Here is a 57,315-nt window from a genome sequence, read left to right on the forward strand (position 1 = left end):
ACTCGCCCTGATGATCGAAGACCATCCGAACCGCACGCTGGCGAACTTCCGGGGAATAACGTTTGCTTGCTTTCATGGCTCCAGTCTCTCAAGAGTTGGAGCCTCCGACGAACCCGGGGCGATTCAGTTGTGTTGTATCGAGCTAATTACCGTACGATTTAGTACGTATTACATATCGCGTATCAGCACGATTTAGTCAGTTTTATGTGCCCAAGATCGCGGCTACGCGAACCGTTCACCTCTCGTCGTCGTTTACATGGCGCGCCGTACAAGTCGATCAGTTCGAGAGTGTTGTCGTAACAGAATTCGATCCCGCGGCCGAAGCGTCCCCCTGACGCCGCGGCCCGTCGTCGCTTGAATCGCATTTTAGCTGGGCGGATTTCGAAGCCGTCCGATCATCTATCGCAATACCGCGGGTTGATATGATGGGTTTGGGCGCGGCAGTTGGGCATTCACAGGCTTCTTTCCCATTCGCGCAGAGATCGAAGAACTAGCGATCGGCGCGCTCGCGCTGCCGGGCTGTATCCGCCCCGGCTACGACCGGGTGACCCGTTGATGGCCACGACTACCGAACTGAGAGTCGTGCCACGACGCCCTGCCCGCGATCATGGCGCGTGGCGAATATCCTTCGATGGCCAAGGTGCGTGTCGAACTGCGCACCACGGATTCACAGCAGACAATACCCCGGCATATTTAAGTCCATCCGGCAGCGACTGCCTGATCAGATAAGTAGCGGATTTCCCGAGCGCCTGCCCCGAGTCGTCGCCAATGCCGCACACCGTTTCAATTAGGAAGCCCGCGGCTAAGCCAGCGCCGAACTCGAGCGACGGCATGCCACCATGCACGAGCGTAAAAAAACACTCAAACTCGATCTTGAGCAGGCGCTAGAACCAATCAGCTGCTCGACGACCAGGTTGAATACCTACAACAACGCGCCGAGGCCGTGGGTCAAAGAGTCGCTGGATGACAGCCAGCAAGCCCACAGCGAAAACGAACACGACGTCGTGAATGAACGACAAATCCGCCATCGCGGGACGAAAAACGTTGATCAGATAGTTCGAGGCGTACGGCATGAACACGACGGCACCTGGAGAAACGGCTTGTCGCCGGCCTCGAGCCACCCCTGTCCGCCATCGATGGGATCGTTCGGCACACGCGCGACAAGCTCGAGTTCGCCCTCCCACACATCGAGCACGACCAGCCGATGCGTGAGCGACGCATTCGCCAGACACATGCCGGCGTGAGCGAGCTTTTCGAAAACCGCGAGCGCGGGATGTTCCGCCGTGTAGATCACCGGATACCTACAGGCGTCCACCGTCGGCTTTAGAGTTTCAGCGCCCTTGCAGCTTAGATCCTAGGCATAGAGTTACTGTGCAGCGCGATAACGCCGCATCAAGCATCAATGCCGTACATCATTCGGCCGAGCACCTGTTCGACCCACTCGGTACCGCTTTCGGTATCGGCCAAGGTAATCGGGGCCTGGCCCTCGAATACGTGATTCGGATTGTTAAGCCAATTCATCGCGCGATCCTGATCTCCAAAGGTTTCTTCAGCGAACGCGATGATCCGGGCAACGCGCAGCACAGCCTCCGAAGCGTGCTTCGAAAGGCGTTTCGATTTGCTCTTGCCTGCTGAAATCAACGTCGTGCGGGGCACAACCTGATCGAACAGGCGCTTAGGAACACCACTGTTCTCGCGAAGATAGCGCGCGCAAGTGCCCGGTAGACCATTCCGTACAGCCTTTGTAGCTGTCGCTGGCTCTCGGAAATCAGTAGCGGCGATGTTAAGGACTTCAGCACTCCCTAAAAGGGCAACAACACGTTCGCTCGTGCCAATGTCAGCCTTTACTTTCATAGCAAACACCTCGGTATCGCCAAATCGATCGCGCCCGCGTTCGTCTATGACTGGGCGAAATGTATACGCGACCCGCTTATGTCCGCTGAGACCGTTGCGGATTCACCTCGGTGTTCAACCCAATCTCGTATGCGGTGGCCGGGGGCCGCTCCATAGGGCGATGGGAGCAGTCCTACTCGTGTAAGACAGCCGAAAATCGCGAAAAAGCACGATTTTAGTAATTATGCTCGCAGCGCGGTGAGCTTGGCCACAGTAAATTTCACGAACGTCACTACCCTTACTGTGAGTTTGAGAGCTTTGAGGATCTTACCTATTAATAGCATGCGCTCAACCCTCCCGACTTCGAAGAATGAGATCGTATTGATAGCGCTCAATCGTATCCGGGCGCCACTTTATGGCTTGAGCGAGCTATTTATAATCTGTTCGGCCAAGTCGCGCCGCCCTGTAAACGTTCGGCGCCACGTACGACACGCACTCCTGCCCGACCGCTGTCAAGAGCTCAGCCGATACGACGTGGGCACCTTTGTTTTCTCAGAGCTAAAGCCACCTGGCATGGCGCGTTGGCCGACGGCGCTGGCTCTTAAAATCGCATTGAGCTCTCGAGCCTACGGGGCATCGCCATGCGCCTAACCTCGATACCGAGATTCCTGAAGCAGTACTTCGAGCCGGGCTCGGAGCCTTGCGCGCGGACCGTGCGTAGAGGCATTGAACGCGGCGATATTCCTGGGCGAAAAGTTGGCGGCCAGTGGTTTGTCGATCTGCATCTTTTTGAATCTGGGAACGATCCACTTGTCGCGCGTGTGCTAGGCGGCGACGATATGAGACCAGGTTCATAAATAAAAAGGCATGGCTAGACCAAGAACCGCCGCCAACCGAGGGCTTCCGCAGAATCTTCATCTACACGCGCCTTCAGGTCTCTATCGGTACAAGCATCCTGTCACGGGAAAGTACCACTACCTATCGCGCGATCGCGCGGAATGCATTGCGGCCGCGAAGAAGCTCAATGCGATGCTTCTGCCTTCGAACGATCTTGTGTCGCGCGTCGTAGCGCCGAGCCTCTTATTCGACAAGCTGATCGCTCTATATAAAGAGAACGAGCTCGCGCACCGGAACCTCGCCGAGAAAACGCAGACCATCTACAACCACGCGTTGCGCCGTCTCGACGAGCAGTTCGGGCAGCGCGACGTAACCGAGCTGACTGTTCGTGATCTCGCCTCGGGGGTCGACGAACTCACCAGCGGAGGCCGGATGCGCAATCAATACCGCAGCCTGCTGATCGAGCTGTTCCAATACGCGCGAGCCGAAGGCTGGCGCGAGGACAACCCAGCGGATGCGCTGCGAATCGCCAAGACCACAAGACAGCGCGCCCGTTTCACCTGGGCGGGTTTCGTCGCCGTCTATCGCGCTGCCCCGCCCTGGCTACGCGTGGCCATGGGGATCGCGCTGTATTCGCTACAGCGTGAAGGCGATGTGCTGTCGTTCGAATATCCGCGCGATGGCGTTTGGCGGTTCGAACAAGAGAAAACCGGCACGCCGCTTGAGATCACTATCGAAGGCGGTCTGGCGCGCGCGATCGAACGAAGCCGGGACGATGTTGTGAGTCCGCTAGTTGTTCACCGCTTACCGGAGAAAGCCCGCCCGCGCCACATGCGGGCGAAGAAACGCACCCATCACACGCAGGTGCTCAAAGATCAGCTGATCCGCGAGTTCGCTAAGGTGCGGCGCGCAAGCGGGTTTTACGACGGGGTGGCGAATCCGCCGACATTCCACGAAATTCGCAGTTTAGGAGCTCACCTCATGCGCGAAGCGGGACACGATGAAACTGTTATTCAGCTACTACTCGGCCATCAGGATGTCGAACAGACCCGCGTTTATCTATCCGATCATAAACGTAGTCATGTGCGAGTCGCTGCCGCGTCGTTCTAAGCCCCTCTCACGGATGAAGCAATGCTCGTAGAACTTATAGCGCCTATAGCACTCGGCTTCCTCGGCGGTTGGCTTCGGGACGCTTGGAAGGAAAGTAGCGGGGACCGACGTGCCCACCTGTTGGTTCAGCGCGAGCAAATCGAGAAACTTGCCGACTCATTGCTGATTTTTCATGGAGTGTTTAAAGCCGAGCATCGTGCATTGAAACGCACACTCCAGCAGCTACCCGGGGCCGAAGAGCCTTCCCGAATTACTCGCGACGACGAGTTTGCTGCTGTCGAGATGCTGGTCGAACTATATTTCGATCAACCCGAACGGGCTCAGCTTGGAAAGATCTCACACGTACTATCGCTATACGACAATCAACGACAAGATCCGTTCGTACAACTCGCGTTAGACAACCACCACCGATACGACCCAGGTGCGCGAAAGCTCGTAGAGCTCGCATGCGATATGCACACGGTGGTATACGAATTCGTCGACCTACTAAAAATTCGCGCTCAAGCGCTACGAGCGGAACTGAGCGGCAGTAGTTTCGGTGTAGTTTCGGTATGGAAGCGGTATGGGAAGAAATGGGCCTTCTGGCGAAAGCCCTAACCCGCTGATACCAGAAAAGAAAGATGGTCGGGGTAGCAGGATTTGAACCTACGACCTTCTGCACCCCATGCAGACGCGCTACCAAGCTGCGCCATACCCCGAGAAGATGCGTATGTTAACAGAGAAAAAGAAAACGTCGAGACGTATTCAACACGCCACGGAATAACTCGATCAGTTATTCGAGACGGCGCGCGATGGCTTCGAGTTCGCCGCGAATGGAGGCCAGTGAATCCGCCGCGCTCGCCACCGGCAAGGACGCCAAAACGCGCCCCTTGTCACGAAGCTGCAGTCGCGCGCCCTGGATCGTGAACCCCTGCTCATACAAGAGCATGCGTATATCCCGCGCGATAATCACATCATGCTGCTGGTAATAACGTCGGTTGCCGCGGCGCTTTACAGGCTTCAGCTGGGTGAATTCCTGCTCCCAATAGCGAAGCACATGCGGTTTCACCCGACACAGATCGCTGACTTCACCGATCGTGAAGTAGCGCTTGTCCGGAATCCGGGGAAGTTCTTCAGCTGGCTGCGTCAATGCTCGACTCGACGCGTGCACGCATCTTCTGGCCCGGCTTGAAACTCACGACGCGTCGTGCCGAGATCGGGATCTCTTCACCCGTCTTCGGATTGCGACCGGGGCGTTGGTTCTTGTCGCGCAACTCGAAATTGCCGAACCCCGACAGTTTCACGTATTCCCCGCTTTCGAGCGTCGAACGCACTTCCTCGAAGAAGCAATCCACGAATTCCTTGGATTCCCGCTTGTTGAAGCCGAGCTGCTCAAAGAGATTTTCGGTCAGATCCGCTTTGGTCAGTGCCACGGTTATTCACCCCTAATTCGCGCGTCACATTGTTCAGCGAGAGCCGCCACGACGCGAGTTATTATTGTATCGACCCCTTCGTCAGTTAGCGTGCTCGCTTTATCTTGGAAAATCAAGCCTAAAGCCACGCTCTTGAAACCAGTCTCAAGCCCCTCGCCTCGAAACAGGTCGAAGACCTCGATCGACCGTATTGCCGCCTCGTTAACCGACTCGATCGCACCAACAAGCGACGCGACCGGTGTCTTTTCCGCGACAACAACCGCAAGATCTCGCCGTACGGTGGGCTGTTCCGAGAGCGGCTCGAAGCGCACCGCCGCCTCCACGGCCAGCGCACTAGAATCCAGTTCAAAAAGATACGGCAATTCGCTGTTTTTATAACGCTTCGAGAAAACCGGCGAAAGCTGCCCGACCCAACCCACAGGCGTATCGTCGAGATATATCTCCGCGCTCCGCCCAGGGTGCAGCGCGGCGTGGCGGGCCGCGACGAAAGTCAGTCGACCGGACGTGCCGGAGAACAAGGCCTCGGCATCAGCCTTGATATCGAAGAAATCGACCGGCCGCGCAACACGGTCCCAGTGCGTCGGCTCGGCTTGACCGCTGATCAGCCCAGCGAGCGTGTCGCGCTGGCCGACCCCGTTTTCCGCGGCATCATCCGGCATGAACCGCAGGCCGCGTTCGTAAAGGCGAACGGTGGATTGTTGGCGACGCACATTATGCGCCCAGCTTGGCAGTAGGCTGGCCCATAGCGTGCGCCGCATTTCGACCAGTTGGTCGGATATCGGGTTGTCGAGCACAACGGCCTCTTCGCCGCCGGTGAGCGCGGCATGGAGTCCCGGCTCCACAAAACTGTAGGTGATCGCTTCGCTATAGCCCCTCTGGCGAAGAACCGAATCGGCATTTTGCGCGACCGTCAGGCCGGCAGCCGCCGCCACGGGCGGCAGACTCACGCCCTGTGCCGCCGTTTTCAGCCGGTCGTAACCGTAAACGCGCGCGATCTCTTCGATGAGATCCGCTTCGATCTGCAGGTCATAGCGCCAGCTGGGCGGCACCGCAACCAGCGATGTCTCGTCGTTGTCTTGGAGCCCGATGCCGAGCGCTTCCAGTGCATGCTCGATCCAGCGGCGGTCGATATCCTGACCGAGCAGCCGTGCAACGTGGGCGAAGGACAGCCGAATCTTTCGTTGTTCAGGCCAGACGGCGTTGCCTTCGCTATGCACTACGGGACCTGGCGTGCCGCCCGACTCGGAGACGAGCAGCGCCGTCGCACGTTCGAGCGCCACCGGATGCAGTGCTGGGTCGACACCGCGCTCGAACCGGTGCAGCGAATCTGTATGGATCTTGTAGCGGCGCCCCTGGCCCGCAACGGCAGCGGGCGTGAAACAGGCCGACTCGAACACTACATGACGCGTGCTGTCGTTCACCGCGGTCCGCAGACCACCGATCATGCCCGCAATCGCCACCGGCCCGTCGTCGTCGGCAATGACCAGGGTTTCGTCCGACAGTGTCACGTTCTCGCCATCGAGGGTGACGATCTGCTCGCCCTCCTCGGCCATGCGCACGCGAATACCGCCCACTAGCTTGTCGGCGTCGAATGCGTGCATGGGCTGACCGAGCTCGAGCATCACGTAGTTGCCGATGTCGACCGGCAGGTTGATGCGCCTTACGCCGGCACGACGCAGACGTTCCGCCATCCAAACGGGCGTCACGCCCTCGGGGTCGAGATCCGAGACTTGGCGCGCCGCGTAACCGGCACAGCGCGTGGGCGCTTCGATGGTAACGGCACGACGTTCGTTGCCTTTGGCCGCTACCACGTCAGTTTCTGGCCCCGTCATCGGTTTGTCGAAGGCGACCGCGAGTTCGCGCGCGATGCCGCGCATGCTGAGACAGTCGCCGCGGTTGGGCGTCAGATCGATATCAAAGACGCGATCCGGGAGACCCAGGTAGTCGGCAAGCGGCGTCCCGGGCTGCGCCGAATCCGCGAGCTCCAGCAGGCCGCTCGCGTCCACACTCAGATCCAGCTCGCTCGCGCTGCAGAGCATTCCCGAAGACGCCTCGCCGCGAATCTCGGTTGCCTTGATGCGCGTTCCGTTCGGCAGCGTCGCCCCAACGCAGGCCACGGGCACGTGCAACCCTTCACGTGCGTTGGGGGCGCCGCAGACGATGTCCAGCGGGGTCGCGTTACCGATGTCGACGCGACACAGCTTGAGACGATCCGCCTGTGGATGCGGGCGGCAGTGTTGAATCACGCCCACGACAACACCGTCGAGGTCAGGGCCGCCGTCGAGTAGCGCGTCGACCTCCAGCCCGGCCATGGTGAGCGTGTCGGCGACCGTATCGGTCGACGCATCCAACGCCACCCAGTCCCGCAACCATTGTTCGCTTGTCTTCATAAATCAGGCCAATCGTGTTTCAGCAGGGTTCGCGCGCCTGGATCATGCCGAACCACGGCGCAGGTCCGCGAGCTTGGCGCGGATAAACCGCTGGACGAACTTCCTATACGAACTGGGAAAGAAAACGCAGGTCGTTTTCGTAGAACTGGCGCAGATCGGTGACGCCATGGCGCAACATGGCCAGGCGTTCCACGCCCATGCCAATGGCATAGCCCGTGTAGCGTTCGCCATCGATGCCGGCCGCTTCGAGCACGCGCGGATGCACCATGCCGCAGCCGAGAACCTCCATCCATCCGGAACCGGTACCGAGACTGCGCCCGTCGATATCGACTTCCGCGGACGGCTCGGTAAAAGGAAAATAGGAGGGACGGAAACGCAGCTTCAGCTCCGTATCGAAAAACGCTTCCAGAAACGACTGCAATTCCGCACGCAGCTCCGCAAAGCTCACGCGCTCGGCGACGTAAAGCGCCTCGACCTGATGAAACATTGGACTGTGGGTCCGATCCGAGTCACAACGGTATACGCGACCGGGCGCGATGACACGAATCGGCGGCTGGCGACTCTCCATCGTGCGTATCTGCACGGGCGACGTATGCGTACGAAGCAACAGCCGCGCGCCGTCGACATAGAACGTGTCCTGCATGGCGCGGGCCGGATGATCCGGCGGGACGTTCAACGCTTCGAAGTTGTGGTAATCGTCCTCGATCTCGGGGCCGTGGACGACTTCGAAACCGTTGTGCACGAACAGTCGCTCGATACGCTCACGGGTCTGCGTAATCGGATGCGCGGCGCCCGGACGCCGACCGCGGCCGGGCAGTGTGACGTCGACACTCTCCTCCTCCAGCCTGCGCTCCAAAGCCAGCGCTTCGAGTGTTTGCTTGCGCTGCGCGATCGCTTCCGCGATTTCCGTTTTCACCGCGTTGATTCGTGCGCCTTCGGCCTTGCGCTGATCCGGTGCGAGCGCACCCAGCTGTTTGAGTTGCGCGGTGATGACCCCTTTCTTACCGAGCAGCGCGACCCTTTTTTCGTCGAGCGCCGCAAGGCTGGACGCGTCATCAATATCGGCCAATGCCTGATCGCGCAGGCGATCGAGTTCGGTGGTCATGCGCCGGGACTCCCTGGACTGCTAAAGAGCAGCCACAAAAACAAAAGGGAAAGGCGCGCGCCTTTCCCTTTTATGTCTTTCGCGAGCGCTCTGCAATGCGCAGGCGCTCCGTCAAGCGTCCGGCCGTGCCCGGCCGGACACGCGGGTCAGGCGTGGGCGGACTTCGCCTGCTCGACGATCGCGGCAAACGTCTGCTTGTCGCGCACCGCCAGATCCGCGAGGATCTTGCGATCGAGCTCGATGCCGGCCTTCTTCAAACCGTTCATGAGCACGCTGTACGACGTGCCCAGCTCCTTGGCGCCGGCACTGATACGCGTGATCCACAGCGCACGAAAATCGCGCTTGCGGTTGCGACGGTCACGATAGGCGTATTGGCCGGCCTTGAAAACGGCCTGACGAGCAACGCGATACGTGCGGCTGCGCGCACCGTAATAGCCCTTGGCCTGCTTGAGTACTTTCTTGTGACGGGCCTTCGCCGTCACGCCGCGACTGACTCGTGCCATCTTCGCGTATCCTGTTTCTAACTGTTGAAAATCAAATACGGCGGCCGCTTGCAACGGGCCGCCGCGGTGTCCGAATGCGCCCTACTATTTGTAGGGAATCAGCCGATCCATTCCCGGCTGGTCACAATGCGCAACCATGGCGCCCTGAGCCAGCCGACGCTTACGCTTGGGCGACTTTTTGGTCAGAATATGGTTGTCGTACGCGCGACGGCGGCGCAGCTTGCCGCTACCGGTACGCTTGAAACGCTTGGCAGCACCGCGGTTCGTCTTGAGCTTGGGCATAACTTCTCTCTAAATCAACGTGTCCGGGCGCCCGGCGTCCGGATGATCGGGATTCACTATTTCTTGCTGTGCTTGGGCACGCCCTTGAGCGGCGCCATCACCATGGTCATCAGGCGACCCTGCATTTCAGGATGCTGCTCGACCGACGCCATCTCTTCCAGATCGTCGCGAACCTTGTCCATCAACTCCATGCCGAGTTCCTGATGGGCCATTTCGCGGCCGCGAAAACGCAGCGTGATCTTGATCTTGTCGCCGTCTTCCAGAAACTCTCTCAGCTTCCGCAGCTTGATGTTGTAGTCGCCCTTGTCGGTACCGGGGCGAAACTTCACTTCCTTGAGCTGCGTCTGCTTCTGTTTCTGTTTGCCAGCCTGCTGGGTCTTTTTCTTTTCGAAGATGTGCTTGCCGTAATCCATAATCCGGGTGACCGGCGGATTGGCGTTCGGCGAGACCTCGACTAGGTCGAGTGAATACTCGGCCGCTTTCTCGAGCGCATCCTCGATTCGCATGATGCCGACCTGTTCCCCTTCGGGGTCGATCACGCGGACTTCCCGCGCCGTTATTGCATCGTTGCGACGATCCTTTTGTCCAGAAGCGATTTCAGCGTCCTCCTTGCATTAGCGGCATTTCGCACTGCTTCTCGCGTACACGAATTGCGCGAAGCGCGCGAGTATAGCAGATGATCGCGCGCGAACCAGCCTCGGAAGGCTAATTTCTCGCCTCCACCCGCTCTCGGGCCATCGTGACGAAGTCGTCTACCGTCATGCTGCCGAGATCCTCGCCTTCGCGGGTCCGTACGGCCACTGATCCGGATTCGACTTCACGATCGCCAACCACGAGCAGATAGGGCACGCGTTGCATCGTATGTTCACGGATCTTGTAGCCGATCTTTTCGTTTCTCAAGTCCGTATCCACCCGGAGCCCCGCGTCCTGGAGCTTTTTCTCGGCGGCACGCACAAAATCGGACTGCGCATCGGTGATGTTGAGCAACACGGCCTGTGACGGCGACAACCACAGCGGCATCGAACCGGCGTAGTGCTCGATCAGGATACCGATGAAGCGCTCCAGCGAGCCGAGAATGGCGCGATGGATCATCACCGGCACCTGGCGATCGCCGTTCTCGTCGACGTATTCGGCGCCGAGACGGTCCGGCATGGAAAAGTCCAGCTGGACAGTGCCCAGCTGCCACACACGATTGAGGCAGTCACGCAGCGAGAACTCGATCTTGGGCCCGTAGAAGGCGCCTTCGCCCGGCTGCAGCTCGAAGTCCAGATCCTTGTCTTCCAGGCAGCGTTGCAGCGCCGCCTCCGACTTGTCCCAAATCGCATCGGAGCCGACCCGCTGCTCGGGCCGGGTCGAGAGCTTGATCAGCACCTCGTCGAAGCCGAAGTCCCGGTACACCGAGTACAGGAGGTCGATGAACGCGCCGACCTCGGCCCCGATCTGCGCCTCGGTACAGAAGATATGGGCATCGTCCTGGGTGAAGCCGCGCACGCGCATCAGCCCGTGCAGCGTCCCCGAGGCCTCGTTGCGATGACAGGAGCCGAACTCGGCCAGACGCAACGGCAGGTCGCGGTAGCTTTTCAGACCGCGGTTGTAGATCTGCACATGCGCCGGACAGTTCATCGGCTTGACGGCGAACTGGCGTTCCTCCGAGCCGGTGATGAACATGTTGTCCATGAACTTGTCGGCGTGGCCGGATTTTTCCCATAGCGACAGGTCGATCAGCGATGGCGTATGCACCTCGCGATAATCCTGGCGCTTGAGCCGCGCGCGGATGTAGTCGGTAATCTGCAGATAGATCTGCCAGCCGCGGTCGTGCCAGAACACCATGCCGGGCGCCTCTTCCTGAATATGGAAGAGTTCCTGCCGGCGGCCGATGAGGCGATGGTCGCGCTTTTTGGCTTCCTCGATATGCGCCAGATGCGCCTTGAGGTCCTTCTTGTTCGCCCACGCCGTGCCGTAGATACGGGTGAGCATCTCGTTGTTCGCGTCACCGCGCCAGTAGGCACCAGCCAGGCTGGTGAGCTTGAAGGCACGCAGGTGCCGCGAGTTCGGCACGTGCGGGCCTACGCACATGTCGGTGTAGTCTTCGTGGTGATAGAGCGCGATGGTCTCGCCTTCCGGAATGCCGCGCACGATTTCCTGTTTATACGGCTCGTTGCGCGCCTCAAAGGTTTCCAACGCCTTGTCGCGGGTCACGACTTCGCGAATCACGTCGTGATCGCGCTCGGCCAGCTCGTGCATGCGCGCCTCGATCTTTTCCAGATCCTCGGGCGTGAGCGTGCGGTCGATGGCGATATCGTAATAGAAGCCGTCGTCGATCACGGGCCCGATCGCCATCTGCACGTTCGGGTAGATCGTCTTGAGCGCCTGACCCAGCAGATGCGCACAGGAGTGACGGATGATGTCGAGGCCTTCCGGGTCACGCGCGGTGATCAGCGCGACCTCGGCATCGTGATCGATCTCGACACAGGCATCGGCGAGGCGGCCGTCGACACGGGCGGCGAGCGTGGCTTTCGCCAGCCCTGCGCCGATCGATTCGGCGACCTGCATACCGGTAACCGGCTGGTCGAAGGATTTGACGGTGCCGTCGGGCAGCGTGATGGCGGGCATGATGTCCTTCCTGTTCAGTGGCGGCCGATACCAGGGGCCGCGTGCATGGGCAGTCTGAAGACTGCAGATAAATAAAAAGCCGCTCGGGAACCCGTAGCGGCTTTTCTATCGTCTGGTAGGCGCGAGTGGATTCGACCACCCCGCGCAGCGGGGTGACGCGACCGCAGGGAGCCCGAAGGGCCGGCTTCTTAGAAGCCGGCAACCCCGACCCGAAGGGTCGGTGGTGAGAATCCCTGCCATCGCCGTGATGTCGAGCCACGGCACTTACCGCATCCACATAGAATCTGGTAGGCGCGAGTGGATTCGAACCACCGACCTCTACCATGTCAAGGTAGCGCTCTAACCAACTGAGCTACGCGCCTAATGAGGGCGCAAAGATACCGGCTATCGGCGAGCGCGGCAACCGTTAGTTGTAAATTTTTTGACCGCCCTGCTCCGCGTTACCGAGACGCGATCAGCCCGCCTTCGCCGGCAGTTCGAAGGCGTGCTCGCGGATCTTGGAAATGCGATCCCGGAGTTCGCCGGCCTGCTCGAACTCCAGGTTCTCGGCGTGCTTGAACATCTGCTTCTCGAGCTTTTCGATCTCCTTGGCGAGCTGATTCGGCGTCATGCGCGCATAGTCGGCGCCCACTTCGGCCACCTTCTTGCGCTCCTTGACCTCGCTGTACTCCTCGTAGCCGTGGCGCATGACATCGGCCACCGCCTTCTTGATGGTCTGCGGCGTGATGCCGTGTTCTTCGTTGAAGGCAATCTGCTTGGCACGACGGCGCTCGGTCTCGTCGATCGCCCGACGCATGGACCCGGTGATGTTGTCTGCGTACAGCACCGCGCGGCCGTCCACGTTGCGGGCCGCGCGTCCGATCGTCTGGATCAGCGAGCGCTCGGCACGCAGGAAGCCTTCCTTGTCGGCGTCCAGGATGCCCACCAGCGCAACCTCGGGAATATCCAGCCCCTCGCGCAGCAGGTTGATACCCACGAGCACATCGAACTCGCCAAGGCGCAGATCACGAATGATCTCGCTGCGTTCGACGGTATCGATATCCGAATGCAGGTAGCGCACGCGCACGCCGTTCTCGTGCAGATACTCGGTGAGATCCTCCGCCATGCGCTTGGTGAGCGTGGTCACCAGAACACGCTGATTCCTGCCGGTGACCTCCTGAATTTCCGACAGCAGATCGTCGACCTGATTCTCGGCCGGCCGAATCTCGATCGCCGGATCGACCAGCCCTGTCGGACGCACCACCTGCTCGACGGTGTTGTCGGCGTGCTCGGTCTCGTAGGCGCCGGGCGTGGCCGACACATAGACCATCTGCGGCGCCACGCGCTCGAACTCCTCGAACTTGAGCGGCCGATTGTCGAGCGCGGACGGCAGACGAAAGCCGTATTCCACCAGCGTTTCCTTGCGCGCGCGATCGCCCTTGTACATGCCGCCAATCTGGGGGACGGTCACATGCGACTCGTCCAGCACCATGATCGCGTCGTCCGGCAGATAGTCGAGCAGACACGGCGGCGGCTCGCCCGGCGCACGCCCGGACAGATAGCGCGAGTAGTTCTCGATGCCGGAGCAGAAGCCGATCTCGTTGATCATCTCCAGATCGAAGAGCGTGCGCTGCTCGATACGCTGCGCCTCGAGCAGCTTGCCCTCTTTCTCGAACCAGGCGACGCGCTCCTTCATCTCCGCCTTGATCGCATCCATGGCCCCGACCATGCGTTCGCGCGGCGTCACATAGTGCGTCTTCGGATAAATCGTCAGCCGCGGCACCTTGCGATTGACGGTACCCGTGAGCGGATCGAAATACGAAAGACGCTCGATCTCGTCATCGAACAGCTCGATACGCACGGCTTCATCATCGGCTTCTGCCGGAAACACGTCGATGATCTCGCCGCGCACCCGGTAGGTGCCGCGCTCGAGCGCCACGTCGTTGCGCTTGTACTGAAGCTCGGTGAGGCGCTTGACGATGTCGCGCTGGCCGATGCGGTCGCCCTCGTCCAGGTGCATCACCATCGAGAAATAGGCCTTGGGATCACCGAGACCGTAGATTGCCGAGACCGATGCCACGATAATCGTGTCGCGTCGCTCCATCAGCGCCTTCGTAGCCGACAGGCGCATCTGTTCGATGTGCTCGTTGACCGACGAATCCTTCTCGATGAACGTATCCGAGGCCGGCACATAGGCTTCCGGCTGGTAGTAGTCGTAATAGGACACGAAGTACTCGACCGCGTTGTCCGGGAAGAACTCCTTCATCTCCCCGTACAGCTGCGCGGCCAGCGTCTTGTTCGGGGCCATCACCAGCATGGGCCGGTTGGCCTGCATCGCGACGTTCGCCATCGTGAACGTCTTGCCGGAGCCGGTCACGCCCAACAGCACCTGATGGGCCAGCCCGTCGTCCAGCCCTTCGACCAGCCCCCGGATTGCGGTTGGCTGATCACCTGCGGGCGCCCAGTCCGCCTTGAGATTGAAGTTGCTTTCGCTCATGCCGTCATGATTGGCGCGGTTCGCATGAAAACAAGCGACGCGCGGTTGAAGTAACAGATGTGCGCCTTACGCAAATTCGGTACGGCCAGAGGCACGCGCGTCTTCTAGGCTCGCCCAAATGCGGCATGGAAAAATTGCCTCACAACGCTTGCCAATCCGCCATCGTTCGCCTAGCATACGCGGCCTTCGCTACACAGCGAAAAACACAGGGATACTCAGTTCCCCGGTAGCTCAGTTGGTAGAGCGGGTGACTGTTAATCACTAGGTCGGCGGTTCGAGCCCGTCCCGGGGAGCCATCTCCTCGATTGAGTACCCTTGAACGCCGCGCTCGCCGGCTTCTTCCTTATACAAGACAGCTGCCTGCTATGCGCGCACCGTAGCAAGTGCACGTTGCACCCTAAATATCCCACGCCGCCGTCGCGGATCGCCAATCGGTTTTCGTTAGCGATCGAAACCGCGTTCGAGCGTATCGGAGTCGACGACGATCGCGTTTTCCAGCGTGACTTCGCGTAGCAGGCGATTGCCGCCGAAATTGAAGACCCATTTTTCACGGTAAACAGGATTCACACCGCGCCGCAGCCGGTAGTCGTAGGTCCCGACGTCGTTGCGCCTGCTGAAAACGAACCCGCCGCTTTTCTGGATCGGTTCGCCACAGGCCTGCAGCAGACGATACTTGCTCATGCCCCGGGCGATATCCGTGGGGCGGCATTCATTCGCGCCGCGCCTCACGGTAAAACCGTAGCCGTCGTCGCGAATGCGCTGCAGTTTGCCGTCGCGGAAGACGAGAATCTGCAACAGGCGGCTCGGGCCCCGATTATAGGTCCACTCCTCCATGGAGAGCGTCTGCCCATAGGCAAGACCGCTTCCGCCGATCCACGGGTCGACGAAATCCGGCGCGCCACACTTGTTACGCACGACGGCCGCCGGGTCACCGGTCTGGATCAGCGCGCCGCCGCAGCGCAGGCTGTCGGCCACAGCCGGTCCGCCAGACACACACAGCCCCAGGACTAAAACGAAACAGGCCCAGATACTGTGCTTGCGCGTTGTTCGGCTCATGGCTAGCTCGGCCCTTTCACGTGGTATCGATCGCCCCGGTAGTTCAGCGTCGCACCGGTCGCGTCGATCGATTCCACGGCGGGGCCTTCGGCGAGACGTTCGCCCTCGTGATAGCGACGTCCGTTGACCAATATGAAACTTCGTCCGGGCACGGTGCTGAACAGATGGCCATTGATCGCGACCGCCGGCGCGGAGCCACGCGGCGCAGGCGCGTTCGGCTGCGGCCCCGGCGGCCGAGACGATGGGGCGTCGTCGAGCGGCGTGCGTGAATAGGTGACCTGGCCGCCGCCAGCACGCGGCGCGTCGTTCGACAGTCGAAGATTTTCCATGGGCCGCGGCTTCGCCGGCGGCAACGTCGGGCTCGACGGCGCCGTCGGCGCGGATTGGTCACTGCCACGCGCCTGGAGACGTTCCGGCGCCTCTTGCGGCGCGGCTGTGGCGCGCGCGCCGACGTTGGACTGCGCCGGCGCGCGCTCGGTGTTCTCGCCAGACGATTTCGCCACCGGCCCGCTGGCCTGCGCGCCCGTTTCGTCAGTTTCCGCCGCGGACTCCGGCGACGACGGCGCTTGTGTTTCACCCGCGCTGGACACAACCGTGGGCGCGGGTTCGACGAATGCCTCGGAGACGCGCGTGGGCACGAACAGATAAGCCAGAAGCGCCGCGTTGCAGACAACCAGCAGCCCGACCAGCCACCGCAGCGCCCGGCCCGAGCCACCGCTGCCCGGCCCCGGCCCGCCTTCGGCGAGCGAGCGCAGATCTGCGCGCTGATTTTCGTGCCGCTCACGCTCGGCTTTCTTGAGAGCATCGACCAGATACGACACGCCTATTCCTCTACGGGGTTCAACGCGGGCGATCCGGGCGATGGCACGGCGCCATTGAGCATCATCTGGGTGCGTGGACCGGCCATGGCGTCTGCCTTCAGGCCGTTCGCGGCCTGAAAGGCGCGCAGCCGCTGCTGCAGCGCTTCATCGTAGATGGGCGATGCCGGGCCTAGCTGCGTTTCCGGGTTGCGGCCACGAATACGGTCGAGGCGCTTGCGCAGCCAGACGACGGCCGATCCCACCGCACCCGGCTGAATCAGGCTGACACCCGAGTCGGCACGCCAGACGACCTCGAACTCGCCGGTCCAGATGCGGCCCAAGGCCGCCCGCGTGATCCGGCGGGTACCGTCCGCTCCCACCAGCGTGGCTTCGGGCCCGTCGAGCGAACTCAGAAGAACCTTGCGCGTGCGTCCTTCATCCTGAATGGTCAGCAATGCTGGCCGGTTATAGCGCTGGATGACGGAAAAGTTGCCGGTGTCCGCAAGACAGCGCAGATCCCCCACCCGCAGGCTGCGACAATCGGTACGGACCTCGGAGCCGAAGACGCCCCACAAGCGCAACAACTGTGTGATGTCGGCGTCGCCCGCCGGCAGGCCACCCGGCGCCGGTACCGATTCGGCAGTCGTGCTGCCGCCACTGCCGCTGCTGACATCGGTATCCGGTGCGCTTTCCGTCTCCTCGACGTCGCTGGCCGCGACGTCGGTATCCGCCGGCATCGGCCGGTAGCTGTCGCCACCCTCGCCGGTCGCCAGCATGGCGTTCGCGCCGCCGTTCTCCGGCGCGGCCGCGTTCGGCGCGTTGTCCTCACCCACGACATCGCCGGCTACGGGCGTGGAAGCGCCCGCCCCGCCGCTCTGCATCCATTCCGCGGCACGCGTGAGCTCGATGCCGGGATACCATGCCAGCGTGCCGACCACGGCCACCGCAGCCAGGCTCGCCGCAGGAACCCCGACCCGCAGCCAGCGAGAATGGCGTTCGCGCGGCAGCGTTTCCAGTGCCGCGCGCGACACGATGAGCGGCCCGATCTTCGAGCGTGCGTGGGCATAACCGCCCATCAGCGCGCGCTCGCACACCATATTGATGAGCCGGGGTATGCCGCCGGTATAACGGCGCAGGGCAAACAGCGCGCCAGCGGAAAACAGATGCTGCGAACCGCCGGCGAGCTTGAGGCGATGCTGAACATAGGCGCGTGTCTCGCCGTAACCCAGCGCATTGAGCTTGAAACGCGCGGTGATCCGCTGCGACAGCTGTCGCAGGTCATGACGGGCCAGCAGCTGTTCCAGTTCCGGCTGTCCGACGAGAATGATGCGCAACAGCTTGTGCTTGTGGGTTTCGAGATTGGTCAGCAGGCGCAGCTGTTCGAGCACGCCGCGGCTGAGGTTCTGCGCCTCGTCGATGATCAGTACCGTGCGCCGATTATTGGCATGGGTGGCCAGCAGATGGCGGTTCAGGCGATCGACGAGATCCTTGAGCGACGTGTCGCGGCGTGGGTCGTATTCCGCGCCCAGCTCGTCGCAGATGGTGGCGACGAACTCGCGCACCTCTAGATGCGGGTTCCAGCACAGCGCGATATCGAGTTCCGGCATGTCGTTATCGACCAGCGCCCGGATCAGCGTCGTCTTGCCGGTACCGACTTCGCCGATCAGCGCAACGAAGCCACCGTGCTCGCCCGCGCCGTAAAGCAGATGGCTCAGCGCTTCCCGATGACTCGCGCTCAGATACAGGAACGCCGGGTCCGGCGTCACCGAGAACGGATAGTCATCGAGACCGTAATAGCGCAGATACATGCAAAAAACACAGGCGAGCGGTAACGGCGCAAGTCTAACCCGCACCCGCGGCACGGCAAACTCGAACGCTCGCTGGAATTCGCCGTGCGGCTTGACCGCAACGTCATCTTCGTGGGGTAGACTCCGCCCCATGGCCGTTGAACTCTCCCGCGACGCGCAGCGCTGGCTTGGCCGCCTGCCCGAAATAGCCAACATTCTGTTGGTAATCCTCATTGCCCTTTCGGCCGCCCGGCTCTTCTGGCTCGCGTGGCCGGCTGGCGAGAACGAACTCATGCCCGCCGTCACCGGCCCGACGAACGACCGCGGTGGCGATAGCGTGGATGTCGACACCATCGCGAGTGCTCACCTGTTCGGCGAACAGAGCGTCGATAGCTCGGCGGCCGAGGAGCGCGAGATCATCAACGCGCCCGAGACCCGCCTCAACCTCGTACTTACCGGCATTGTGTCCGAGCAAAACGGCAACCGCTCCCGTGCGCTGATCCGCAGCGGCCGTTCCGACCAGGAGAGCTACGCGGTGGGCGATGCCATCGACAACGGCGTGAAACTGCACGCCATCTACGCCAACCGGGTCATCCTCGACCGTAGCGGTCGTTTCGAGACGCTGACGCTCGAGAGCGTCAAGCAGGCCAAGTCGCTCAAGGGCATCGAACGCACCCAGGCCGTCTCCAGCGAACTCGCCAGCGACTTGGGTGAGGTACGCCAGAAAATTCTTGCCAATCCGGCAAATGCATCGCGATACATCCGCTTGCAGCCGGAGCGACAAAACGGCAACCTCGTGGGATACCGTATTTATCCGGGGGCCGACCGGGGGCTATTTGAGAAGGCCGGCCTGGAACCGGGGGAACTGGTCACTGCCGTCAACGGGCAACCGCTGAACAACCCGGCCGCGTCGCTCAGGTTACTGAGCAATCTCGCCGAGGCCAGCAGCGCGTCCGTGACGCTCGAACGCGATGGCCAGCAACGTACCGTCACGGTGAATTTCTAAAATGACAGCCATCGTCTTGCGCCGGTTTTTCTGCCTGCTCGCACTCTCTTTGTTCGCCATGGGGACAGCGACGGCCCAGACCGCTACCAGCCAGACCGCGACCACTCAGGGAGATTCATTCACGCTGAATCTCAAGGATGCGGACATCACGACGCTGATCGCGACGGTAAGCGAAGTCACCGGGCGCAATTTCGTGGTCGACCCGCGCGTCAAGGGCGACGTGACCGTGCTCTCGACCGAGCCGATGACGCCCAGTCAGCTCTACGAGACCTTCCTCTCGGTGCTCGAGGTCCATGGGTTCGCGGCAGTGCCCTCGGGCGAAGTCACCAAGATCATCCCGCAGATCAACGCGAAGCAGGACGGCGGGTTCGGCCGCCGTGGCGGCAACGCGACCCGCGAGGACATCGTCACGCGCGTGATCAACGTCGACAACGTGCCTGCCGATCAGCTGGTGCCGATCCTGCGCCCGCTCGTACCGCAGTACGGGCATCTGGCGGCCTACTCCGCGTCCAATACGCTGATCATTTCCGATCGCGCGGCCAACGCACAGCGCATGGCCGAGATCGTGGCGAAGATCGATCGTAACGGCCTCAAGGACGTCGAAAGCATCCGTCTGCAATACGCGAGCGCGTCGGAAGTGGCGGCGGTCGTCGATCAGCTCAAGGCCGGCGCCAGCGGCAACGCGGCCGCGGGCAACTTCACCATAATCCCGGACGAGCGCACGAACAGCGTGATCATCAGCGGCGGCCGCCAGGAGCGCCTGCGCCTGCGCGCGATCATTGCCGATCTGGATACCGAGTCCGAACAGAGCGGCGGCACGCAAGTCGTCTATCTCGATTACGCGGACGCCGAAACCATCGCGCCCGTGCTGCAGAACTATGCCGACGGCCAGGGCGCCACGTCGGCGAGCAGCGGCGGCAATGGCGGCAATGCCAGCAGCAGTGCGGCGCGCCGTCCTGGCGGCGGTGCGAACGGTGTGAGCGTGATCGCCGAACCCGGCGCCAACGCGCTGGTCGTCACCGCCCCCGCCGATACGATGCGCCAGATCAAGCAGGTCATCGAGCAGCTGGATATCCGCCGGGGGCAGGTGCTGGTGGAGGCAATCATCGCCGAAGTGAGCCTGACCCGTTCCCGCCAGCTCGGTGTCAACGTCGCCGCTTTCGAAAACGGCGGCCCCGCGGCTGCGAGCATCCTGGATCAGGACACCCTGACCGCGGTCCCCTCTCTTGCCATGGATGGCACCCCGCTGAGCCTGATCCAGCAGGGTCTCAATGTCGCCCTGGGCGACATCAACGACAGCGGCACCGGTTTCGCGGTCCTCGTCAACGCCCTGTCCGGCAACACCAACACCAACGTGCTGTCCACCCCTTCGCTGATCACCCGCGACAACGAGGAAGCCGAGATCAAGGTTGGCCAGGAAGTCCCCTTCGTGACCGGCAACTACACCAGCGGGACGACCGGTGGCGGCGTCAACAACGGCCTCACCAACCCGTTTCAGACCATCGAACGCAAGGACGTCGGTCTCACCCTGGGCTTCACGCCCCAGATCAGCGCCGGCGACACGATCCAGCTCACCATCGATCAGGAGATCTCGAGCATCGCCCAGGGCTCGAGCCAGACGGGCGCGGTGGACCTGATCACCAACAACCGCACCCTCACCACATCCGTGGAAGTCGAGAACGGCCAGATCCTGGTCCTCGGCGGCCTGATCGACGATCAGGTCACGGAGTCCGAACAGAAGGTGCCGCTGCTCGGCGATATTCCGTTGCTCGGCGCGTTGTTCACGTTCCGGAACGTGCAGAAGAACAAGCGCAACCTGCTCAACTTCATCCGGCCGACGATTCTGCGCGGCGGCGGCGAAGCGGACTACTACACGCGCAAGAAATACAACTACATCCGCTCCCTGCAGGAGCAGCAGGCGGAGACCAGTATCCCGCTCATGGGCGAGGAACAACGGCCACAGCTGCCCCCGATCAACGAGTATGACGACAGCGACTCGTTCTCGGAGGATTCGGGTGTGAGCAACAACGAGAGCACGCCGCGCGACTCCGACCGCGATGCCCGGGGCGGCAAGCGTCGCGGCGACCAGTTCTAGAAGCGCCGTAACCGGCAGGACAGCACATGAGCGACAATCTCGAAACGCTCAGCCTCGAACCGATCGCCGACGACATGGCCGCGCCCGCGCCAACCGCCGGGCCGGGCGGCGTCGATCGCCTTCCGTTCGCCTTTGCCAAGCGCCACGGCATCATGCTCGGCGCCGAACACGACGGCGCCATCGAAGTGACGGTTCGCGCCCCGGTCAACCAGACCGCGCTCTCCGAGGTCCGCCGCTACTGCAAGCGCCCGCTTGAAATACACCGCGTGGATGCCGGCTCCTTCGACGCGCTGCTGCAGAACGACTACGAGGGCAAGGCCAACGAGTCCATGCAGATCGTCGAAGGCATGGATGAGGAAATGGATCTCTCGGATGCCGCACGCGCACTGTCCGAACCCGCCGACCTGCTCGAGTCGTCCGACGACGCGCCGATCATCCGGCTGATCAACGCGCTGCTCACGGAAGCGATCAAGGAGAACGCGTCCGATATTCATATCGAGCCGTTCGAGTCGCGGCTGACGGTTCGTTTTCGTGTCGACGGTGTGCTGCGTGAAGTACTCAGCCCGCCCCGCCAGCTCGCCCCGCGCCTGATCTCCCGCGTGAAAGTGATGGCCAAGCTGGATATCGCCGAAAAGCGTATCCCGCAGGACGGACGCATCTCGGTGCGCATCGCGGGCCGGCCGGTGGACGTGCGCGTCTCGACCATCCCGTCGGGCAACGGCGAGCGCGTGGTGATGCGACTGCTGGACAAGCAGGCCGGCCGTCTCGACTTGCCACAGCTGGGCATGCCCGAGGAAACTCTCGAGGGCATCGACGCGCTGATCCACAAGCCGCACGGCATCATGCTCGTCACCGGCCCGACCGGCTCCGGCAAGACCACGACCCTGTACGCTGGCCTGACCCGGATCAACGACCGCACCCGCAACATCATGACCGTCGAGGACCCGATCGAGTACTACCTCGACGGCATCGGCCAGACGCAGGTGAACTCCAAGGTCGACATGAGCTTTGCGCGCGGGCTGCGCGCCATCCTGCGCCAGGATCCGGACGTGGTGATGATCGGCGAAATTCGCGACCTGGAAACCGCGGAAATCGCGGTGCAGGCGTCACTCACCGGCCATCTGGTGTTTTCGACCCTGCATACCAACACGGCCGTGGGCGCGATCGCGCGCCTGCGCGACATGGGGGTCGAACCCTTCCTGCTGTCCTCGAGCCTCATCGGCATCATGGCGCAGCGGCTCGTGCGCACGCTGTGCAAGGACTGCCGCGAATCGTATGTCGCCAACCGACGCGAATGCGAGCTGCTGCACGCCGATCCCGAGGATCCGCCGATTCTGCACAAGCCGGCCGGCTGCGAAGCCTGCAACCAGTCCGGTTTTCGCGGGCGTACCGGCGTCTACGAGCTTGTGGTGGTCGACGACGAGATGCGCAATCTCATTCACGAGCAGGTGTCCGAGCAGGCGCTGGAACGCCACGCGCGCAAGACCACGCCGAGCATTCGCGCCGACGGCATTGCCAACGTCCTGGCGGGCAACACGACGCTCGAAGAAGTGCTGCGCGTGACCCGTGAGAGTTAGAGCCTAGCCTTGGGCGCTTACGAATACACCGCGCTCGACCCCCGCGGGCGCGAAAAGAAAGGCGTGCTCGAGGGCGATGCCGCGCGCGCCATTCGCGCGCAGTTGCGCGATCAGGGCCTCACGCCCATCGAGGTGCACGAAGTCGCCGACCGCAAGAGCGGCCGCGCGCGCGGGTTTTCGTTCTCGCGCGGTATCAGCGTCACCGAACTGTCCCTGTTCACGCGCCAACTCGCAACGCTCACCCACGCCGGCCTGCCGATGGAGGAGGCACTCAAGGCGGTCGCCGAACAGACGGATAGCGACAAGGTGCAGCGCATCATCGTCGGCGTGCGCTCGCAGGTGGTCGAGGGCCATACGCTTGCCGATGCCCTGGGCCATTTCCCGAACAGCTTCGACGAGCTTTATCGGGCAACCACGGCGGCCGGCGAACAGTCCGGGCGGATCGACGAAGTGCTCACCGGGCTGGCCGACTACGTCGAGGATCAGCAGTCCATGCGCCAGAAGGTCCTGGCGGCCATGATCTATCCGGCATTCCTGTCGGTCGTGGCCATCGGTATCGTCATCGCGCTGCTCGCCACGGTCGTGCCCGATCTCGTGGAAGTCTTCGAAAGCGTCAACGCCGACCTGCCGCCGCTGACCACCGGGCTTATCGCGGTCAGTGATTTCCTGCGCTACTGGGGCTGGTTGCTGGCGCTGATTCTCGGCGCCTGCGTCACGGGGTTCATCTACGGCATGCGTCGGCCGGCCTTCAAGCGCGTGGTCCAGTCGCGGGTTCTGCAGCTGCCGCTGATCGGACGCTTCGCGCGCGGCGTGAACACGGCGCGTTTCACGCGCACGCTGTCGATTCTCACCCGCAGCGGCGTCCCCGCGCTCGACGCGATGACCATCGGCGCGGACGTGGTCACCAACCTGCCCATGCGCGATGCGATCAAGCGCGCATCGGCGCGTGTTCGAGAGGGCGACGCCATTCACCGGGCCCTGGGGCGCGAGCGTCTGTTTCCGCCGATCACGCTGCACATGATCGCCAACGGCGAGATTTCCGGCGAACTGGACATGATGCTCGGCCGCGCGGCGGAACATCAGGAACGCGAGGTGGAAACACTCCGGCAAGGGGTGATGGGTATTCTGGGGCCCGCGGTCATCCTGGCCATGGGCGGACTCGTACTGATCATCGTGCTCGCGATCCTGCTGCCGGTGTTCAACCTGAACCAGCTGGTCAAATAATCAACGGCCCGGCGCCGGTCTTCGCGCGCCCGGCTTACACTATTCGGATACGTCATCCGCAGGAGATAACAATATGATGCGACAGGGTCTTACCGCAGGCGCTCGCGCCACGCAGCGCGGCTTCACGCTCATCGAGATCATGGTCGTGGTGGTGATCCTCGGCATCCTGGCCGCCATCGTGGTGCCCAACATCATCGACCGCCCGGATGCCGCACGCGTCGCCAAGGCGCGCCAGGACATCCGCGCGGTGGAGAGCGCGCTCAAGCTCTATCGCTTGGACAACTTCCGTTATCCCACCACCGAGCAGGGCCTCGCCGCGCTGGTCGACAAGCCGACTACGCAGCCCGAGCCGCGCAACTGGAAATCCGGCGGCTATCTCGACCGTATCCCGACCGACCCCTGGGGCGAAACCTACCACTATCGCAACCCCGGTGAGCATGGCGAGATCGACGTCTACACGCTGGGCCGCGACGGCCGTCCCGGCGGCGAGGAAAGCGACGCGGACATCGGCAACTGGGCGCTCGACAGCTAGCCCGCGCGCCGCGCGTAAGACATGCGTCAACCGCGGCATCATCAGCGTCGGGCACAGACCGGGTTCACGCTCGTCGAAGTGCTGGTCGTTGCCCTGATCATCGGCGTGGTCATGGCTTTCGTGTCCCTGTCGATCAATCCCACCGGCCCTGCGGACCGGCTGGATACCGAAGCGAAACGACTGGAAGCGCTGGCCACGACGGCCGCCGACGACGCGATCCTCTACGGTCGCGAAATCGGACTCGACATTACACGCGGCGGCTATCGCTTCCTGCGCCTCGGCGACGACGGCTGGCAGCCGCTCGCCGGTACGGACACGCCGCTGCGGCCGCGCGAACTCGGCGAGGGACTGGTGATCGCGCTGATCGCCCGCGACGACGACACGCCCCAGCTGGTCCAGCCCGACGAGGATGAGGACGAGGAGGACGTGGTGCGGCCGGAGGCGGTCTTTTTGTCCAGCGGCGAAATGATCCCGTTCGAGCTCGAGCTGTTCTCGCCTGACGTCGAACACCGCTATCGCCTCGTCGGCGAAGCCGCCGGTACCCTCGAACTGACACGCATCGAGGGGCGACGATGAATCGGCAGCGCGGTTTCACCCTCATCGAGGTCCTGGTGGCGACCGCAATACTGGCGCTCGCGCTGGGCGCGTTCATCTCCGGCGGCGCGCGTTACGCGGACTATGCCCGCTACATCCACGATCGCACCCTGGCCCAGTGGGTCGCACGCAACCAGCTCGTCCAGTACCAGATTGCCGAACAATGGCCCGACACCGGCACCGAGGACGGTGATACCGAAATGGGCGGTAGCGACTGGCGCTGGGTCGCCGAGATTTCCGAATCCCCGGACCCGGACGTGCGCCGCATCGACCTGCGAGTTTTCCGGATCGACACCAACAGCGGCGATCCGGAGCCAGAGTCGACGGCATTGCTCAGCGGCTTCGTCACCCAGCATATCGATCCGGTGAACGCCCCGGGCGACAACGCGGCCGAAGCGAGCGCCAACGATGCCGCCGATTACGGTTCGAGCTTCTGATGGCGAGCCGACAACAGGCCGGTTTCACGCTCATCGAGCTGCTGATCGCGATCGCGGTATTCGTGGTCATGGCGGCGATGGCCTATGGCGGCCTGTCGTCGGTTATCTCGACGCGCGAAACGGTGACCGCCGCGCTGGAGCGCAGCAAGACGCTGCAGATGGCGGTCTGGCGAATGCGCCAGGACATCGAACAGATCGTCGACCGCCCGGTGCGCGACAGCTTCGGCGACAGCCAGCCGGCGATTACCGGCAGTCCGGATCTCGGCCTCCAGTTCACCCGTAACGGCTGGCGCAATCCGCTCGGCGACATCCGCAGCAGTCTTCAGCGCGTCGCGTATCGCATCGACGAGGACGACAACCTGGTTCGGGCCTACTGGCGGGTACTCGATCAGGCGCAGGACAGCGCGCCCGTCGAATCGACCCTGCTGGAGGACGTGTCCGATCTCGAATGGCGCTTTCTCGACGGCGATCGCGAATGGCGCGACCGCTGGCCCGTCGATGCCGCACCCGGCGCCATTCCCACCGTGGACCCGACGACCGGCGCCGCCCAGCAGGCACAACGCTATGCGCCGCCATTGGCCATAGAGCTGCGCGTGACCACCCCCGAATGGGGCGACCTGCGGCTGGTGTTCATGGTCCCGGGAGCCGAGAAGTGACGGTGCGCGCCGTGCATCACGAACGGGGCGTCGCCCTGCTGACCGCCATGCTGATCGTCTCGCTGGTGGCGATCATCGGGGCGGGCATGCTCTCGCAGATGAACCTTGCCCTGCATCGCAGCGGCAACATCTGGCAGTCGGAGCAGGCCTGGTGGTACGCGGTCGGCATCGAGAACTGGCTCGGCAAGCTGCTGCGCCAGGACGCCGAGTTCACCGACATCGACAGCCTCGACGAGCCCTGGGCGCAGCCCGTGGATTATCTACCCCTGGATGGCGGCGCGCTGCAAGGCCAGGTGATCGACCTGCAGGGGCGTTTCAACCTCAACAATCTCTCCGGAAGCGACGCCGATGCGGCCCAGGAACAGCTCCAGCGACTGGTGGAGCTGGTCGGCGACACCGACCAGGTCACCGCACGCACGATCGCGGCCTCCGTGCGCGACTGGATCGATGCCGACATCAACCCGACGCTGCCCGACGGCGCCGAGGACGACTACTACCTCGGCCTGTCGCCGGCTTATCGCGTGGCCAATACGCAGATGTCCAGCGCCAGCGAACTGCGCATGGTCAAGGGCATGACGCCGGCGCTCTACGCCGCCCTCGCGCCCTATATCTGCGCACTGCCCGAAGTCACCGCCATCAACGTGAATACCGCGCCCGCGCCGGTCCTGGCCACGATCGCGCCGGAACTGCCGCCCACCACCGGCGAGTCGCTGGTGGAATCGCGGGCCGACGAGCCCTGGGAATCGGTCGATGCGTTTCTCCAGGATCCGGCGCTGGCGGGCCGTCAGATCGACTCCGGACGGTTGAGCGTGATCACGAACTATTTCATGGCCACCGGCCAGATCACCGTCGACCGCGCCCAGATCCAGTTTTTCAGCGTGCTCGAACGCGCCGACAACGGTGCGGTACGTACCGTACGCCACAGCACCAACGTGGACTGAGCCATGACGATCCTGCACACCGGCTCGCCCACCCGCGGCACGGGCACACACGGCATGCGGCATGCCCGCCCCGTTAACGCATGCGGCGGGGAATTCAATGCTCGCAGCGTCGGATGCAACACCTTATTTCAAGGCGGTTTGCTTAGGGTAGACTGGGCGCCGGCCGGCAATCGCGCACGGCGCCGCCCTGTCGTCGGCACGACAGGCGGCCGGCCCGAACACCGGGGGTAGCAGTTTCGTGTCCGAACGATTCATCGTGTATTTCGACGGCGAGCAGGCAGCGTGGCTGAACGCGGCCGAGGAACTCGTGCGCGGCACGCTGCGCGACGCCGCCACGGCCGCCGACGGTCGAGAGACCACGGTGCTGATGCCGGGCGAGGACATCCTTCTCACCCGCGTTGCCCTGCCCCCCATTCGCCAGGCCCGTCGCCGGCTTCAGGCCGCGAGTTTCGCCCTGGAAGACCGGCTGGTTTCCCGCGTGGACGATCTGCACTTCGCCCTCGCCCCGCGTGCCGAAGCCGACGGCGAAACGCCCGTGCTGGTCGTCGAGCGCGCGCTGGTTCAGTCCACGCTCGATGCCTGCCGCGACGCGGGACTGGATGTCGTGCAACTGCTGCCGGACATGTTCGCCCTGCCCGACACCGGTGCCGAGAGCTGGTCGGTCGCCATGATCGGCGACCGCGTGATCACGCGGACCGATACCCTGCATGGCTTCGCCTGCGAGCGCGGCCTGTGGCCCACGCTTGCCGGCGGCTGTACGCCACCCGAGCACGTGGTGCTCCACGCCAGCGACAACGATAGCCAAGCCCGCGCCCTGGTCGACGAGCTGCGTTTCGAGCCCGCTCCGGATATCGAACAGGTCGGCCACCCCGATCCCGATGCGCTGCTCGCAAGACTGCTCGCGCATGCCGACACGCAGCGCGCGATCAACCTGCGCCAGGGCACGTTCGCCCGGGCCTCGGCCATGCAGGCATGGTGGCAGCCTTTCAAGTTGACCGCCGGCCTGGCCGCCGCCTGGTTGCTGGTGGCGCTCGCCGCGCGCGGGATCGAGAGCTGGCAGCTGCATCAACGCATCGATACCCTCGAAGCACAGAGCGAGACCGCGTTTCGCGAGGCCTTTCCCAACGTACGCACGATCAACGATCTGCGCGTACAGGCCGAGCAGAACATTCGCGCTCTGCGCGGCTCGGGCGGCAGCGGCGGCATGTTCCCATTATTGCAGGCCACGGCCGAGGTTACCGGTCAGGCCGGCGATCTCACTATTCAGTCCATGCAGTATCGCGACGGCGCGCTGTACCTGAGCCTGCGCGGCGACAGCGTGCAATCGCTCGAGGCGTTGCGTGCCGGCTTTGCCCGTCAGCGCGGTGCCGCGCTCAACGTGGAAAGCGCGGACGCCGCAGCGGACGGCGTGCAGATCCGCGCCAGCGTGACCGGAGAAGCCGTATGAACGCGCTGCGACAGTGGTACGACGGTCTTGCGCCCCGCGAGCGCATCGCCGTGATCGCCGGCGCGATCGCGGTGGCATTCGCGCTGTTCTATTACGCCATATGGGTGCCGCTCGACAGCAGCGTTACCGAAGGCCGGATTCGCCTGAACGCCCAGGCGGAGGAAACACGCTGGGTGCTCGGCATTCGCGACGAAGCGCGGCTGCTGCAGGCCAGCGACACGCGGCGCCAGATTCAGGGCCGCAACGATTCGCTGCTGTCCATTGTCGACGCCACCAGCCGGGAGAACGGTCTCGGCGAGGCCGTGCGCCGGATACAGCCCGATGACGACGATCAGGCGACGGTCACGCTCGAGAAGGCCAATTTCAACCAGATGCTTTTCTGGCTGCGCAGTCTGCAGCGCGACTACGGCGTCGCCGCCAGCCAGATGACGGTCACGCGCGACGAGGAATCGGGCACGGTTCAGGCGCGCATGACCCTGTCGCGAGGCGCCGCATGAATGCACGCATCCTGCGCTACGGCGCGATCGGTCTTGTCGCCTTCGTGATCGGCCTGGTCGCCTTTCTGCCGGGCCGTGTCGCCGCCGGCTGGGCGGAACAGATGGCGCCGGTCTCGCTGGGCGGTGTGACCGGGACCGTATTCGCGGGCCAGGCCAGCTATGCGTCCGGGCCCGGCGGTGCGGTCGAGAATCTGCAGTGGACGCTGCATCCCGCGGCGCTGCTGATCGGGCGGCTGAGCGCGGATATCCGGATCGACTCCGATATCAACGGCTTCAGCGCCGAGGTGTCGCGGTCGCTGTTCGGCGCGACCACCCTGGAGAACGTCACCGGCAGCGCCTCGGCGGGCTGGCTCGCCAAGCTGGGCGGCTATACGTTCCTGCCGCTCTCCGGTGATATCAACGTGGATATCGAACGCGCCGCGTTCGACGACACGCTGCAGTTCGATGCCCTCTCCGGCCAGATCCGGCTCGGCAATACCCGCTGGGAACTGCTCAACCCCCCGGTTCAGCTCGGCCAGGTCACGACCGCGCTCACGAATACCGAGGAAGGCGTGCAACTGACGGTGGTCGACAGCAGTGGCCCGCTCGCGCTCGACGGGCAGATCACGATCGACAATAGCCGCCGCTATCGCATGGAAGCGGCGCTGCGCGCGCGGGCCGGCGCGGACCAGCGGCTCGGGTCGATGCTCGACCAGCTCGGCAAGGCCGACGACGAAGGCTGGCATCGCGTACGCGAACAAGGACGGCTGTGAGCCTGACACCAGCGGCCTGGCTGTCGCTGCCGTGGCTGGTGTTTCTCGGCTATGCGGTGATGGTGCTGCGCGCCACGCCGGGCCGTGCCGGCCCAATGGCGTTCTTCGGCGGCCACTCGTTGCAGGGTCGCGCGCCGGGAATCTGGTTGCTTGGCGCTTCGGCGGCCGTGTCCTGGGTGATGGCCAAGAGTGTCGACAACGCCATGAACCTGACGGTCGCCTTCGGCTGGTGGGGCGGTATCGGCTATGCCGCCTACTGGCTGGCCTTCGTGGTGGTGGCCATCGCGGTCTACTTCATCCGTACACGCGGCGGCGACACCTCGCTCGCCGCCTTTCTGGGCCGTAAATACGGCCTGCCGGCGACGCGGCTGTTCCTGGTCGTGATCGGCATTCGTCTGTTCAACGAGGTCTGGTCCAACACCAAGGTCGCCGCGTTGTATTTCGGCGCGGAAGGCAGCGTCGGCTACTGGCTGGCCGCCCTGGCCTTTGCCGGTCTCACGCTCTACTACAGCCGACGCGGCGGTCTGCGCTCGTCGATCGTGACCGACGCCATCCAGATGCTGCTGATCGCGCTTCTGCTGGTCATCACGCTGACGGTACTGGCGCCCGGTGTGGCGGCCAGCGGCGTGCCGAGCGTCGCCAACGGCGGCCTGCGTCCCGACATGGTCGCGGGCGGCATCACCTTTTTCATACTCGCACTGGTGCAGACGCTGTCCTACGGTTTTCACGACCCGGTACTCACCGACCGCGCCTTCGTGAGCCCGCCGCTGAAGATGGTCGCCAGCTTCGTACTCGCCGCGCTGCTCGGCGGCACACTCATCGCCGGCTTCAGCGTCGCGGGCCTGTATGCACTGGTCAACGGTATCGATCCGGCGCCCTCGGTCGCGATCGCCATCCCCATGGCGCTCGGCCTGGGCATGCTGCTGCTGTTCAACGCCGTGATGCTGGCCAGTGCCGGGTCGACGCTCGACTCCACCTTCGCGTCCACGGCGAAGTTCGGCGCCCGCGACTGGCGGATCGCCCGCGCGGTGCCGACGCTCGACGACCAGGCGCGCGGGCGCCGGGCGATGTGGATCATCGCGCTGTTGGGCAACCTGCCATTGCTGTCGTTCTATATCGACGGCGTCGGCCCGGCGGTCATCGCCGCCACCACCATCAGCGGTACCGCGATCATGGGCCTCGCGCCGATCTTTCTGCTGGCCTGGGTTCGCCCGGCCGGCACCCTGTCTTTTCACCTCGCGCTCTGGCCCGGCGTGCTGATCGGTTTGCTACTGGCACTACAGAAGCTTGCCGATCTGCCCACGATTCCCGACTGGGTTCATCTCGGCACCGGCCCTTACGCGCAGACGCTGGGCATCAACGTCTGGGGTCTTGCCCTGTGTACGGTGCTGTTTCTGACCGGCGCCGTGATCGACCTGCTGCGCGGTCGCGTGGTCTACCCGGTGCGTTCGAACTCGTTTTCCTGAATCCGGCGCGGCGCGGCCGCCAGATTCTTGTAGAGATAATCGCGGGTCACCGGCACGGTATCGTTTTCGTGCGCCAGCTGGATATGGAACACCACCAGTTCACCCCAGCGAAAGATCGCCTGGCAACCGAGCAGATAGAACTCCCACATCCGACAGAACCGCTCGCCGAGACGCTCGCGAAAGGCGTCGCGATGATGCTGAAAACGCCGATTCCAGCAGTCCAGCGTACGCGCGTAGTGCAGCCGCCAGATCTCCAGGTCCGACAGGCTCATGCCGGTGTGCTCGACGCAGGGCGCGACTTCGGACAGGGACGGAATGTAGCCGCCCGGGAAGATGTATTTCTCGATCCAGCCCTGGGTGGACTCGATCGGCGGGCCGTTGCGCCCGATGGTATGGATGAGACTGCGGCCGCCGGGTTTGAGCAGCCGATGCACCTGGTCGAAGAACACCTGAAACTGCGGCCGCCCGACGTGCTCGAACATGCCGACACTCACGATCGCGTCGTAGCCCTGCGCGCAGTCGCCGTCGTGTTCCCGGTAGTCCTGCTGCAGGAATCTGACCCGATCCGCCAGCCCTTCCCGTGCCGCGCGCGAACACGCGTAGCCGTACTGGTCGTCCGATAGCGTAAGGCCCGTGACCCGTACGTCGTGGTGGCGCGCCAGATATAGCGCCAGCCCGCCCCAGCCACAACCGATATCCAGCACGTGATCGCCCGGCTGCAGACACAGCTTGCGGGCGATATGCCGGCACTTGGCCTGCTGTGCGGCCTCCAGGTCCATCTCCGCGGACTCGAAATAGGCGCAGGAGTACTGCATGTCCGCATCGAGAAATTTCTCGAACAGCTCGTGGTCGATATCGTAATGGTGCTTGACGTTACGGCGCGCGCGCAGCCGCGAGTTGGCTTCGCGCAGCCCGCGCAGCGCGTGCCGGGCCAGATCGAGAATGCGGCTGGAACGGAAATTGTCGACGTTGGCGAAATACAGTTCGAACAGGGCCAGCAAGCCGCCTTCGCCCGGCCACCAGTCGCCGTCCATATACGCCTCGCCAAACGCCATCTCCGGATCGGACAGCAGCCGTGCCAGCACCCGACGGTCGCGCAGATGGATATGAGCGGTGGGTGATCCCTGGCCAATCAATTGGGTATTGGCATCCGGATAATGAATCACGAGGGTGCCGTGATTGATGAGCCGGTCGAAAAAACGCGTTTTCATGACGTTCCCGCTCCCGCGGACAACGCGCAGAAGACGTCATCCGCCGTTTCATGCCTGAATCGATCATAACCAAAAACCACATACGTGTACATTACATCGTTAATGTGCGCCCGTACTGCATACCGTGCGATGACGGCGGGCGCTCGGCGCACCGCGGTACTGACGATTGAAAAAATGCCGTCCGGGCGCTGATTTGGCTCGCGTTTGTGCTGGCTTGCGGACGATCACAAATTTAGGAGACTTGCGGACCGACCTGGCCCGCCAAGAAGCTGCGATATGTAAGCGTCACGGCCAGACGACGCACTCGCTACACAGCCACGGCACGGGCTAACGGGCCCGTAACCGCGGGCGGGGTCTCGAAACACGGGCCATGACCGCTATCATGCCGTCAGCTTGATTTCCTTCGGAGTGCATCCCGATGCCGGTCCCCATCGCCCATGCCATATGCCTGCGCGGCTCGCTGTTCAGTCCCGGGCCCTGCTGTCCGTGAGCCCGTCGTCTGCCCGCGCGCTCTGGCTGCGCCCGCCCAACGAGAGCTTTGTCGCCGAAGAGCGCCTCGGGCCGCCCGCGCCCGGCGCATTGACCGTATGCACGCGCTACACCGCCGTCAGTCGCGGCACTGAAACGCTGGTCTACACCGGCCGCGTGCCGGCCAGCGAGTACGCACGAATGCGCGCGCCATTCCAGGCCGGTGAACTGCCCGGGCCGGTCAAGCACGGCTACGCGAACGTCGGCGTCGTGGAAGCCGGGCCGGAGGACTGGCTCGGGCGGCATATCTTCTGTCTGTACCCACATCAGACGCGGTTTCATATCGACCCCGCGTCGGCGGTGTTGCTGCCCGACGACGTGCCGCCCGAGCGCGCAGTGCTCGCCGCCAACATGGAAACCGCGGTCAACGCGCTCTGGGACGCCGGTCTTGGCATTGGCGACCGCGTGACCGTGATCGGCGCGGGCGTGATCGGTGGCCTCATCGCGGGGCTTGCGGTCGGCACGCCCGGCGTCGATGTGGAACTGGTGGACATCGATGAACGCAAACGCGCGCTCGCCGACGCGCTCGATGTGGCCTTTCGCGCCCCCGAACACGCGACGCGCGAACGCGACATCGTCATCCATGCCAGCGCCACCGAGGCGGGGCTCGCCACCGCGATCGGCCTCGCCGGCTTCGAGGCCACTGTGCTCGAAATGAGCTGGTACGGCGAACAGCCCGTGACCGTGCCGCTCGGCGGGCCGTTCCATTCGAAACGACTCACCTTGCGGTCGAGTCAGGTCGGCGCCGTATCGCCCGGCCGCCGCCCCCGACGTGATCACGGCTCGCGGCTGGCACTGGCCGTGTCGCTGCTCAACGATGCACGCTTCGATGCGCTGATTGCGCCCGACGTCGCCTTCGAGACATTGCCCGACGTCATGGCACGCCTGGCCGACCCGGACGATGCCACGCTCTGCCAGCGCATCCGCTACGACTGATCGTTCGTCGATTCCTGTTCAAAGCCGCAAGGAGATTGCATGTTCAGCCTGACCGTTCGCGATCATTTCATGATCGCCCACAGCTTCACCGGCGAGATATTCGGCCCCGCACAGCAGACCCACGGCGCCACCTATGTGGTGGACGTGACCTTCATGCGGCCGGAACTGGACGGCGACGACCTGGTCGTCGACATCGGCCTCGCGAGCGCGGCGCTCAAGCAACAGCTCGCCACACTCAACATGCGCAATCTCGACGAAGCCAGCGAATTTCGCGGCCACAACACCACAACCGAGTTTCTCGCCAAGGCCGTGTTCGATCGCCTGCGCACCGCCATCCGTTCCGGCGATCTGGGCCAGAGCGCCAAGGATCTGTCGGCACTGCGCGTCACGCTGGCCGAATCCCATATCGCCTGGGCGACTTTCGAAGGCGATCTTTGAACAACGGGCAGACGATAACGTTCATCATCGCCGGCCCGCTCGACCAGCCCACCGGCGGTTATCGCTACGACGCCCGCATCATCGCCGGACTACGCGCACACGGCTGGAGAGTCGCGGTGGTTGAACTGCCCGGCCGGTTCCCGCTGGCGGACGACGAGGCCGCCCGCGCGCTCGAGCGCACGTTATCGGGCTGCGAAGCCGGATCGCGCGTCGTCATCGACGGCCTCGCCGGCGGCGGTCTGCCGGATGTCGTCGGTCGCCACGCCGCACGACTTTCGATCACCGCGCTGGTGCATCACCCGCTCTGCGACGAGACCGGACTCGACATCGAAACGGCCGATGCGCTGCGCGCACGCGAAACCGAGACGCTGTCGCATGCGGCGTGCATCATCGCCACCAGCCGTTTTACCCGCGAACGCCTGCATGAGCTCGGCCTCACCACAAACGACGCCGTGGTGATCGAACCCGGCGTTGAAGATCCGCCCCGCGCCAAAGCGCGACGCCGCACACCCAGCGCCGGCACGCCCCGGCGACTGCTGTGCGTGGCCACACTCATTCCGCGCAAGGGACACGCGATCCTCGTCGAGGCGCTCGCCCGGATTGCGGACCTGGACTGGCAGTGCGCCTTTGTCGGCGCCACCGATCGCGATCCCGAACACACCGCCGTGATCGAAACCGCGATTTCCAAGGCCGGCCTTTCGGATCGCGTCACGCTCCACGGCGCGGTCGACGAATCGCGGCTGGACGCACACTATGCGGACGCCGACCTGTTCGTGCTGGCGTCCCACTACGAGGGCTACGGCATGGTGATCACCGAGGCGATCGCGCACGCACTGCCGGTCGTCACGACCACCGGCGGTGCGCTTGCCCATACCTTGCCGGCCGGCGCCGGCCGCGCAACGCCGCCGGGCGACGCGGACGCATTCGCCACCGCGCTGCGTACGATCATGACCGATCGCAGCGCGTACACGGCCGCACGCCAGGCGGCACAGACGGCCGGCGCGCGGCTGGGCGACTGGCCCGAGGCCGCACGGGCCTTCGCAGCGGCACTCCAGACATCGGGGCAACGAACATGAGCGCGCACGCCTATTTCGCCGGCGACTGGCTCGCCTTGCGCGAACCGCTCGACCACGCCAGCCGCGACGCGTCACTGACGACGCGCGCCGCCCGCGCGCTCGACGCCGGGCCCGTCGCCGAGAAGACGATCGTGGATCTGGGCTGTGGCAGCGGCTCGAACCTGCGCTACCTCGCCCCGCGGCTACCCGGTCCGCAGCGCTGGCATCTGCTCGATCACGACCGAACGCTTCTCGACGCCGCGAGCGCCGACAACTGCCGCGACCGCGACGGCAGGCGGCCGACAATCGAGACGCATGAGACGAATCTCGCCGATACGGCCTGGCATACGCTGCTCGACGACGCCGATCTGGTGACCGCATCCGCGCTGTTCGATCTGGTTACCGCAGACTGGGTCGGCAGCCTGGCAGACGCCTGCGCACAGCGACGTCTTCCTGCCCTGTTCGTGCTGAGCGTGGATGGCGCCATCGATCTGCAGCCAAGCGACCCCGAGGATCCACGGGTACTCGCACGCCTGCAGGCGCATCAGGCCCGCGACAAGAGCTTTGGCGCGGCCCTCGGCACGGACGCGCCCCGGGTCATCAGGCTGGCGTTTTCGCGGGCCGGCTACACGGTACATGCGGCCGATGCGGTCTGGGTTATCGACGACGCGGCGCAGACCGCGGTCGCAACAGCACTCGTTACCGGCTGGCGCGACGCGGCGATCGAACAGTCGCCGTCGGAGGGTGACCGCATCTCGCAATGGGCCGAACGCCGCTGTCGGCAGCTGCGGGCGGGCGAACTGCGAATCGCCGTCGGCCATCAGGATCTGTTCGCCATGCCGGGAACCCGCTGACGCCGGTCGCCGCGGGCATCGCTAGTCGCGCAGATCGAGGTCGAAGAACATGTCCGCGCCCATGGGCTGGCTGCGACACGGCGGCCGGAGCGCGCTGTCGAGGCGCGCGATCGGCGCCAGCGACACGGCCGGACGCCCCGAACCGATGATCAGCGGCGCGACGACCACATGCAGGCGATCCAGCAGCCCGGCCTGGAGAAAACGCGAGATCGTCACACCGCCGCCCTCGATCAACACCCGCGTGAGGCCACGCTCGGCCAGGCAGTCCAGAATCGATTGGGGCGACACGCCGTCTTCGCCCACGTCGATGCCGACACATTCGACACCCCGGCCGATCGCCGCATGCGGGTGGCCCACCAGATGCAACGTCGGCGCCGCACCGTCGCGAAACACCTTGCACGCGCCGCTCACGCGTGCGCGGGGGTCGAGCACCACGCGAACGGGATTGCTACCCTCGGCGTGACGCACGGTCAGCTGTGGATCGTCGGCTGCCACCGTACCGGCACCCACCACCACGGCATCCACCAGCGCGCGCAGACGATGCAGATGCACGCGGCTGGCTTCGCCGGTCACATAGTGCGAGTGGCCGCTCTCGGTTGCGATGCGCCCGTCCAGGCTCTGGCCGATCTGGGCGATCACGAACCGCGAGCCGCCGAACGCCACCGGCAGCAACGCGTCCAGAAGCGCCGCCGCCGCGGGTGTCACCTCGGCCTCGCTGTACCAGCGAAACTGCGCATCCAGGTGCAGTTCCGGGGCGTGGTCGGCAGCAGCCGCGAGTACCGCCGGCAGGGCCGGCAAGCGCCTGCGTGCATCCTGAATCAATTGCCAGGCGTAGCTTTCGTCGATCACAGCCATGCGTCTCCCGCCGCTTGCATAGACAATCCGATGCGGCGGGCGTCGCCGCGCGGCAGGCAACTCTAGGATAATGCCGCGCGCCACGCGAACCGACGCAGGCCCGCACCGACGTATAGACGCGTTGGCGCTTGATTTGAAAGCAACTGGTCCATACCGAGAGTAAGCATGCGACAGGTGGAACGTTCGATCTTCGATTTACGGCGCGGCCTGCCGGTCCTCGTCCGCGACGCCCGGGACGACAGCGCGCGAGCGACACTGGTCGCCCCCCTCGAAGGGATGAACGACGACGCCCTCGCCCGTCTGGCCGAACACGCCGGCAACGATTGTGCGCTGGCCCTGACCCGCCACCGCCTGGCACTGCTCGGCATCGAGGTCGACGACGAAGCGGCCTGTCTGCCGCTCACCACCGCGGACAGCGCCGCCTCGGTGATCGAATGGGCCTGTGCCCGACAGCCGTCCGCCGCGCCTGCACGCGATACGCGCGAGATCACGGACAACGATGCCGCCGCCCTTACCCTCATGCGCCGCGGGCTGCTCATACCGGCCGCGATCACGGTACCGGTCGCGCCCGAGCGCATGGCGACCGTCGAAGCACGCATCGCGGACGGCAGTCTGCTCGCGCTCGATACCCGCTCGATCGCGAATTACGAACAGAACGCACCCCGTTTCCTGCGCCGGATCAGCGCGGCCGACGTGCCCCTGGCCGGCTCCGAACAGTCGCGCTTCGTGCTCTTTCGCGAGGCGGACGGCATGCGCGAGCATGTGGCCATCGTGATCGGCGAGCCCGAGGAATGGGCCGACGCGGTGCCGGTACGGCTGCACTCGGCCTGTCTCACCGGCGACCTGTTCGGCAGCCTGCGCTGCGACTGTGGCGAACAGCTGCGCTCCAGCGTGGCCCGAATCGCCGAAACCGGCGGCGGTGTACTCCTCTACCTGGCCCAGGAAGGACGCGGCATCGGCCTCGCCAACAAGCTGCGCGCCTACAGCCTGCAGGACGAAGGCCTCGATACGGTCGACGCCGACCACGTGCTCGGCTTCGGCGACGACGAACGCAACTACAACGTCGCCCTGGAAATGCTCTCGCAACTCGAGATCCGGCGTATCGAGCTGCTGACGAACAACCCCAACAAGATCGACGCCATGAGCCGCGGCGGCGTCACGGTCGTGCAGCGCAGCGGCGTCTACGGGCGTCTGACGGCACAGAACCGGCGTTATCTCACCGCGAAGGCGGCCAAGGCCGGCCACTGGCTCGACCACGTCCTCGGGACCGCGCCCGACGACGTGCCCGCCACCGATAATTGACGGGCGCCGGCCCGGTTTCGATCAGCGCGCGCCGAGCGTGTCCAGATCGAACGCCAGCGTTTCATCGATGATCACCCGCAGGCGCGCGGCGAAATGCGCGCACAGCGTCGCGCCGTGAGCGGCACTGGCCTCGCGGGCATCGCCGGCCACACCGGCCGGGTGTAGATCCTGCGCCAGCCAGGCGAACGCGGCATCGCCCTCGGGCAGCAGCGTGGCGCCGTCATCCGCGCGGCGCTGGCCGAGCGGCTCGAACGTCGCGAGCTTGTCCCGGCGTATCTTTTCGGGCGCGAAGTGCAGCATCAGCGACGTTTCGAGCGCGCCGCCGTGCAGGCCATGCGCCAGCTCGCGCGCCGAAAGCGAATCCGCGGGCGGCGCGAAACGGAAATAGTTGGCCTTGATCACCAGCAGGCCGTGCGCGGCCCGCAGCTTGAGCGCCGCCATGTCGAGCACGGCCTTGTTGCCGCCATGGCTGTTGAACAGCAGCAGGCGCCGGATTCCCGCGCGCGCAACGGCCGCGCCGATCGCTTCGATCTGTGCGATCGCCTGCTCGGGCGACAGGCTCAGCGTGCCCGCGAAGTCCGCGTGCTCCATGCTCGAGCCGATCGCCAGCCCGGGCAGGCGCAGTACCGGCCGCGGCCTCGGCGCGCCGCCGGCGAGTGCCGCATCGATCAGCCCGTGGCCGATGTCCACGTCCGTGGATAGCGGCAGATGCGGGCCATGCTGTTCGATCGCGGCGACCGGCAGGATCGCGACCGGATCCGCCGCGGCCAGCGCCGCCAGTTCCGGGCCGGTCAGATCGGCCCAGGCGGACACGTCGTCACGCCGCTCGTCGTCGCGCCCTGTCATGCCGAGCCCGGATCGTCGTCCCGCGGCTGGGGATCGCGCTCGAAGCCCAGCCGCGCCTCGAGCGAGGCGCTGTCGCAGCGCATCACGGGCAGCACCGTATCGAAGGCCGCGAGCGTGAGCGCGGTTTGCGCGCCGTCCGGCTGTGCCAGCGCGTCTGCCAGGCTGGCATCGTCGTCGACCGGCGCGCCGCCGACCTGCAGGCGTTCCAGCACCCAGGCGAGCGCGGCGCCGTCGATACCGGCCGCACCGTGCGGGGTGTCGAGCACGCCGGCGCCCTGCTCGTCGAGATACAGCGCGCTCGCCTCGCGAATGGGCTGCCCGGTGTGCGCAATCAGCGTGTCGTCGGCCTCCACGCGCACGACCAGCGGCGTGAATTCGATCGCGATATAGCCGCGCTGCGGGCCGTTCTGGAAGAACCAGCGGCCATGCCTGTCCGCGGCGTAATTGCGCGCGATGGTATCGACGATACGCGGATGGCTGATGCGTTCGCCCTGGATCAGCCAGTGACCACGCCGGTCGAGACCGAGCCAGCCGAACAGCGCGGGCACGTTCGGCCATCGCGCAAGTGCGCGTTGTACCCATTCATCCATCTGAAAGATCGCCGGGATAGAAACTCGCCCCGATGATAGCGGCAACACGCGCTTTCTTGCGCGTGCCGATGCCGCGCCGCAGCTTTGCACGGCTTGTGCATGGCGGATGGTGTGTCTTCAACGCGCGCTCGCGCCCGGTAACTGCGGATCCCGGTTCCATCATGGACATCGTGTTCACCAGCCTCGTTCTGCTGTTCGCTGTCGCCCTGTCCGGCGTGCTCATCGGCCTGTTGCCGCTCGCCGCGCCGAAACCGATGGTCCAGATCGCGATCGGGTCCGCCCTGGCGCTACCGGGTTTCGGCCTGCACGTGTCTCTGGACCCGGATCTGTTCTTCCTGCTGTTCATTCCGCCGCTTCTGTTCGCGGACGGCTGGCGCATGCCACGCCGCGAATTCCGCCGTCTGGGCGCGCCGATCGTCGCGCTGGCGCTGGGATTGGTGCTGTTCACGGTGGTATGCGTCGGCTATTTCGTGCACTGGATCATTCCGGGCGTGCCGCTGTCCGTCGGCTTCGCGCTGGGCGCCGTGCTTTCGCCGACGGACGCCCTCGCGGTCTCGTCGGTCTCGGGCCGCACGGCGATTCCACGCCGGCTCATGCATATCCTCCAGGGCGAAGCGCTGATGAACGATGCCTCGGCACTGGTGGCACTACGGTTTGCGATCGCGGCCGCGCTGACCGGCAGTTTCGCCCTCGGCCCGGCCACGATGAGCTTCATCCTCATCGCGTCCGGCGGACTGCTAGTGGGCATCGCCCTCGGCTGGCTGTTCAGCGGCCTGCGTGGCTATTTGACGCACTGGCGCGCCGACGACCCGGCCAGCCATGTCGCGCTTCTGATGCTCATTCCCTATGCCGCCTATCTGCTCGCCGATGCGCTCGGCGTATCGGGCATTCTCTCGGCGGTCGCGGCGGGCATGACGCTCAACGGGCTGAACACCCTCAAGGGCGAGCTGACCACACGCATGCAGGCCAACAATCTCTGGTCGATGCTGGAGTTCGTGTTCAACGGCATGGTGTTCGTGCTGCTCGGCCTCCAGATGCCGCACATCGTCGCGCGCGCGACCGCCAGCGTCGCCGACATCGCCGGCGGCGAGCTGTGGCATCTGGGCTGGTTCGTGATTGCCATCACCCTCGTGCTGCTGGCCACGCGATATATCTGGATATGGCTCATGCTCTGGGGCATGCGGTTGCAGGCGCGCTGGCGCGGTGAGCCGGCCCCGCGCCTGAGCACACGCGTGATCGCCATCAGCACGCTGGCCGGCGTACGCGGCGCGATCACGCTCGCGGCCGCGCTATCGCTGCCGTTGACGCTGGCCGACGGCAGCCCGTTTCCTGCCCGCGGGGTGCTGGTCTTCGTTGCGGCCGGCGTGATCCTCGCGTCGCTCGTGATCGCGAGCATCGGCCTGCCCGCGTTGCTTCGCGCGGGGCGCGATCCCGAAGACGACCCCATGGAACGCGAGGAGCGCGACGCCCGCGCGACCGCGGCCCAGGCGGCCATCCGCGCGCTCGAGGCCCATGAACGCACGCACGCCGATTCCCGCGAGAGCAGCGACGCACGGCTCTATGCCGATGCCTGCGCGCGCGTGCTGTCGGTTTACCAACCGCGCCTCGACCCGGACAATGCCAGCGACGACAGTGCCCGCGTGCGCCGCGCCTTCGAGATCGAAAAACAACTGCGCCTGACCGCACTGCGCGCCGAACGAGAAGAAATCTATCGCCTGCGCAACGCCCTGCAGATCAACGACGAAACGCTGCGCCGCGTGCTGGCCGATATCGACCTGCTCGAAGCGGCGCTGATCGGCCCGACAGCCCGTCGCTGACACGAATCGCCGCCGAGTCGTCTACAGTCGGGCGCTGGAATTTTCGCCAGACAGCGCAACGCATGTACGACACGATCATCATCGGCGGCGGCATCGTGGGCCTCGCAACGGCCCGCGAACTGCTGCGCCGACGGCCGGCTGAGCGCGTGCTCATGGTCGAGAAAGAGGCCGAACTCGCCGCCCATCAGACGGGCCACAATTCGGGCGTGATCCACGCCGGCGTCTACTATGCGCCGGGATCAATGAAGGCGCGTTTCTGCACCGCGGGCAATGCGGCAACACGCGAATTCTGTGCCGCGCACGATATCCCGTTCGATATTCGCGGCAAGCTGCTGGTGGCCACCGATCACGGGGAGCGCCCCGGCCTGGCGCGTCTGTTCGAGCGCATCGGAGAGAACGGCATCGAACGGCAATGGCTGGACCGCGACGCGCTCGCCGAGCGCGAGCCGGCGGTACGCGGTGTTGCGGGCGTTTTCGTGCCGAGCAGCGGCATCGTGGACTACCGCGCCGTCTGCGCAGCACTCGCCGTCGAGGTCGAGGCCGCGGGCGGCACCATTCGTCGCGGCTGCGCGGTTACCGGTCTGGCGGAATACGCCAGCGAGGTCGTCGTCGAGACCACGGACGGCAGCTTTCATGCACGCAAGCTCGTGGCCTGCGCCGGGCTGATGGCGGATCGCCTGGTGCGCATGCTCGATATCGAGCCCGACTTCATCATCTGCCCGTTTCGCGGCGAGTACTACCGGCTTGCAGCGCATCGCCGCGACATCGTGCGTCACCTGATCTACCCGGTGCCCGACCCGACCATGCCGTTTCTGGGTGTGCATCTCACGCCGATGATCGACGGCTCGATCACGGTCGGCCCGAACGCGGTGCTAGCCACCGCGCGCGAGGGTTATCGCAAGCGTGATTTCAATGCCTGCGATCTGGGCGAAATGCTGGCTTTTCCCGGCGTGCGCCGCATGCTCGGCCGCCATGTGCGACCCGGCCTGGTCGAATTGAAGAACGCGCTGTCCAGGCGCGGCTATCTCGAACAGGTACGCCGCTACTGCCCCGAACTCACGCTGGCCGACCTAGAACCCCATCCGGCCGGTGTGCGCGCCCAGGCCGTGGCCCGCGACGGCACGCTGATCGGCGATTTCCGTTTCATCGACACGCCGCGCAGTCTGCATGTCTGCAATGCGCCCTCGCCGGCGGCCACTTCGGCGCTGCCGATCGCCGGCCATATTGTCGATCGGCTGGTCGAGCGCCAGGCCAGGCACGAGATCGTCCAGGCCTGAGGGACAGCAATATCCGCGCTAGGATTGGGCCCGACTTTCACCGCTCGCCCGCCGCGGCGACTCCAGGAGCCACATGAGCGACCACGTGCATTTCTACGAACCGCGCAACGGCCACGGCCTGGCGCACAATCCCTTCAATGCGATCGTGGCCCCACGCCCGATCGGCTGGATTTCATCGCTTGGCCGAGAGGGCACGCGCAATCTCGCGCCATACAGCTTCTTCAACGCCTTCAACTACACGCCGCCGATCGTGGGTTTTGCCAGCGTCGGCTACAAGGACAGCGTGGCGAACATCGAAGCCACGGGCGAATTCGCCTGGAACCTCGCCAGCAAGCCGCTCGCCGAACAGATGAACGCGAGCTGCGAAGCCGTCGACCCCGATGTCGACGAATTCGAACTCGCCGGGCTCACGCCCGAACCGTCACGCGTGATCGACGTACCGCGTGTGGCCGAGACGCCGGTTTCCTTCGAATGCCGGCTCAGCCAGCTGCTGCGGCTGACCGGCGCCGACGGCAGCGAGACCGACACCTGGCTGGTGCTCGGCGAAGTGGTGGGCGTGCATATCGCGCGACACCTGCTGGTGGACGGTGTGTATGACACCGCCGCCGGGGAGCCGATCATGCGTGCGGGCGGCCCGGCCGATTATTTCGCGATTTCGGCGAACAACCTCTTTCGCATGCACCGCCCGGGCTAGTTGTCGCTGTCGGGCGCCTCGCCGGCATCCGCGGCCTGAATCTGCTCCAGCACCGGCTGGCACTGGCCGCTTTCGCCCGAGGTCGGCGATACCAGCGCCAACAGGGCCGCGGCCGGCGTGGCCACCGCGCCCAGCGCAACCGCGGCCGCGCCCCGGGCGAGCAGCGGCCCGGCCTTCACGCCCGGCGACGGGTCTGCAAAGGTGCCCCGCACATACAGCGGCGAGCGCAGCGTGAACAGGCGTGGGCCCTTGCTCTTCGGGGTGATGGTCAGATCCAGCGTTTCGGGGCCGAAATCGATATCGCCGGTGATGTTGATGATGGCGTTCTCGGTATCGAAGACGAACACGTTCGGCGTGGCCAGCCCGTCCTGGATCGGAATGTCCGCGGCCGCGCAGTTGATCCGGACCTGTTCGTCACCGAACAGTTTGCCGACCACCCAGTTGCCGACATTCAGCCCGGCCAGTTCCATGAGGTTGCGGCTGATCGCACCGCGGTCGATGAGTACCGTCAGCCGGCCGTTCGCGCCGCCGAGCAGCGCCGCGACCGAATTGCCGTTGCCCGCCAGCGATGCGTCGCCGTTGATCTGGCCGAGACTACCCTCCAGCGCCTCGACTTCCGGCACGATCTCGTCGAGCTGCAGCCGCCGCGCGTGCAGATCCGCGCGTGCCGCCAGGGGCGACTTGTTCCCCTCCAGGCGTACCGTGGTGTTGAGTTCGCCGCCGGCCACGCCGAAGCGCAGCGGATCGAGCAGAATCTCGCCGGCATCGAGCACCAGATGCGTATACAGATCGGTCAGCGGCAGCGATTCGCCGTGTTCGATGCGCCGGGCGGTGAACTTCACGTCCGCATCCATCATCGCCCAGCTTTCGGTGTCGAACTGCTCGACCGGGAGTGCCTTGTCGGCGGGCTGACGGCTCTGTTCGCCGCGTTCGGCCTTCTGCGCGTTCGAGTCCGCACCGATCAACGGCGCCAGGTCGGCAAAGCGCAGCTGTTCGGACAGCAGTTCACCGCTGAGGCTGGGCCGTTCACCGGTCTGGTCGAACGATAGACTGCCGGCGATATCGCTGTCGCCGATCCGGCCCTGTAATTCCCGGTACGCGAAGGTGGACCCGTTCTCGTGATCGAGATCGGCGACCAGATGCCCGCGCGTCGAATACGCCGGTGTGGGCGGCAGGGTCACGCCGGTAAGGCGGCGCAGCGCATCCAGGCTTTCTCCCGAGAAGGACACGTCGAGATCCGCGCCGCCGAAACTCAGCGGCTGGCTTATCGTGCCGGCGAGCTGCACGCGGGTGTTGCCCGAGCGCACGTCGGCCTGGAGCGGAAACGGCGTGGTCTCGCTCTTGAGCGCCAGCACACCGCCGATCCGGCCGTTGCCCGACAACGGCTCGCCGCGGTAGCTGCCGTCGATCGTCCAGCCGAAGACGTAATCGCGTATCGACGCGGCGTCCGCTGCAACCGCGCTGTCGTCGCCGCTGATCTGCGCGAACGGCACCGGTTTGCCCAGCGGATCGACCACGAGCGTGAAATCCGCGTCGAGCGTGGCATCCCGATAGCGAACCTGGCCCTTGTCGAAGGCAATCTCGTCGACGCTGACCGTCCAGCCCGAGCCTTCGGCCGAGTCCGGTTCGTCCGCCTGCTCGTCGTTGCCCAGGTCGAAGGTCCAGTTGTCCCGGCCGTCCGCCTGGCGGATCAGCGTGGCATCGGCCCCGTTGGCCGAGATGCGCGGAATGGAAACGCGCCCGGCCAATAGCCCAAGCGGCGCGAGCCAGACATCGACACGGCCGACGCGGGCCATGGTGTCGGCATCGAAGCCCGCCGGGTTGCCCAGGCGAATATCTTCAGCATGCACATGCGGCCAGGGCACCCAGGCGGCCAGACCTTCGGCGTCTTCGGGGCGCGCCCAGTCGAGGCCGAGATCGCCGCGAATCTCGAACGGCCGGTTGATGGCCGACGACACTTGTTCGTTGATCGTCGGCTTGATGCTGTTCCAGTCGAACAAGAGCACGAACACGACGAGCAGGACGACGAGACCGACCAGAACGCCGGCGATACCGATTCCGATTTTTGGTGCGCGTTTCACGACACACTCCGTTGCTTCACGCGACCCCTCGCAGGCACGAGTATGGCGCGAAACACCGATCCGATGTGAACGGCTGTCACGAGACGCGCGATATGCGACGCTAACGGCGTGATTCGACGACGGTAGCGACCATGCCTGCATCCATGCGCCCCCCGGCGGCCACGGCGGCGCTGCTCGCCTTAGGCCTGTTCGTTTCCGGTTGCGCCGGCGACCACGCCACGCGGCCCGCCGACACACAGACCGATGAACCGACGGTCACGCTGCTGACGTACCGCTGCGAAAGCGGCGCGATGATCCGCGCGACCTATCCGACCGATGCCATCGCGCTGGTGCGCTATCGCGGCCAGACCCGTCAGATGCGGGTTGCCCGCGCGGCAAGCGGCGTGCGCTATGTCGACGACGGCCTGCAGTGGTGGACCAAGGGAACCGGCGCGGGCGCGACCGCAGTGCTGTCCGAACGCGCGGACGACGGCGGCGCGATCGAGCGCTGCGAGGAAATCGAGGCGCGCGACAACGCCTGAGACGCCGGCCCCGCGATCGACGATTCGTGGCTTAGTTTGCGCACCGCGCGTTGACGCCCGGTGCCTGCCGGCCTTGAAGCCCGGCCGTGCCGACCCGAGTTTCAGGCTTTCGCTCATCTGACTAGCCGGCGCCTGGCGCCGTTCAAGGAATACATCGCATGGCCAAGAACAAGTCCATCCTGACCGACGATTCGCTGGATTTTCTCGAGCGCTACCTGAACAACGCGTCGCCGACCGGTTACGAGCAACCGGGCCAGAAACTCTGGATGGACTATCTGCGCCCCTATGTCGACGAGTTCATCACCGATGCCTACGGCTCGGCGGTCGGCGTCATCAACCCGGACGCCGACTACAAGGTCGTCATCGAAGGGCATGCCGACGAGATTTCCTGGTATGTGAACCACATCACGGACAACGGTCTGATCTACGTGCTGCGCAACGGCGGGTCCGATCATCAGATCGCGACCTCCAAGCGGGTCAACATCCATACCAAGAGCGGCATCGTGCCGGGCGTGTTCGGCTGGCCGGCGATCCACCTGCGTGATCCGATGAAGGAACAGGCGCCGAAGAAGGACAACATCTTCGTCGACGTCGGCGCGAGCTCGAAAGAAGAAGTCGAGGAGATGGGCGTGCACGTGGGCTGCGTGATCACCTATCCCGACGAGTTTTTCGTGCTCAACGACGACAAGTTCGTCTGCCGCGCCATCGACAACCGCATGGGCGGTTTCATGGTCGCGGAGGTTGCACGTCTGATCCACGAATCGGGCAAGCGGCCGAACTTCGGGCTGTACGTGGTCAACTCGGTACAGGAGGAAGTGGGCCTCAAGGGCGCGGGCATGATCGCCGAGCGCATCAAACCCGATGTGGCCATCTGCACCGACGTCACCCACGACACCACCACACCGATGATCGAGCAGAAGAAGACCGGCACCGCCAAGATCGGCGCCGGCCCGGTCATCACCTATGCGCCGGCCGTGCAGAACCGCGTGCGCGAACACCTGATCGCCACCGCCGAAAAACACGAGATTCCGTTCCAGCGGCTGGTCAGTGCGCCGGCCACCGGTACCGATACCGACGCCTTTGCCTACAGCAACCAGGGCGTGCCCTCGGCGCTGGTCGCGCTGGCGCTGCGCTACATGCACACCACGGTCGAGATGGTGCATCGCGAAGACGTCGAGAACGTCATCCGCCTGATTCACCAGTCCGTGACGAGCATCGAAGCCGGCGAGACGTTCAGCTACTTCGACTGATCGGCGCCATGCCGGCTCGAGCCGAACCGGCCGGGCAAATGGGCTAGCATCGACAGCAGATATCGACGGGGCCGACGGTTCGGCGTGCGGCCCCGTCTTCATGCTGCTGTCGGAGAGTCTCATGATCGGAAGTCTGGCCGCCCTGCTGCTGTTTCAGCTCGCGGGCGAAATCGTGGTGCGCCTGACCGGCCTGCCGTTACCCGGGCCGGTACTCGGCATGCTCCTGCTGTTTGCCGCCCTGCTCGCGCGCGGCTCGGCCCCGCGGGTGTTCAACGACACCAGCCGCGGCCTGCTCAACTATCTCGCACTGCTGTTCGTGCCGGCCGGCGTCGGCATCATCAGCCATCTGTCGCGCGTGACCGACGAATGGGTCGCGATTACCGTCACCCTGGTCGCGAGTACCGCCCTGGCCATGGTCGTGACCGCCTTCTCCCTGCGTGCGCTCACCACCGGACGGGGCGAGTGACATGAATCGCCTCGCACAGGTCTGGGTCTACATCGAGGAAACGCCGCTGCTGTGGCTGGCGCTCACCCTTTGCGTGTTCTGGCTCGCCCAGCAGCTCTATCGGCGCTTGGGTGAGTTCCCGCTGCTCAATCCCGTACTCGTGAGCGTCGTCGCGCTGGTGGTAATTCTCGCGGCCACCGGTACACCCTACGAGGACTATTTCGACGGCGCCCAGTTCATCCATTTCCTGCTCGGACCCGCGACCGTGGCGCTCGCCGTGCCGCTGGCCGGCCAGGCACGCGAACTGCGTCGCTACTGGCGACCGATCGCGATCGCGCTCAGCGCGGGGTCGCTCACCGCGGTGGCCAGCGCGATGGCGCTCGGCTGGTTGCTGGGGCTGGATTCGCAGACGCTGCTGTCGATGCTGCCCAAGTCGGTGACCACGCCGATCGCTATGGGCGTGACCGAACAGATCGGCGGCCTGCCGTCGCTCACCGCCGTGCTCGTCATCCTCACCGGTATCACCGGTGCGGTGATCGGCATTCCTCTGCTGCGCCTGCTGGGTCTGCGGGATCCGGTGGCCAAGGGCTTCGCGATGGGCGTGGCCGCCCACGGCATCGGCACCGCACGCGCGTTCGAGCACAGCGAACGTGCCGGCGCCTACTCCGGCCTGGGGATGGGGCTCAACGGCGCACTGACAGCCCTGCTCGTGCCGCTTCTGGTGTGGCTGTTCGGTTTGTAGCGCCGCCAGCTGCCCGGCGCTTGTTTCCGGACAGCGGTATACCCATGCTCGGGTTAGGGAAAATCGTTGTACACCCGACATGTCAGGACGCGATCTGGAAAATTTCATGTGGGGCGAGGCAATCCGCCGGCTCGACCGCGCCGACCGGATCCAGCGCCAGTTCTTCCGGCCGGCCGGCAGCCGTGCCCGACGCCAGTGGGAACCGCCGGTCGATGTCTTCGAAACCCGTGACGCGATCTATGTCACCGTCGCCCTGCCCGGAGTGCCGGCCGATGCGCTGACCGAGCTCGAAGTGCGCGACGATACGCTGATCGTGGCCGGCGAGCGCCGGGTACCGGCACCGGACGCGCGCGCGGCGCTGCACCGACTGGAAATTCCCCACGGGCGGTTTCAGCGCCGGGTCACGCTGGCGCATCCGCGCCTGGCCATTGCCGGCCATGAGCTGCGCGATGGCTGTCTGTACCTCACGCTGCGCAAGCGCTGAGGCCGGCACCATGATCACCTGCTACCTGCATTACGTGATCGATCCGGCGCGAACCGCCGAATTCGAGCACGACGCAAAACCGTGGATCCCGATGGTTGAACGTTTCAGCGGGCGTCATCACGGCTACTTCCTGCCGCATGAAGGCGCCAGCGACATTGCCTACGCGCTATTCAGTTTCGACTCGCTCGCGGCCTACGAACGCTACCGCGAGCAGGCCGCGACCGACGACGACTGCATGGCCGCCTTCCGCTACGCCGATGAGACTGGCTGCATCGTGTCCTACGAGCGCAGTTTCATGCGGCCGGTCTTCGCCTGATCGCTTCCACATTATTTTTCGCCGCAAGTCCCATCCGTGAGGCAGGCGGCCCGGGCCAATTTCTCAAGCTCATGAACGACGAAACCACGCAGAACACCGATACGACGCATCAGGACAACCACAAGGACGAGATCAGCCATACGCTCGTTCATAGCGGCAGCGCCCCCAAACCGGAGGTGATCCAGATTCTGCCGATGCGCGAGACCGTGCTGTTTCCGGAACTGGTGATGCCGGTCGTGCTCGATCGGCCGGGCCCGATGGCGGGCGCCCAACACGCCATGCGCAACGAACAGCCCGTGGGGCTGCTGCTCGCCACGCCGGACGACAACGGCGACGACAACGACGAAAGCCCCGAATCACGCCTGCATCGTGTCGGCACCGGGGCCAACATCATGCGCTATGTCACCGGCTCCGACGGCAACCATCACCTGGTCTGTCAGGGCATCTCGCGCTTTCGCGTGCGCGAGTTCTTCAAGGATGAAGAAGGCCGCCTGAGCGCCAAGGTGATCTGGATCGAGGAGCCCGCGCCCGAGGGCGACAAGCATGTCGATGCGCGCATGGACAACCTGCGCAACAGCGCGCTGGAAGCGATCGAACTGATGGACCAGCCCTCGCGCGAACTCGCGCACGCGATCCGCTCGATCACCTCGGCCGCGCTGCTCGCCGACGCCGTGGCCGGCTACCTTGGCCTAAAGGCCAAGGAAAAACAGCAGATTCTCGAGGCCGTGGAGCTGGAGCCGCGGCTCGACCGCGTGCAGTCGTTCCTCGACTACCGGCTGGAAGTCATGCGCCTGTCGCGCGATATCAACCAGCAGACCCAGCAGCGCATGGGCGAGCACCAGCGCAAGGCCATGCTGCGCGAGCAGATGCGCTCTATCCAGCGCGAACTGGGCGAGGACGAATCCACCGCCGAGGAAGTCCAGCGCCTGCGCGAACAGCTGGACGAGGCCAAGCTGCCCGAGGAAGCTGCCGAGCAGACCGATCGCGAACTGCGCCGGCTCGAGCGCATGTCCGACGCGTCGGCCGAGTACTCGATGGTGCGCACCTACCTCGAACTCATGGCCGAGCTGCCCTGGGCGAAGCTGTCCGAAGACCGGATCGACATCCAGGCCTCGCGCGAGATTCTCGACGAGGACCACTACGGCCTCGACAAGATCAAGCGCCGCATCCTCGAGCATCTCGCCGTGCACAAGCTCAACCCCGAGGGCAAGGCGCCGATCCTGTGCTTCGTCGGCCCGCCCGGCGTGGGCAAGACGTCACTGGGCCGCTCGATCGCGCGGGCCATGAACCGCGAGTTCGTGCGGGCATCGCTTGGCGGCGTGCACGATGAATCCGAGATCCGCGGCCATCGGCGCACCTATGTGGGCGCCATGCCGGGCAGCGTCATCAGCCATCTGCGCAAGGCCGGCACCCGCAACCCGGTATTCATGCTCGACGAGATGGACAAGCTCGGCGCCTCGGCCCATGGCGACCCGGCTTCGGCGCTGCTCGAGGTGCTCGATCCATCGCAGAACGACACCTTCAACGACCACTACCTGGGCGTGCCTTTCGACCTGTCGAAGGTGATGTTTATCGCTACCGCCAATGTGCTCGACGCCATTCCCGGGCCGCTGCGCGACCGCATGGAAGTCATCGAGGTGCCCGGCTATACGCGCGAGGAGAAACAGCAGATCGCACGCCGTTATCTGGTCGGGCGTCAGCTCGAACAGGCCGGGCTCACCACCGATCAGTGCAATATCGGCGACGAGGCGCTCAACGCGCTGATCAGCAATTACACCCGCGAGGCCGGCCTGCGCAACCTGGATCGCGAGATCGGCGCCATCGTGCGTCATGCGGCGGTGCAGGTGGCCGAAGGCAAGCCCGGCCCGGGCACGATCGGCCCCGACGATCTGGCCGACATCCTCGGCCCGAAGCGCGTCGACAACGAGATCGCGCTGCGCACGAGTATCGCCGGTGTATCCACCGGCCTGGCCTGGACGCCGGCCGGCGGCGATATCCTGTTCGTGGAGGCCTCACGCGCACCCGGTTCGGGCCGGCTGACCATCACCGGCCAGCTCGGCGACGTGATGAAGGAATCCGCCCAGGCCGCGCTCAGCCTGGTCAAGGCACGTGCCGGCGAACTGGCTATCGAGCAAGAGCGCCTGGACACCTCCGATATCCATATCCATGTGCCCGCCGGCGCGATCAAGAAGGACGGCCCGAGTGCCGGCGTGGCGCTCTATACCGCGCTCGCCTCCCTGCTCACCGACCGCAAGGTACGCGCGGATGTCGCGATGACCGGCGAGATCAGCCTGCGCGGCCAAGTGCTGCCGATCGGCGGTGTAAAGGAGAAGACGCTGGCCGCCCACCAAGCCGGCATTCACACGGTGTTGCTGCCCGAACGCAACCGCAAGGACGAGGACGACATTCCCGAGAACGTGCGCGGCGCGCTCGATATTCGCTACGTGTCCCACGTCGACCAAGCGATCGAGATCGCCCTGCAGGACGCCGCCACGACCGCATAGCGGCGCCGTCAGCCACCCTCCAGCGCGCGCAGGCGCGCCTCGAGGTCGAACACGTGCGCATCGTTGGCGCCAAGTTCGCGCAGGGCATCGGCCAGATCGAGCAGATAGTCGCGGTTCGGGCCGCTCGGCCCCTGCGATACCGCGATTTGCCGGGCGATGGCGTCGGCCGGCGCATCGCCCAGAAATGCCTCGTTCTCGGGCGTGGCGATATAGACCAGCCCTTCCTCGTGGCCGCCGTCGGCAAAGGTCATTTCGGTGGCGAAGCGCAGATAACCGTTCTTCTCGCGATGATCGAGATGACCGAAAACCGCCGGCGTGATGCGATAGGCCATGCCGGTGCAGACTTCGCCGGGCGCCTCAACCAGCGTCGCCACACGCCCCGGCGCCTCGGGCGTGCCGCGATGGTCATGCGAGCCCTGCCAGAAACGCCGCTGCCAGCCGCGGATCGTCGCCGGCCGACGCTCGATATAGTCGAAGCCGGCCTTGTAGATCAGCGATCCGTAGCCGAACAGCCAGAGCTGCTCGCGATCGGCGAACCGGCCATCGCGCCGGTTCGCCTCGATGGTGTTGAACGACACCGCCGTGCCTTCGATCAGGCCGCGCGGGCGTCGACCTCGCCGGCCACGCCGAAATGGGTGTAGATCCGGTCGAGCAGCCCGCGCAGTACCTGCCCCTGCAGGCTGATACGCGCCTGCAGTTCGGCCACCGCGTCCTCGGCGTCCACCGCGTCCAGATCGTCCTGGACCAGATCCAGCGGCCGCAGGCGCTTGAGATCGAGATTGTCGGCCAGATCGAATTCCAGCGCGTCGTCCACCGCGAGGTTAAGCCGCACGACCTGCATGCCGGCGCCCAGGTGGGCACGCACTTCGTCGCGCTGCAGATCCATGGCCGTCACCCGCACGCTGGACTTGGTGTCGTCGTCGGATTCGAGCACGCAGCGGTCGCCGCACTCGAAGCCGTTGGGCAGGCGCGCCGGCTCGGCCAGCCAGGTGCTCATCTCCTGCGCGGGCGGTGTGCCGGCGTCGGGCCGTGTCACGGGCAGCGTCCCCAGCGCGGTGCGCAGCGCGGCGACCACCTGCTCCGCGCGCTTTTCCGCCGCGCTGTCGACCCATACGCGGTGATCGCGTAGATCCATGACCACGACGGTACGGCGCGAACGCGTGAACGCCCGCGGCAGCAGCTCGAAATGGGCTTCATCCTTGATGTCGGCCTTCTCGCGCCGGCTGACCTTGCGGCCCTCCTTCGTCTCGATCTGCTCGACGCGCTCCTCGACCTCTTCGGCCAGCACCGCGGCCGGGAGCATGCGCACGATCTCCTGATGCATGCACACGGCGAGGTTATCGACCACATGGACCATCGCGGTATCGGCCTTGAGCGGCGGCACGAAGCCTTCCGTGCTCTGGCTCTGCGTGCCGCATTCCGGGCACAGCGCGTCCGCAAGGCGCTGTTCGAGTTCGGCGGCCGTCCAGCCGAAGCGCTCGGTTCCGAGAAACACGCACAGATTCTTTAGCCACATGCCGGGTCATCCATTTCTATCGTTCAGGAAATCCGCCGTGCCGGCGCCAGGGCCGCGCGCAGCGGCACCCGGCGGGCGGCGAGAGTGGCGCGACCATACCCAACGCCGCGTCCGGGCTCAACAAGACATCCGGCCATATCGATCGCCGCGCCCCGTTGCCACCAAAACGCGCCGTGCGCGCGCTCGACGCGGGCAGCCGGCGAGCCATTGTGCGGCCTGACATGCGACACGCCTTGCATGGCTGAATATCGGGCCGCGCCGAGGCGACGACGCGGGTGTCGCTGTTTCGCCGGCGTCAGGCCGAGCGCCTGCGGGCCGCCTCGATGCGCGCCTCGTCCACGATCGGCAACGTCTCGATCGCGGGATAGGCGAACCAGTAACCCTGTTGCAGCGTGATGCCCGCGGAGAGAAGCCAGGCGGCCTCTTCGCCGGTCTCCACGCCTTCGGCGACGAGACGGATATTCAGACGCGCGGCCAGCGTAACCAGCGTCTCGAGGATGATCTGCCGGCGCGGCGACTCGTGAATGGCGCAGACAAGATGACGGTCGATCTTGACCACGTCCGGCTGCAGATCGGCCAGCAGCTCGAGATTGGCGTAGCCGGCACCGAAATCGTCGATCGCCGTCCAGAACCCCATGGCGTTGTAGGACTCGACGATATTCTGCAGATGCGCACGGTCGCGCACCTCCTCGGTTTCCATCACCTCGAACATGATCCGCGATTCCGGCCAGCCGAGCTCGCGCGCGACCGCCAGCGTGGCTTCGATACAGGCGCTCGGCTCGTAGACGGCATTCGGCAGAAAGTTGATCGACACCGGGCACGGGCAACCCAGCCGGTCGGCGATTTCCAGCGCACGAATACGACAGGCCTGGTCGAAGCGATACAGCGAACACGGCTGCACCTGGCTCAGGATCGCGCCCGCGCCTTCACCATTGACGCCGCGCACGAGGGCTTCGTAAGCGAAAGGCGCGCCGGCGGCCACATCCACGATGGGTTGAAAGGCCATGGTGAAGTCGAAATCGAGCCCCCCGTCGCAGCGGCGGCAGCCGCCCTCCTCGTCGCGCAAGCATTTCGCCATGAATCAGAACCGTGGATTTCGCGGTGAACCGGTAAGCATTGTTGTGAGTATCGGCAGATCTTCTGTATGAAACAGCCCGATATGGAAAATTTCCAGCAGCTTCGACGTATCGCCTGCGGCCCGGCGTGATCTTGCGGCCGGTGCCGCATCGCGCGGGTGCCACGCCCCGGTCACGCCTCGATCGCGATCGGTGCACCCGCAACGAGCAGACCGGGTGTGCGTACGGCGGCCCGCATCCCGCCGACACGATGCAACCCGGTGCGCATATCCAGACCCAGCAGGCGCGACAGATAGCCGCAGGGCGGACAACTGCTCACGATTTCCAGGCGCACGTCGCCGATCGCGAGCGTGCGACCGCGCAGCGCCGCGATGTCGAGGCCATCCACCACCAGATTACGGCGCAACCAGGCCGCCTCCACCGGCACACCCAACCGGCGGCTGCAGAGCGCGACGGCATCACGGGTGATCAGCGACACGTCGCGTGCACCCGGCATCACCGCCGCGCGTTTCGAGAACGTGCCGCGCCCGGCGTGGTAGCGATCGCCGACCAGGCCTTGCCCACGCGCCGCCTCGGCCCGGGCGACGGCGCGCATGGGCGCACCGCGCTCACCGGCGATCAGAATCCGTTCGAGGCGCGGTGTTGCCGTACCGGGCCCCGTTTCGCGCATCGATGGTGTCATCCGAACGATGATGCCATTGGCGTGGGCCGGTGGCGGGCCGGGCTGCGCTTGAGCGCGAGCCGCAACCCTGCTGTGATGGCCTGGATGAATGTATGGCCCGACAGCTCTGCATCGTGCGCGCTCGCCGTCGCACACGCTGACGCATGACACTTCGCAATATCGATGCGCTGTTCCACGCCAAGGGCGTGGCGCTTTTCGGTGAGCCCGAGGGCGATGCGCAGTCCCAGCTCATGCGCAATATCGAAGCCAGCCTCGCGGCCGACAGTCGGCGACACGTGGTCTCGCGCGCCGGCGCCAACAGGCTGGCCGACTTCGAACCCGCCCTGGCGGTCATCCTGGATTCGCGCTGGGGCACGCCGGCGCAGATCGACCGGCTCGGCGCAATGGGCTGTCGCGCCGTGCTCTGGGCTTCGGAAAATCGAATTTCAGGCAACGTGTTGCGCGCGGCCCAGCCCTACAATCTGCGGCTTCTGGGGTCACGATCCGCGGGCATCGTGCAGACCCGCGCCGATCACAATTTCAGCACCCTCGCGCTCGCGCCGCGGCCCGGCAAGGTGGCGCTGATCACCCAGTCGCAGTCGCTCGCCGCGGCAGCACTCGACTGGGCCCTGGGGCGCAATATCGGTTTTTCCTGGATGGCCTGCAGCGGCTCCGAGGCGGATATCGACGTCGCCGACCTGCTCGACTACGCCGCACTCGACCCGCGTACGCGCGCCGTGGTCCTGCAGGTGGGCCATATCCGCTCGCCGCGCAAGTTCATGTCGGCCGCGCGTGCCGCCGCGCGTGTGAAACCGGTGCTCGTGCTGCAGACGCGACGCGCGGTGGACGATGGCCCCAAGGGCCCGGATCCGGCCCGTTCCGCGGCCTTCGCCCGCGCGGGTCTGGTGGAATGCGAGAACATGGGCGGGTTGTTCGACGGCCTGGCCGCCATGGAACTGCTGCCCACCGTGGGCAGCAACCGCGTGGCCGTGCTTGCCAACGGCGCCGGGGCCTGCGCCCTCGGCACCGACGCCATGTTCCGCCATGACATCGAGCCGGCCCGGCTATCCACCGACAGCCGCGCCGCACTCGTCGCTGCCGCACCGCACGCGAGCGATCTGGGCGTGGCGGTGGACCTGGGCCGTTCGAACATCGATCAAAGTCTCGCAGCGCTGGCGTGCGCTACCGACGACGCCAATGTCGACGCCGTACTGTTCATCCACAGCCCTGTCGCCGGCCAGCCGCACGAACCCATGGTGGATGCGATTGCCGGCACCGAACTCGCCGGTCGACTGATGACGGTCTGGCTCGGCCTGCATACCGCACAACCGGCACGTCGCAGCAGCGCAAAGGCGCGTCTGGCGACCTTTTCATCTGCGGACGAGGCGGTGCGCGCGGTGCGCTACCGGGCGCGCTATCACTTCACACGCGAACTGCTCACCGCCACCCCGCCACCGGACCCGACCGTGACGGCGGACGTCGATGCGCTACGCGAGCGGCTGGCCATGCTGTCGAGCAACGGTGTCGAATGGCTGTCCAGCGACGAGGCGGCGCACCTGCTGACGGCCTACGGCATTGCCGGCGAAACGCCGGCCGAAACCGCGGTGCAGGTTCGCGTTCGTGTGTACCGCCACGACGAACTCGGCATGGTGATGAGCGTGCGCGACGAAGCGCTCGGCATCGCACCCGCCTACGGGTTCGCGCCCCTCGACGCCTTGCTGGCACGGCGCATGCTCGAGGGTGCCAGCGCGGGCCGGTTGCGCGGCACGCGCGCCGCGTTCGAAGCGCTCGCCCAGGCCCTCGTGCGAATCGGCAAGATGATCGTCGATCTGCCGCCGCTGTCCGGGCTCGACATCCGCGTGGCCGCCGGCCCGCGGGGGCGACTGCA

General features: G+C 65.0%; 54 protein-coding genes, 3 tRNA genes and 1 pseudogene (1 of these 58 only partly in view). 33 read left to right on the plus strand and 25 right to left on the minus strand.

Features of this window, described 5'->3' with window-relative positions; translation table 11 throughout:
- A partial coding sequence (locus J7355_RS14080; RefSeq protein ID WP_209063774.1) for a hypothetical protein occupies window positions 1-196 on the plus strand: 196 nt, incomplete at its 5' end.
- A gap of 852 nt (window positions 197-1,048) precedes the next feature.
- Here J7355_RS14080 and J7355_RS14085 read toward each other — a convergent pair.
- Both J7355_RS14085 and J7355_RS14090 read right to left on the minus strand, forming a co-directional pair.
- Window positions 1,049-1,294 carry a hypothetical protein gene (locus J7355_RS14085; protein ID WP_209063776.1) on the minus strand — a complete coding sequence of 82 codons (246 nt, stop codon included), beginning with the start codon at window positions 1,292-1,294 and terminating at the stop codon, window positions 1,049-1,051.
- Window positions 1,295-1,392: 98 nt separating this feature from the next.
- Complete coding sequence (locus J7355_RS14090) at window positions 1,393-1,854, minus strand: MbcA/ParS/Xre antitoxin family protein (RefSeq protein ID WP_209063778.1); 462 nt, start codon at window positions 1,852-1,854, stop codon at window positions 1,393-1,395.
- 846 nt (window positions 1,855-2,700) lie between these two features.
- Between J7355_RS14090 and J7355_RS14095 the strand changes: the two genes are divergently transcribed.
- Window positions 2,701-3,780, plus strand: a complete 1,080-nt coding sequence (locus J7355_RS14095; protein WP_209063780.1) for a phage integrase Arm DNA-binding domain-containing protein — start codon at window positions 2,701-2,703, stop codon at window positions 3,778-3,780.
- 21 nt (window positions 3,781-3,801) lie between these two features.
- Entirely contained in the window at window positions 3,802-4,377 is a 576-nt protein-coding gene (locus tag J7355_RS14100; protein ID WP_209063782.1) for a hypothetical protein, read from the plus strand.
- A gap of 24 nt (window positions 4,378-4,401) precedes the next feature.
- Here the strand turns inward: J7355_RS14100 and J7355_RS14105 are convergent.
- The 11 genes and pseudogenes from J7355_RS14105 to uvrB all read right to left on the minus strand — a co-directional run bounded on the left by J7355_RS14105 (window position 4,402) and on the right by uvrB (window position 14,561).
- A tRNA-Pro gene (locus tag J7355_RS14105) sits at window positions 4,402-4,478 on the minus strand.
- Between the two features lie 152 nt (window positions 4,479-4,630).
- Window positions 4,631-4,909: pseudogene (locus J7355_RS14110) on the minus strand (MerR family transcriptional regulator); the annotation flags it as partial.
- Window positions 4,893-5,192: an integration host factor subunit alpha gene (locus J7355_RS14115; protein WP_209063786.1), complete on the minus strand. Its 300-nt coding sequence runs from the start codon at window positions 5,190-5,192 to the stop codon at window positions 4,893-4,895. The gene J7355_RS14115 and the pseudogene J7355_RS14110, both read right to left, overlap by 17 nt.
- A gap of 2 nt (window positions 5,193-5,194) precedes the next feature.
- Window positions 5,195-7,582, minus strand: coding sequence for a phenylalanine--tRNA ligase subunit beta (gene pheT / locus J7355_RS14120; RefSeq protein ID WP_209063788.1), 2,388 nt, complete (start codon window positions 7,580-7,582; stop codon window positions 5,195-5,197).
- A gap of 103 nt (window positions 7,583-7,685) precedes the next feature.
- Window positions 7,686-8,687 carry a phenylalanine--tRNA ligase subunit alpha gene (pheS, locus tag J7355_RS14125; protein WP_209063790.1) on the minus strand — a complete coding sequence of 334 codons (1,002 nt, stop codon included), beginning with the start codon at window positions 8,685-8,687 and terminating at the stop codon, window positions 7,686-7,688.
- Window positions 8,688-8,833: 146 nt separating this feature from the next.
- A complete protein-coding gene (gene rplT, locus J7355_RS14130; protein ID WP_209063792.1) occupies window positions 8,834-9,190 on the minus strand; it encodes a 50S ribosomal protein L20 in 357 nt (118 codons plus the stop codon).
- A gap of 84 nt (window positions 9,191-9,274) precedes the next feature.
- Entirely contained in the window at window positions 9,275-9,472 is a 198-nt protein-coding gene (rpmI, locus tag J7355_RS14135) for a 50S ribosomal protein L35 (RefSeq protein WP_209063794.1), read from the minus strand.
- A 56-nt stretch (window positions 9,473-9,528) separates the two neighbouring features.
- Window positions 9,529-10,068, minus strand: a complete 540-nt coding sequence (infC, locus tag J7355_RS14140; protein ID WP_209063927.1) for a translation initiation factor IF-3 — start codon at window positions 10,066-10,068, stop codon at window positions 9,529-9,531.
- A 109-nt stretch (window positions 10,069-10,177) separates the two neighbouring features.
- Window positions 10,178-12,085: a threonine--tRNA ligase gene (gene thrS / locus J7355_RS14145; protein ID WP_209063795.1), complete on the minus strand. Its 1,908-nt coding sequence runs from the start codon at window positions 12,083-12,085 to the stop codon at window positions 10,178-10,180.
- 285 nt (window positions 12,086-12,370) lie between these two features.
- Window positions 12,371-12,447, minus strand: a tRNA-Val gene (locus J7355_RS14150).
- 92 nt (window positions 12,448-12,539) lie between these two features.
- Window positions 12,540-14,561 carry an excinuclease ABC subunit UvrB gene (gene uvrB, locus J7355_RS14155; protein WP_209063797.1) on the minus strand — a complete coding sequence of 674 codons (2,022 nt, stop codon included), beginning with the start codon at window positions 14,559-14,561 and terminating at the stop codon, window positions 12,540-12,542.
- A 220-nt stretch (window positions 14,562-14,781) separates the two neighbouring features.
- Here uvrB and J7355_RS14160 point away from each other — a divergent pair.
- Window positions 14,782-14,857 (plus strand) — tRNA-Asn (locus J7355_RS14160).
- Window positions 14,858-15,002: 145 nt separating this feature from the next.
- Here the strand turns inward: J7355_RS14160 and J7355_RS14165 are convergent.
- Genes J7355_RS14165 through J7355_RS14175 form a run of 3 tightly spaced genes read right to left on the minus strand, consistent with a single transcriptional unit; the run spans window position 15,003 to window position 18,225 of the window.
- The gene (locus J7355_RS14165; RefSeq protein ID WP_209063799.1) at window positions 15,003-15,617 is read right to left on the minus strand and encodes a DUF2845 domain-containing protein; all 615 of its coding nucleotides are present in this window, start codon (window positions 15,615-15,617) and stop codon (window positions 15,003-15,005) included.
- Window positions 15,618-15,619: 2 nt separating this feature from the next.
- Window positions 15,620-16,438 (minus strand): general secretion pathway protein GspB, encoded by an 819-nt coding sequence (locus J7355_RS14170; RefSeq protein WP_209063801.1) that lies wholly within the window; start codon window positions 16,436-16,438, stop codon window positions 15,620-15,622.
- 2 nt (window positions 16,439-16,440) lie between these two features.
- Window positions 16,441-18,225, minus strand: a complete 1,785-nt coding sequence (locus tag J7355_RS14175; protein ID WP_209063803.1) for an AAA family ATPase — start codon at window positions 18,223-18,225, stop codon at window positions 16,441-16,443.
- Window positions 18,226-18,355: 130 nt separating this feature from the next.
- On the opposite strand from J7355_RS14175, the gene gspC reads away from it, so the two are divergent.
- The 13 genes from gspC (at window position 18,356) to J7355_RS14240 (ending at window position 31,428) form a co-directional block, all read left to right on the plus strand.
- Window positions 18,356-19,210 (plus strand): type II secretion system protein GspC, encoded by an 855-nt coding sequence (gene gspC, locus J7355_RS14180; RefSeq protein ID WP_209063805.1) that lies wholly within the window; start codon window positions 18,356-18,358, stop codon window positions 19,208-19,210.
- A gap of 1 nt (window position 19,211) precedes the next feature.
- On the plus strand, window positions 19,212-21,305 hold the full coding sequence (gene gspD, locus J7355_RS14185) for a type II secretion system secretin GspD (RefSeq protein ID WP_209063807.1): 2,094 nt from the start codon (window positions 19,212-19,214) through the stop codon (window positions 21,303-21,305).
- Window positions 21,306-21,379: 74 nt separating this feature from the next.
- Window positions 21,380-22,882, plus strand: coding sequence for a type II secretion system ATPase GspE (gene gspE, locus J7355_RS14190; protein ID WP_209063929.1), 1,503 nt, complete (start codon window positions 21,380-21,382; stop codon window positions 22,880-22,882).
- Between the two features lie 9 nt (window positions 22,883-22,891).
- On the plus strand, window positions 22,892-24,106 hold the full coding sequence (gspF, locus tag J7355_RS14195) for a type II secretion system inner membrane protein GspF (RefSeq protein WP_209063808.1): 1,215 nt from the start codon (window positions 22,892-22,894) through the stop codon (window positions 24,104-24,106).
- 73 nt (window positions 24,107-24,179) lie between these two features.
- The gene (gene gspG, locus J7355_RS14200; protein ID WP_280637623.1) at window positions 24,180-24,638 is read left to right on the plus strand and encodes a type II secretion system major pseudopilin GspG; all 459 of its coding nucleotides are present in this window, start codon (window positions 24,180-24,182) and stop codon (window positions 24,636-24,638) included.
- A gap of 21 nt (window positions 24,639-24,659) precedes the next feature.
- The gene (gene gspH / locus J7355_RS14205) at window positions 24,660-25,214 is read left to right on the plus strand and encodes a type II secretion system minor pseudopilin GspH (RefSeq protein ID WP_209063810.1); all 555 of its coding nucleotides are present in this window, start codon (window positions 24,660-24,662) and stop codon (window positions 25,212-25,214) included.
- Window positions 25,211-25,669 (plus strand): type II secretion system minor pseudopilin GspI, encoded by a 459-nt coding sequence (gspI, locus tag J7355_RS14210; RefSeq protein ID WP_209063812.1) that lies wholly within the window; start codon window positions 25,211-25,213, stop codon window positions 25,667-25,669. Before gspH ends, gspI begins: the two co-directional genes overlap by 4 nt.
- Window positions 25,669-26,325: a type II secretion system minor pseudopilin GspJ gene (gene gspJ / locus J7355_RS14215; RefSeq protein WP_209063813.1), complete on the plus strand. Its 657-nt coding sequence runs from the start codon at window positions 25,669-25,671 to the stop codon at window positions 26,323-26,325. The genes gspI and gspJ overlap by 1 nt, the downstream gene beginning before the upstream one ends.
- Window positions 26,322-27,266, plus strand: a complete 945-nt coding sequence (gene gspK / locus J7355_RS14220; protein ID WP_209063815.1) for a type II secretion system minor pseudopilin GspK — start codon at window positions 26,322-26,324, stop codon at window positions 27,264-27,266. Before gspJ ends, gspK begins: the two co-directional genes overlap by 4 nt.
- A gap of 238 nt (window positions 27,267-27,504) precedes the next feature.
- Window positions 27,505-28,713, plus strand: coding sequence for a type II secretion system protein GspL (gene gspL, locus J7355_RS14225; protein ID WP_209063817.1), 1,209 nt, complete (start codon window positions 27,505-27,507; stop codon window positions 28,711-28,713).
- Window positions 28,710-29,210 (plus strand): type II secretion system protein M, encoded by a 501-nt coding sequence (locus J7355_RS14230; protein ID WP_209063819.1) that lies wholly within the window; start codon window positions 28,710-28,712, stop codon window positions 29,208-29,210. The genes gspL and J7355_RS14230 overlap by 4 nt, the downstream gene beginning before the upstream one ends.
- The gene (locus J7355_RS14235; protein WP_209063821.1) at window positions 29,207-29,962 is read left to right on the plus strand and encodes a type II secretion system protein N; all 756 of its coding nucleotides are present in this window, start codon (window positions 29,207-29,209) and stop codon (window positions 29,960-29,962) included. The genes J7355_RS14230 and J7355_RS14235 overlap by 4 nt, the downstream gene beginning before the upstream one ends.
- The gene (locus J7355_RS14240; protein ID WP_209063823.1) at window positions 29,959-31,428 is read left to right on the plus strand and encodes a hypothetical protein; all 1,470 of its coding nucleotides are present in this window, start codon (window positions 29,959-29,961) and stop codon (window positions 31,426-31,428) included. The genes J7355_RS14235 and J7355_RS14240 overlap by 4 nt, the downstream gene beginning before the upstream one ends.
- Here J7355_RS14240 and J7355_RS14245 read toward each other — a convergent pair.
- Window positions 31,398-32,639: a cyclopropane-fatty-acyl-phospholipid synthase family protein gene (locus tag J7355_RS14245; RefSeq protein ID WP_209063824.1), complete on the minus strand. Its 1,242-nt coding sequence runs from the start codon at window positions 32,637-32,639 to the stop codon at window positions 31,398-31,400. The genes J7355_RS14240 and J7355_RS14245 overlap by 31 nt on opposite strands.
- A gap of 486 nt (window positions 32,640-33,125) precedes the next feature.
- Here J7355_RS14245 and J7355_RS14250 point away from each other — a divergent pair, with 486 nt between their 5' ends.
- The 4 genes from J7355_RS14250 to J7355_RS14265 are packed head-to-tail and all read left to right on the plus strand — an operon-like array spanning window position 33,126 to window position 36,450.
- Window positions 33,126-34,103, plus strand: coding sequence for a zinc-binding alcohol dehydrogenase (locus J7355_RS14250; protein ID WP_209063826.1), 978 nt, complete (start codon window positions 33,126-33,128; stop codon window positions 34,101-34,103).
- A 39-nt stretch (window positions 34,104-34,142) separates the two neighbouring features.
- Window positions 34,143-34,541, plus strand: coding sequence for a 6-carboxytetrahydropterin synthase (locus J7355_RS14255; protein WP_209063828.1), 399 nt, complete (start codon window positions 34,143-34,145; stop codon window positions 34,539-34,541).
- A complete protein-coding gene (locus tag J7355_RS14260; protein ID WP_209063830.1) occupies window positions 34,538-35,617 on the plus strand; it encodes a glycosyltransferase family 4 protein in 1,080 nt (359 codons plus the stop codon). Before J7355_RS14255 ends, J7355_RS14260 begins: the two co-directional genes overlap by 4 nt.
- The gene (locus tag J7355_RS14265; RefSeq protein WP_209063832.1) at window positions 35,614-36,450 is read left to right on the plus strand and encodes a class I SAM-dependent methyltransferase; all 837 of its coding nucleotides are present in this window, start codon (window positions 35,614-35,616) and stop codon (window positions 36,448-36,450) included. Before J7355_RS14260 ends, J7355_RS14265 begins: the two co-directional genes overlap by 4 nt.
- Window positions 36,451-36,471: 21 nt before the next feature.
- On the opposite strand, the gene J7355_RS14270 is transcribed toward J7355_RS14265, so the two are convergent.
- The gene (locus tag J7355_RS14270) at window positions 36,472-37,305 is read right to left on the minus strand and encodes a RibD family protein (protein ID WP_209063834.1); all 834 of its coding nucleotides are present in this window, start codon (window positions 37,303-37,305) and stop codon (window positions 36,472-36,474) included.
- 165 nt (window positions 37,306-37,470) lie between these two features.
- Here J7355_RS14270 and J7355_RS14275 point away from each other — a divergent pair, with 165 nt between their 5' ends.
- Window positions 37,471-38,607: a GTP cyclohydrolase II gene (locus J7355_RS14275; protein ID WP_209063836.1), complete on the plus strand. Its 1,137-nt coding sequence runs from the start codon at window positions 37,471-37,473 to the stop codon at window positions 38,605-38,607.
- 21 nt (window positions 38,608-38,628) lie between these two features.
- On the opposite strand, the gene J7355_RS14280 is transcribed toward J7355_RS14275, so the two are convergent.
- Window positions 38,629-39,453 carry a creatininase family protein gene (locus J7355_RS14280; protein ID WP_209063838.1) on the minus strand — a complete coding sequence of 275 codons (825 nt, stop codon included), beginning with the start codon at window positions 39,451-39,453 and terminating at the stop codon, window positions 38,629-38,631.
- Window positions 39,450-40,043: a DUF2946 family protein gene (locus tag J7355_RS14285; RefSeq protein ID WP_209063840.1), complete on the minus strand. Its 594-nt coding sequence runs from the start codon at window positions 40,041-40,043 to the stop codon at window positions 39,450-39,452. The genes J7355_RS14280 and J7355_RS14285 overlap by 4 nt, the downstream gene beginning before the upstream one ends.
- 161 nt (window positions 40,044-40,204) lie before the next feature.
- Here J7355_RS14285 and J7355_RS14290 point away from each other — a divergent pair, with 161 nt between their 5' ends.
- The 3 genes from J7355_RS14290 to J7355_RS14300 all read left to right on the plus strand — a co-directional run bounded on the left by J7355_RS14290 (window position 40,205) and on the right by J7355_RS14300 (window position 43,831).
- Window positions 40,205-41,860, plus strand: a complete 1,656-nt coding sequence (locus J7355_RS14290) for a Na+/H+ antiporter (RefSeq protein WP_209063841.1) — start codon at window positions 40,205-40,207, stop codon at window positions 41,858-41,860.
- 62 nt (window positions 41,861-41,922) lie between these two features.
- Window positions 41,923-43,137, plus strand: coding sequence for an L-2-hydroxyglutarate oxidase (gene lhgO / locus J7355_RS14295; RefSeq protein WP_209063843.1), 1,215 nt, complete (start codon window positions 41,923-41,925; stop codon window positions 43,135-43,137).
- A gap of 73 nt (window positions 43,138-43,210) precedes the next feature.
- Complete coding sequence (locus tag J7355_RS14300) at window positions 43,211-43,831, plus strand: flavin reductase family protein (protein WP_209063845.1); 621 nt, start codon at window positions 43,211-43,213, stop codon at window positions 43,829-43,831.
- Here J7355_RS14300 and J7355_RS14305 read toward each other — a convergent pair.
- Window positions 43,828-45,912 carry an AsmA family protein gene (locus J7355_RS14305; RefSeq protein ID WP_209063847.1) on the minus strand — a complete coding sequence of 695 codons (2,085 nt, stop codon included), beginning with the start codon at window positions 45,910-45,912 and terminating at the stop codon, window positions 43,828-43,830. The two genes, J7355_RS14300 and J7355_RS14305, sit on opposite strands and share 4 nt — an antisense overlap.
- A gap of 131 nt (window positions 45,913-46,043) precedes the next feature.
- Between J7355_RS14305 and J7355_RS14310 the strand changes: the two genes are divergently transcribed.
- The 7 genes from J7355_RS14310 to lon all read left to right on the plus strand — a co-directional run bounded on the left by J7355_RS14310 (window position 46,044) and on the right by lon (window position 52,174).
- Window positions 46,044-46,433, plus strand: coding sequence for an MliC family protein (locus tag J7355_RS14310; protein WP_247740004.1), 390 nt, complete (start codon window positions 46,044-46,046; stop codon window positions 46,431-46,433).
- 158 nt (window positions 46,434-46,591) lie between these two features.
- Window positions 46,592-47,683 (plus strand): M42 family metallopeptidase, encoded by a 1,092-nt coding sequence (locus tag J7355_RS14315; protein WP_209063849.1) that lies wholly within the window; start codon window positions 46,592-46,594, stop codon window positions 47,681-47,683.
- A gap of 121 nt (window positions 47,684-47,804) precedes the next feature.
- Window positions 47,805-48,149, plus strand: coding sequence for a CidA/LrgA family protein (locus J7355_RS14320; protein ID WP_209063851.1), 345 nt, complete (start codon window positions 47,805-47,807; stop codon window positions 48,147-48,149).
- A 1-nt stretch (window position 48,150) separates the two neighbouring features.
- Window positions 48,151-48,870: an LrgB family protein gene (locus tag J7355_RS14325; protein ID WP_209063853.1), complete on the plus strand. Its 720-nt coding sequence runs from the start codon at window positions 48,151-48,153 to the stop codon at window positions 48,868-48,870.
- Between the two features lie 106 nt (window positions 48,871-48,976).
- The gene (locus J7355_RS14330) at window positions 48,977-49,354 is read left to right on the plus strand and encodes an Hsp20/alpha crystallin family protein (protein WP_209063855.1); all 378 of its coding nucleotides are present in this window, start codon (window positions 48,977-48,979) and stop codon (window positions 49,352-49,354) included.
- A gap of 10 nt (window positions 49,355-49,364) precedes the next feature.
- Entirely contained in the window at window positions 49,365-49,670 is a 306-nt protein-coding gene (locus J7355_RS14335; protein ID WP_209063858.1) for an NIPSNAP family protein, read from the plus strand.
- 71 nt (window positions 49,671-49,741) lie between these two features.
- Window positions 49,742-52,174 (plus strand): endopeptidase La, encoded by a 2,433-nt coding sequence (lon, locus tag J7355_RS14340; protein WP_209063859.1) that lies wholly within the window; start codon window positions 49,742-49,744, stop codon window positions 52,172-52,174.
- Window positions 52,175-52,182: 8 nt separating this feature from the next.
- Here lon and J7355_RS14345 read toward each other — a convergent pair whose 3' ends face one another.
- The 4 genes from J7355_RS14345 to J7355_RS14360 all read right to left on the minus strand — a co-directional run bounded on the left by J7355_RS14345 (window position 52,183) and on the right by J7355_RS14360 (window position 55,436).
- Window positions 52,183-52,752, minus strand: coding sequence for a gamma-glutamylcyclotransferase (locus J7355_RS14345; RefSeq protein ID WP_209063861.1), 570 nt, complete (start codon window positions 52,750-52,752; stop codon window positions 52,183-52,185).
- Window positions 52,753-52,766: 14 nt separating this feature from the next.
- Window positions 52,767-53,690 carry a recombination-associated protein RdgC gene (locus J7355_RS14350; RefSeq protein ID WP_209063863.1) on the minus strand — a complete coding sequence of 308 codons (924 nt, stop codon included), beginning with the start codon at window positions 53,688-53,690 and terminating at the stop codon, window positions 52,767-52,769.
- Between the two features lie 295 nt (window positions 53,691-53,985).
- Window positions 53,986-54,768, minus strand: coding sequence for an EAL domain-containing protein (locus J7355_RS14355; protein WP_209063865.1), 783 nt, complete (start codon window positions 54,766-54,768; stop codon window positions 53,986-53,988).
- Window positions 54,769-54,938: 170 nt separating this feature from the next.
- Window positions 54,939-55,436, minus strand: a complete 498-nt coding sequence (locus tag J7355_RS14360; protein ID WP_209063866.1) for an MOSC domain-containing protein — start codon at window positions 55,434-55,436, stop codon at window positions 54,939-54,941.
- A gap of 155 nt (window positions 55,437-55,591) precedes the next feature.
- On the opposite strand from J7355_RS14360, the gene J7355_RS14365 reads away from it, so the two are divergent.
- A protein-coding gene (locus J7355_RS14365) for a GNAT family N-acetyltransferase (protein ID WP_209063868.1) crosses the window boundary here: on the plus strand, window positions 55,592-57,315 show its 5' portion. It continues 613 nt past the right edge of the window; the window shows 1,724 of its 2,337 coding nt (coding positions 1-1,724); the start codon lies at window positions 55,592-55,594; its stop codon lies off the right edge, out of view.

Origin of the sequence: Endozoicomonas sp. G2_2 (assembly GCF_017744135.1) — a bacterium.
In the GTDB taxonomy this organism is placed as follows: Bacteria; Pseudomonadota; Gammaproteobacteria; order Nevskiales; family Salinisphaeraceae; genus Salinisphaera.

Coding starts and splice junctions, on each gene's coding strand:
- J7355_RS14265 (WP_209063832.1), top strand. CDS start 35,614: ATGAGCGCGCACGCCTATTTCGCCGGCGACTGGCTCGCCTTGCGCGAA.
- gspH (WP_209063810.1), top strand. CDS start 24,660: ATGCGTCAACCGCGGCATCATCAGCGTCGGGCACAGACCGGGTTCACG.
- J7355_RS14310 (WP_247740004.1), top strand. CDS start 46,044: ATGCCTGCATCCATGCGCCCCCCGGCGGCCACGGCGGCGCTGCTCGCC.
- J7355_RS14275 (WP_209063836.1), top strand. CDS start 37,471: ATGCGACAGGTGGAACGTTCGATCTTCGATTTACGGCGCGGCCTGCCG.
- J7355_RS14235 (WP_209063821.1), top strand. CDS start 29,207: ATGAATGCACGCATCCTGCGCTACGGCGCGATCGGTCTTGTCGCCTTC.
- J7355_RS14355 (WP_209063865.1), bottom strand. CDS start 54,768: ATGGCGAAATGCTTGCGCGACGAGGAGGGCGGCTGCCGCCGCTGCGAC.
- J7355_RS14360 (WP_209063866.1), bottom strand. CDS start 55,436: ATGCGCGAAACGGGGCCCGGTACGGCAACACCGCGCCTCGAACGGATT.
- gspC (WP_209063805.1), top strand. CDS start 18,356: ATGGCCGTTGAACTCTCCCGCGACGCGCAGCGCTGGCTTGGCCGCCTG.
- J7355_RS14165 (WP_209063799.1), bottom strand. CDS start 15,617: ATGAGCCGAACAACGCGCAAGCACAGTATCTGGGCCTGTTTCGTTTTA.
- J7355_RS14350 (WP_209063863.1), bottom strand. CDS start 53,690: ATGTGGCTAAAGAATCTGTGCGTGTTTCTCGGAACCGAGCGCTTCGGC.
- J7355_RS14245 (WP_209063824.1), bottom strand. CDS start 32,639: ATGAAAACGCGTTTTTTCGACCGGCTCATCAATCACGGCACCCTCGTG.
- rplT (WP_209063792.1), bottom strand. CDS start 9,190: ATGGCACGAGTCAGTCGCGGCGTGACGGCGAAGGCCCGTCACAAGAAA.
- gspD (WP_209063807.1), top strand. CDS start 19,212: ATGACAGCCATCGTCTTGCGCCGGTTTTTCTGCCTGCTCGCACTCTCT.
- J7355_RS14175 (WP_209063803.1), bottom strand. CDS start 18,225: ATGTATCTGCGCTATTACGGTCTCGATGACTATCCGTTCTCGGTGACG.
- J7355_RS14335 (WP_209063858.1), top strand. CDS start 49,365: ATGATCACCTGCTACCTGCATTACGTGATCGATCCGGCGCGAACCGCC.
- gspJ (WP_209063813.1), top strand. CDS start 25,669: ATGGCGAGCCGACAACAGGCCGGTTTCACGCTCATCGAGCTGCTGATC.
- J7355_RS14100 (WP_209063782.1), top strand. CDS start 3,802: ATGCTCGTAGAACTTATAGCGCCTATAGCACTCGGCTTCCTCGGCGGT.
- J7355_RS14290 (WP_209063841.1), top strand. CDS start 40,205: ATGGACATCGTGTTCACCAGCCTCGTTCTGCTGTTCGCTGTCGCCCTG.
- J7355_RS14095 (WP_209063780.1), top strand. CDS start 2,701: ATGGCTAGACCAAGAACCGCCGCCAACCGAGGGCTTCCGCAGAATCTT.
- lon (WP_209063859.1), top strand. CDS start 49,742: ATGAACGACGAAACCACGCAGAACACCGATACGACGCATCAGGACAAC.
- J7355_RS14255 (WP_209063828.1), top strand. CDS start 34,143: ATGTTCAGCCTGACCGTTCGCGATCATTTCATGATCGCCCACAGCTTC.
- J7355_RS14330 (WP_209063855.1), top strand. CDS start 48,977: ATGTGGGGCGAGGCAATCCGCCGGCTCGACCGCGCCGACCGGATCCAG.
- gspI (WP_209063812.1), top strand. CDS start 25,211: ATGAATCGGCAGCGCGGTTTCACCCTCATCGAGGTCCTGGTGGCGACC.
- J7355_RS14285 (WP_209063840.1), bottom strand. CDS start 40,043: ATGGATGAATGGGTACAACGCGCACTTGCGCGATGGCCGAACGTGCCC.
- J7355_RS14270 (WP_209063834.1), bottom strand. CDS start 37,305: ATGGCTGTGATCGACGAAAGCTACGCCTGGCAATTGATTCAGGATGCA.
- pheS (WP_209063790.1), bottom strand. CDS start 8,687: ATGACCACCGAACTCGATCGCCTGCGCGATCAGGCATTGGCCGATATT.
- J7355_RS14320 (WP_209063851.1), top strand. CDS start 47,805: ATGATCGGAAGTCTGGCCGCCCTGCTGCTGTTTCAGCTCGCGGGCGAA.
- gspE (WP_209063929.1), top strand. CDS start 21,380: ATGGCCGCGCCCGCGCCAACCGCCGGGCCGGGCGGCGTCGATCGCCTT.
- J7355_RS14300 (WP_209063845.1), top strand. CDS start 43,211: ATGAGCGACCACGTGCATTTCTACGAACCGCGCAACGGCCACGGCCTG.
- thrS (WP_209063795.1), bottom strand. CDS start 12,085: ATGCCCGCCATCACGCTGCCCGACGGCACCGTCAAATCCTTCGACCAG.
- J7355_RS14325 (WP_209063853.1), top strand. CDS start 48,151: ATGAATCGCCTCGCACAGGTCTGGGTCTACATCGAGGAAACGCCGCTG.
- lhgO (WP_209063843.1), top strand. CDS start 41,923: ATGTACGACACGATCATCATCGGCGGCGGCATCGTGGGCCTCGCAACG.
- J7355_RS14315 (WP_209063849.1), top strand. CDS start 46,592: ATGGCCAAGAACAAGTCCATCCTGACCGACGATTCGCTGGATTTTCTC.
- J7355_RS14280 (WP_209063838.1), bottom strand. CDS start 39,453: ATGACAGGGCGCGACGACGAGCGGCGTGACGACGTGTCCGCCTGGGCC.
- J7355_RS14230 (WP_209063819.1), top strand. CDS start 28,710: ATGAACGCGCTGCGACAGTGGTACGACGGTCTTGCGCCCCGCGAGCGC.
- J7355_RS14090 (WP_209063778.1), bottom strand. CDS start 1,854: ATGAAAGTAAAGGCTGACATTGGCACGAGCGAACGTGTTGTTGCCCTT.
- pheT (WP_209063788.1), bottom strand. CDS start 7,582: ATGAAGACAAGCGAACAATGGTTGCGGGACTGGGTGGCGTTGGATGCG.
- gspG (WP_280637623.1), top strand. CDS start 24,180: ATGATGCGACAGGGTCTTACCGCAGGCGCTCGCGCCACGCAGCGCGGC.
- rpmI (WP_209063794.1), bottom strand. CDS start 9,472: ATGCCCAAGCTCAAGACGAACCGCGGTGCTGCCAAGCGTTTCAAGCGT.
- uvrB (WP_209063797.1), bottom strand. CDS start 14,561: ATGAGCGAAAGCAACTTCAATCTCAAGGCGGACTGGGCGCCCGCAGGT.